The organism is Enterobacter sp. JJBC (assembly GCF_036936505.1).
GTDB lineage: Bacteria > Pseudomonadota > Gammaproteobacteria > Enterobacterales > Enterobacteriaceae > Enterobacter > Enterobacter hormaechei_C.
The window spans coordinates 1,780,739-1,837,518 of record NZ_CP136935.1 but is presented as its reverse complement, the minus strand read 5'-3'; the positions used below and the strand labels follow the sequence as shown (position 1 = coordinate 1,837,518).

62 protein-coding genes (1 of these 62 cut by a window edge) are annotated in these 56,780 nt (G+C 55.2%); 20 read left to right on the top strand and 42 right to left on the bottom strand.

Annotated features, from left to right (window positions below; genetic code table 11):
- Positions 1-118: 118 nt before the first annotated feature.
- A complete protein-coding gene (locus tag RY075_RS08770; RefSeq protein WP_232967568.1) occupies positions 119-754 on the top strand; it encodes a TetR/AcrR family transcriptional regulator in 636 nt (211 codons plus the stop codon).
- Positions 755-813: 59 nt separating this feature from the next.
- Here the strand turns inward: RY075_RS08770 and RY075_RS08765 are convergent, their stop codons facing one another.
- The 8 genes from RY075_RS08765 to hinT all read right to left on the bottom strand — a co-directional run bounded on the left by RY075_RS08765 (position 814) and on the right by hinT (position 6,897).
- Positions 814-1,353, bottom strand: a complete 540-nt coding sequence (locus RY075_RS08765; protein WP_017384715.1) for a glycine zipper 2TM domain-containing protein — start codon at positions 1,351-1,353, stop codon at positions 814-816.
- Between the two features lie 193 nt (positions 1,354-1,546).
- The gene (locus RY075_RS08760) at positions 1,547-2,851 is read right to left on the bottom strand and encodes an NAD(P)/FAD-dependent oxidoreductase (protein WP_232967570.1); all 1,305 of its coding nucleotides are present in this window, start codon (positions 2,849-2,851) and stop codon (positions 1,547-1,549) included.
- A 236-nt stretch (positions 2,852-3,087) separates the two neighbouring features.
- Positions 3,088-3,630, bottom strand: a complete 543-nt coding sequence (gene ycfP, locus RY075_RS08755; protein ID WP_006809239.1) for an alpha/beta hydrolase YcfP — start codon at positions 3,628-3,630, stop codon at positions 3,088-3,090.
- 31 nt (positions 3,631-3,661) lie between these two features.
- Positions 3,662-4,687 (bottom strand): beta-N-acetylhexosaminidase, encoded by a 1,026-nt coding sequence (nagZ, locus tag RY075_RS08750; protein ID WP_232967572.1) that lies wholly within the window; start codon positions 4,685-4,687, stop codon positions 3,662-3,664.
- Positions 4,688-4,698: 11 nt separating this feature from the next.
- Positions 4,699-5,523, bottom strand: a complete 825-nt coding sequence (gene thiK / locus RY075_RS08745) for a thiamine kinase (RefSeq protein WP_023324458.1) — start codon at positions 5,521-5,523, stop codon at positions 4,699-4,701.
- Complete coding sequence (gene lpoB, locus RY075_RS08740) at positions 5,504-6,148, bottom strand: penicillin-binding protein activator LpoB (protein WP_085929697.1); 645 nt, start codon at positions 6,146-6,148, stop codon at positions 5,504-5,506. Before lpoB ends, thiK begins: the two co-directional genes overlap by 20 nt.
- Before the next feature lie 13 nt (positions 6,149-6,161).
- On the bottom strand, positions 6,162-6,536 hold the full coding sequence (locus RY075_RS08735; RefSeq protein ID WP_232967574.1) for a YcfL family protein: 375 nt from the start codon (positions 6,534-6,536) through the stop codon (positions 6,162-6,164).
- A gap of 1 nt (position 6,537) precedes the next feature.
- Positions 6,538-6,897 (bottom strand): purine nucleoside phosphoramidase, encoded by a 360-nt coding sequence (gene hinT / locus RY075_RS08730; protein ID WP_006809243.1) that lies wholly within the window; start codon positions 6,895-6,897, stop codon positions 6,538-6,540.
- Between the two features lie 353 nt (positions 6,898-7,250).
- Here hinT and fhuE point away from each other — a divergent pair, with 353 nt between their 5' ends.
- Positions 7,251-9,440, top strand: a complete 2,190-nt coding sequence (gene fhuE, locus RY075_RS08725) for a ferric-rhodotorulic acid/ferric-coprogen receptor FhuE (RefSeq protein ID WP_338628640.1) — start codon at positions 7,251-7,253, stop codon at positions 9,438-9,440.
- 141 nt (positions 9,441-9,581) lie between these two features.
- On the opposite strand, the gene ptsG is transcribed toward fhuE, so the two are convergent.
- From ptsG to yceD, 14 genes are all read right to left on the bottom strand, one after another.
- Entirely contained in the window at positions 9,582-11,015 is a 1,434-nt protein-coding gene (gene ptsG / locus RY075_RS08720; protein WP_003857942.1) for a PTS glucose transporter subunit IIBC, read from the bottom strand.
- A gap of 297 nt (positions 11,016-11,312) precedes the next feature.
- Positions 11,313-12,107 carry a metal-dependent hydrolase gene (locus RY075_RS08715; protein WP_003857943.1) on the bottom strand — a complete coding sequence of 265 codons (795 nt, stop codon included), beginning with the start codon at positions 12,105-12,107 and terminating at the stop codon, positions 11,313-11,315.
- A gap of 10 nt (positions 12,108-12,117) precedes the next feature.
- On the bottom strand, positions 12,118-13,122 hold the full coding sequence (holB, locus tag RY075_RS08710) for a DNA polymerase III subunit delta' (RefSeq protein ID WP_003857944.1): 1,005 nt from the start codon (positions 13,120-13,122) through the stop codon (positions 12,118-12,120).
- On the bottom strand, positions 13,119-13,760 hold the full coding sequence (gene tmk, locus RY075_RS08705; RefSeq protein WP_003857946.1) for a dTMP kinase: 642 nt from the start codon (positions 13,758-13,760) through the stop codon (positions 13,119-13,121). Before tmk ends, holB begins: the two co-directional genes overlap by 4 nt.
- A complete protein-coding gene (yceG, locus tag RY075_RS08700; RefSeq protein WP_155023273.1) occupies positions 13,750-14,772 on the bottom strand; it encodes a cell division protein YceG in 1,023 nt (340 codons plus the stop codon). The genes tmk and yceG overlap by 11 nt, the downstream gene beginning before the upstream one ends.
- Before the next feature lie 2 nt (positions 14,773-14,774).
- On the bottom strand, positions 14,775-15,584 hold the full coding sequence (gene pabC / locus RY075_RS08695; protein WP_155023274.1) for an aminodeoxychorismate lyase: 810 nt from the start codon (positions 15,582-15,584) through the stop codon (positions 14,775-14,777).
- 120 nt (positions 15,585-15,704) lie between these two features.
- Positions 15,705-16,946 carry a beta-ketoacyl-ACP synthase II gene (gene fabF, locus RY075_RS08690; protein WP_003857950.1) on the bottom strand — a complete coding sequence of 414 codons (1,242 nt, stop codon included), beginning with the start codon at positions 16,944-16,946 and terminating at the stop codon, positions 15,705-15,707.
- Between the two features lie 91 nt (positions 16,947-17,037).
- The gene (gene acpP, locus RY075_RS08685) at positions 17,038-17,274 is read right to left on the bottom strand and encodes an acyl carrier protein (protein WP_003857954.1); all 237 of its coding nucleotides are present in this window, start codon (positions 17,272-17,274) and stop codon (positions 17,038-17,040) included.
- 154 nt (positions 17,275-17,428) lie between these two features.
- Complete coding sequence (gene fabG, locus RY075_RS08680) at positions 17,429-18,163, bottom strand: 3-oxoacyl-ACP reductase FabG (protein ID WP_003857956.1); 735 nt, start codon at positions 18,161-18,163, stop codon at positions 17,429-17,431.
- A 12-nt stretch (positions 18,164-18,175) separates the two neighbouring features.
- Entirely contained in the window at positions 18,176-19,105 is a 930-nt protein-coding gene (gene fabD, locus RY075_RS08675; protein ID WP_045345714.1) for an ACP S-malonyltransferase, read from the bottom strand.
- Positions 19,106-19,120: 15 nt separating this feature from the next.
- Positions 19,121-20,074, bottom strand: a complete 954-nt coding sequence (locus tag RY075_RS08670) for a beta-ketoacyl-ACP synthase III (RefSeq protein ID WP_003857960.1) — start codon at positions 20,072-20,074, stop codon at positions 19,121-19,123.
- A gap of 6 nt (positions 20,075-20,080) precedes the next feature.
- A complete protein-coding gene (gene plsX, locus RY075_RS08665) occupies positions 20,081-21,115 on the bottom strand; it encodes a phosphate acyltransferase PlsX (protein ID WP_153677011.1) in 1,035 nt (344 codons plus the stop codon).
- 81 nt (positions 21,116-21,196) lie between these two features.
- On the bottom strand, positions 21,197-21,370 hold the full coding sequence (gene rpmF / locus RY075_RS08660) for a 50S ribosomal protein L32 (RefSeq protein WP_003857964.1): 174 nt from the start codon (positions 21,368-21,370) through the stop codon (positions 21,197-21,199).
- Between the two features lie 16 nt (positions 21,371-21,386).
- Positions 21,387-21,908: a 23S rRNA accumulation protein YceD gene (gene yceD / locus RY075_RS08655; protein WP_003857966.1), complete on the bottom strand. Its 522-nt coding sequence runs from the start codon at positions 21,906-21,908 to the stop codon at positions 21,387-21,389.
- A gap of 140 nt (positions 21,909-22,048) precedes the next feature.
- On the opposite strand from yceD, the gene RY075_RS08650 reads away from it, so the two are divergent.
- A complete protein-coding gene (locus RY075_RS08650) occupies positions 22,049-22,633 on the top strand; it encodes a nucleoside triphosphate pyrophosphatase (RefSeq protein ID WP_003857968.1) in 585 nt (194 codons plus the stop codon).
- 95 nt (positions 22,634-22,728) lie between these two features.
- Here RY075_RS08650 and rluC read toward each other — a convergent pair whose 3' ends face one another.
- The gene (rluC, locus tag RY075_RS08645) at positions 22,729-23,676 is read right to left on the bottom strand and encodes a 23S rRNA pseudouridine(955/2504/2580) synthase RluC (RefSeq protein WP_003857970.1); all 948 of its coding nucleotides are present in this window, start codon (positions 23,674-23,676) and stop codon (positions 22,729-22,731) included.
- Positions 23,677-24,246: 570 nt separating this feature from the next.
- Here rluC and rne point away from each other — a divergent pair.
- Positions 24,247-27,363, top strand: a complete 3,117-nt coding sequence (rne, locus tag RY075_RS08640) for a ribonuclease E (protein ID WP_338628431.1) — start codon at positions 24,247-24,249, stop codon at positions 27,361-27,363.
- A gap of 40 nt (positions 27,364-27,403) precedes the next feature.
- On the opposite strand, the gene RY075_RS08635 is transcribed toward rne, so the two are convergent.
- Complete coding sequence (locus RY075_RS08635; protein WP_176698592.1) at positions 27,404-28,342, bottom strand: LysR family transcriptional regulator; 939 nt, start codon at positions 28,340-28,342, stop codon at positions 27,404-27,406.
- Between the two features lie 109 nt (positions 28,343-28,451).
- Here RY075_RS08635 and RY075_RS08630 point away from each other — a divergent pair, with 109 nt between their 5' ends.
- Positions 28,452-29,663 (top strand): MFS transporter, encoded by a 1,212-nt coding sequence (locus tag RY075_RS08630; protein ID WP_045330545.1) that lies wholly within the window; start codon positions 28,452-28,454, stop codon positions 29,661-29,663.
- A gap of 75 nt (positions 29,664-29,738) precedes the next feature.
- Here RY075_RS08630 and flgL read toward each other — a convergent pair whose 3' ends face one another.
- From flgL to flgB, 11 genes are all read right to left on the bottom strand, one after another.
- Positions 29,739-30,692 (bottom strand): flagellar hook-associated protein FlgL, encoded by a 954-nt coding sequence (gene flgL, locus RY075_RS08625; RefSeq protein ID WP_003857977.1) that lies wholly within the window; start codon positions 30,690-30,692, stop codon positions 29,739-29,741.
- 16 nt (positions 30,693-30,708) lie between these two features.
- Positions 30,709-32,349, bottom strand: a complete 1,641-nt coding sequence (flgK, locus tag RY075_RS08620; protein ID WP_003857979.1) for a flagellar hook-associated protein FlgK — start codon at positions 32,347-32,349, stop codon at positions 30,709-30,711.
- A gap of 75 nt (positions 32,350-32,424) precedes the next feature.
- A complete protein-coding gene (flgJ, locus tag RY075_RS08615; RefSeq protein WP_017384732.1) occupies positions 32,425-33,378 on the bottom strand; it encodes a flagellar assembly peptidoglycan hydrolase FlgJ in 954 nt (317 codons plus the stop codon).
- Positions 33,379-34,476 carry a flagellar basal body P-ring protein FlgI gene (locus RY075_RS08610; protein WP_003857984.1) on the bottom strand — a complete coding sequence of 366 codons (1,098 nt, stop codon included), beginning with the start codon at positions 34,474-34,476 and terminating at the stop codon, positions 33,379-33,381.
- Positions 34,477-34,488: 12 nt separating this feature from the next.
- The gene (gene flgH / locus RY075_RS08605; protein WP_003857987.1) at positions 34,489-35,187 is read right to left on the bottom strand and encodes a flagellar basal body L-ring protein FlgH; all 699 of its coding nucleotides are present in this window, start codon (positions 35,185-35,187) and stop codon (positions 34,489-34,491) included.
- Positions 35,188-35,244: 57 nt separating this feature from the next.
- The gene (flgG, locus tag RY075_RS08600) at positions 35,245-36,027 is read right to left on the bottom strand and encodes a flagellar basal-body rod protein FlgG (protein WP_000625853.1); all 783 of its coding nucleotides are present in this window, start codon (positions 36,025-36,027) and stop codon (positions 35,245-35,247) included.
- Positions 36,028-36,038: 11 nt separating this feature from the next.
- Complete coding sequence (locus tag RY075_RS08595) at positions 36,039-36,794, bottom strand: flagellar basal body rod protein FlgF (RefSeq protein WP_048240989.1); 756 nt, start codon at positions 36,792-36,794, stop codon at positions 36,039-36,041.
- Between the two features lie 20 nt (positions 36,795-36,814).
- Positions 36,815-38,023: a flagellar hook protein FlgE gene (gene flgE / locus RY075_RS08590; RefSeq protein ID WP_003857992.1), complete on the bottom strand. Its 1,209-nt coding sequence runs from the start codon at positions 38,021-38,023 to the stop codon at positions 36,815-36,817.
- Positions 38,024-38,049: 26 nt separating this feature from the next.
- On the bottom strand, positions 38,050-38,760 hold the full coding sequence (flgD, locus tag RY075_RS08585) for a flagellar hook assembly protein FlgD (RefSeq protein WP_003857994.1): 711 nt from the start codon (positions 38,758-38,760) through the stop codon (positions 38,050-38,052).
- An 11-nt stretch (positions 38,761-38,771) separates the two neighbouring features.
- On the bottom strand, positions 38,772-39,176 hold the full coding sequence (flgC, locus tag RY075_RS08580) for a flagellar basal body rod protein FlgC (RefSeq protein ID WP_003857997.1): 405 nt from the start codon (positions 39,174-39,176) through the stop codon (positions 38,772-38,774).
- A 3-nt stretch (positions 39,177-39,179) separates the two neighbouring features.
- Positions 39,180-39,596: a flagellar basal body rod protein FlgB gene (gene flgB / locus RY075_RS08575; protein WP_003857999.1), complete on the bottom strand. Its 417-nt coding sequence runs from the start codon at positions 39,594-39,596 to the stop codon at positions 39,180-39,182.
- Positions 39,597-39,753: 157 nt separating this feature from the next.
- Between flgB and flgA the strand changes: the two genes are divergently transcribed.
- From flgA to flgN, 3 genes are all read left to right on the top strand, one after another.
- Positions 39,754-40,413: a flagellar basal body P-ring formation chaperone FlgA gene (flgA, locus tag RY075_RS08570; protein ID WP_003858001.1), complete on the top strand. Its 660-nt coding sequence runs from the start codon at positions 39,754-39,756 to the stop codon at positions 40,411-40,413.
- A 93-nt stretch (positions 40,414-40,506) separates the two neighbouring features.
- Positions 40,507-40,800 (top strand): flagellar biosynthesis anti-sigma factor FlgM, encoded by a 294-nt coding sequence (gene flgM, locus RY075_RS08565; RefSeq protein ID WP_003858002.1) that lies wholly within the window; start codon positions 40,507-40,509, stop codon positions 40,798-40,800.
- 4 nt (positions 40,801-40,804) lie between these two features.
- The gene (flgN, locus tag RY075_RS08560) at positions 40,805-41,230 is read left to right on the top strand and encodes a flagella biosynthesis chaperone FlgN (protein ID WP_003858003.1); all 426 of its coding nucleotides are present in this window, start codon (positions 40,805-40,807) and stop codon (positions 41,228-41,230) included.
- 59 nt (positions 41,231-41,289) lie between these two features.
- Here flgN and murJ read toward each other — a convergent pair whose 3' ends face one another.
- The 4 genes from murJ to rimJ form a co-directional block, all read right to left on the bottom strand.
- On the bottom strand, positions 41,290-42,825 hold the full coding sequence (gene murJ, locus RY075_RS08555; protein ID WP_023324447.1) for a murein biosynthesis integral membrane protein MurJ: 1,536 nt from the start codon (positions 42,823-42,825) through the stop codon (positions 41,290-41,292).
- Positions 42,826-42,954: 129 nt separating this feature from the next.
- Positions 42,955-43,878, bottom strand: coding sequence for a Gfo/Idh/MocA family oxidoreductase (locus tag RY075_RS08550; protein WP_023315806.1), 924 nt, complete (start codon positions 43,876-43,878; stop codon positions 42,955-42,957).
- A gap of 2 nt (positions 43,879-43,880) precedes the next feature.
- On the bottom strand, positions 43,881-44,531 hold the full coding sequence (locus RY075_RS08545) for a YceH family protein (RefSeq protein ID WP_003858006.1): 651 nt from the start codon (positions 44,529-44,531) through the stop codon (positions 43,881-43,883).
- 9 nt (positions 44,532-44,540) lie between these two features.
- The gene (rimJ, locus tag RY075_RS08540) at positions 44,541-45,125 is read right to left on the bottom strand and encodes a ribosomal protein S5-alanine N-acetyltransferase (protein WP_003858007.1); all 585 of its coding nucleotides are present in this window, start codon (positions 45,123-45,125) and stop codon (positions 44,541-44,543) included.
- A gap of 236 nt (positions 45,126-45,361) precedes the next feature.
- On the opposite strand from rimJ, the gene mdtH reads away from it, so the two are divergent.
- The 9 genes from mdtH (at position 45,362) to RY075_RS08495 (ending at position 52,019) form a co-directional block, all read left to right on the top strand.
- A complete protein-coding gene (gene mdtH, locus RY075_RS08535; RefSeq protein WP_003858008.1) occupies positions 45,362-46,570 on the top strand; it encodes a multidrug efflux MFS transporter MdtH in 1,209 nt (402 codons plus the stop codon).
- A gap of 98 nt (positions 46,571-46,668) precedes the next feature.
- A complete protein-coding gene (locus RY075_RS08530) occupies positions 46,669-47,229 on the top strand; it encodes a lipoprotein (RefSeq protein WP_023305855.1) in 561 nt (186 codons plus the stop codon).
- 128 nt (positions 47,230-47,357) lie between these two features.
- Positions 47,358-48,404 (top strand): dihydroorotase, encoded by a 1,047-nt coding sequence (gene pyrC / locus RY075_RS08525; protein WP_023315804.1) that lies wholly within the window; start codon positions 47,358-47,360, stop codon positions 48,402-48,404.
- Positions 48,405-48,478: 74 nt separating this feature from the next.
- Positions 48,479-48,724: a DNA damage-inducible protein I gene (dinI, locus tag RY075_RS08520; protein WP_003858011.1), complete on the top strand. Its 246-nt coding sequence runs from the start codon at positions 48,479-48,481 to the stop codon at positions 48,722-48,724.
- A 273-nt stretch (positions 48,725-48,997) separates the two neighbouring features.
- Entirely contained in the window at positions 48,998-49,252 is a 255-nt protein-coding gene (gene bssS / locus RY075_RS08515; RefSeq protein WP_003858012.1) for a biofilm formation regulator BssS, read from the top strand.
- A 112-nt stretch (positions 49,253-49,364) separates the two neighbouring features.
- Positions 49,365-50,483, top strand: coding sequence for an N-methyl-L-tryptophan oxidase (gene solA, locus RY075_RS08510; protein WP_023324445.1), 1,119 nt, complete (start codon positions 49,365-49,367; stop codon positions 50,481-50,483).
- Between the two features lie 50 nt (positions 50,484-50,533).
- Positions 50,534-50,647: a YceO family protein gene (locus tag RY075_RS08505; protein WP_003858014.1), complete on the top strand. Its 114-nt coding sequence runs from the start codon at positions 50,534-50,536 to the stop codon at positions 50,645-50,647.
- A 225-nt stretch (positions 50,648-50,872) separates the two neighbouring features.
- On the top strand, positions 50,873-51,439 hold the full coding sequence (locus RY075_RS08500) for a cytochrome b (RefSeq protein ID WP_032608997.1): 567 nt from the start codon (positions 50,873-50,875) through the stop codon (positions 51,437-51,439).
- 1 nt (position 51,440) lies between these two features.
- Complete coding sequence (locus tag RY075_RS08495) at positions 51,441-52,019, top strand: YceI family protein (RefSeq protein ID WP_022650779.1); 579 nt, start codon at positions 51,441-51,443, stop codon at positions 52,017-52,019.
- A gap of 38 nt (positions 52,020-52,057) precedes the next feature.
- Here the strand turns inward: RY075_RS08495 and RY075_RS08490 are convergent, their stop codons facing one another.
- Positions 52,058-53,107 carry a rhodanese-related sulfurtransferase gene (locus tag RY075_RS08490; protein ID WP_003858018.1) on the bottom strand — a complete coding sequence of 350 codons (1,050 nt, stop codon included), beginning with the start codon at positions 53,105-53,107 and terminating at the stop codon, positions 52,058-52,060.
- 218 nt (positions 53,108-53,325) lie between these two features.
- On the opposite strand from RY075_RS08490, the gene RY075_RS08485 reads away from it, so the two are divergent.
- From RY075_RS08485 to RY075_RS08475, 3 genes are all read left to right on the top strand, one after another.
- Positions 53,326-54,252 (top strand): Kdo(2)-lipid IV(A) acyltransferase, encoded by a 927-nt coding sequence (locus RY075_RS08485; protein ID WP_003858019.1) that lies wholly within the window; start codon positions 53,326-53,328, stop codon positions 54,250-54,252.
- Positions 54,253-54,393: 141 nt separating this feature from the next.
- On the top strand, positions 54,394-55,629 hold the full coding sequence (gene mdtG, locus RY075_RS08480; protein ID WP_103883268.1) for a multidrug efflux MFS transporter MdtG: 1,236 nt from the start codon (positions 54,394-54,396) through the stop codon (positions 55,627-55,629).
- 79 nt (positions 55,630-55,708) lie between these two features.
- Positions 55,709-56,083, top strand: coding sequence for a MysB family protein (locus tag RY075_RS08475; protein WP_003858026.1), 375 nt, complete (start codon positions 55,709-55,711; stop codon positions 56,081-56,083).
- Between the two features lie 7 nt (positions 56,084-56,090).
- On the opposite strand, the gene RY075_RS08470 is transcribed toward RY075_RS08475, so the two are convergent.
- Positions 56,091-56,318, bottom strand: coding sequence for a YceK/YidQ family lipoprotein (locus RY075_RS08470; protein ID WP_032658011.1), 228 nt, complete (start codon positions 56,316-56,318; stop codon positions 56,091-56,093).
- Positions 56,319-56,402: 84 nt separating this feature from the next.
- Positions 56,403-56,780, bottom strand: the end of a protein-coding gene (mdoH, locus tag RY075_RS08465) for a glucans biosynthesis glucosyltransferase MdoH (protein WP_015570846.1). Its footprint extends 2,151 nt past the window's final position; only the last 378 of its 2,529 coding nucleotides appear in the window; its start codon lies off the right edge, out of view; the stop codon is at positions 56,403-56,405.

Here is a 56,780-nt window from a genome sequence, read left to right as displayed (position 1 = left end):
ATTTGCCTTATATTTCAAAAAGATAAAATTAAATTATTTTTCAGAAATCACCGCTGGTCGTTGCAGACGTTTATTTTTATAATGACTATTCAACAAAACAACAGAGGACCAACGGCACATGACAACCGATGTCACGCGTTGCGCAAAGAAAAGCCGTGGCCGACCAAAAGTGTTCGACAGGGATGCGGCGCTCGATAAGGCCATGACGCTCTTCTGGCAGCATGGGTATGAAGCCACGTCGCTTTCCGATCTCGTGGAAGCTACGGGTGCTAAAGCCCCTACCCTGTACGCAGAGTTCACCAACAAAGAAGGCTTATTCCGGGCCGTTCTGGACAGATACATCTCGCGCTTCGCGGCAAAACATGAAGCCCAGCTATTCTGTGAAGAAAAAACGGTTGAGCAGGCATTACAGGATTATTTCACGGCAATCGCGACCTGCTATACCAGCAAGGACACGCCTGCGGGGTGTTTTATGATCAACACCTCCGCGACCCTCGCGGCATCGTCTAAAGAGATTGCCAACACGGTCAAATCGCGACATGCGATGCAGGAGGAGACGCTCAGCACGTTTCTGGCTCAGCGTCAGCTGCGCGGCGAAATCCCGGCGCATTGCCGTCCGCAGGAGCTGGCCCAGTATCTGAGCTGTATTTTACAGGGGATGTCCATCAGCGCCCGTGAAAGCGCGACGCTGGAAAAATTGCAGGGGATTACGCACACAACGCTGCGCCTGTGGCCTGAACTTCTTAAACTCTGACGCAAAAAAAAGCTCCTCAGCCTGAGCGCATGAGGAGCTAAGTTCAGAGAACAACTTTTTTACACTTTGTTATTCAGTATCAGCTGACCATTGCTGTCGAGAGGGATCTGCGTACCAGGATCTTTATCCATGCGGATTTTGCCCTGCTGATCGCCAATTTTGTAGGTTACGTCGTAGCCCAACATTTTTTCAGACTTGTCATACACGGTTTTACAGCGCTGCTGCGTTGTGGTGTAGGTATCATTTTCCTGCATCGCGCCCTGTACCTGGTTACCGGCATAACCGCCACCCAGCGCACCAACCACCGTCGCGACATCCTTACCACGGCCGCCACCAAACTGATGACCAATCACCCCACCAGCAACCGCGCCCAGCACGGAGCCAGCGATACGGTTTTCATCCTGAACTGGACGACGATGGGTGACAGAAACATTACGGCACTCCTGACGAGGCGTCTTGACCGTCTCTTTGATCGGTGTAGCGGAAACCACCTGCGCATACTGCGGGCCACGATCAAGTACGTTCAGACTGGCAACGGCAGCCACACCTAACGCAGCTGCGACGCCAATCCCTATACCCGCCAACATTGATTTATTCACGGGACTTCCTCCTTTGTTGCAATTGGTAGCAATTTTGCAGCGCAATAAACGCTTCGCCAATAAGATAAAGGATCAAAATCAGGGTTGTTGGCCGGGACAACGTGGGTTTAAGAGAACTCTTAAGCGTCAGGAGGGAAATGCACAGCATGATGTGCTAAGAATTCCCTCCGGAGGGTCCGGAGGGAGAGAGAAATTAGTGCAGCTTCAGGCGTGGACGGATCACGCGGTTGATGCGGCCAACCAGCATCATCAGGCCGGTTTTGAAGTAGCCGTGCAGCGCAATCTGGTGCATACGGTACAGAGAAATGTACACGAAGCGGGCGATGCGCCCTTCCACCATCATGGAGCCGCGCATCAGGTTACCCATCAGGCTGCCCACGGTGGAGAAGTTTGAGAGCGACACCAGAGAGCCGTGGTCTTTGTAGACATAGGCTTTCATCGGTTTGCCTTTTATCTGCGCCAGGATGTTATGCAGCACGAGGCTTGCCATCTGGTGCGCAGCCTGAGCGCGAGGCGGGACAAATCCGCCTTCCGGACGTGCGCAGGAGGCACAGTCGCCGATGGCGAAGATTTCCGGATCGCGCGTGGTTTGCAGCGTCGGCTCTGTCACCAGCTGGTTAATGCGGTTTGTCTCCAGCCCACCGATATCTTTCATGAAATCAGGCGCTTTGATCCCCGCAGCCCAGACCATCAGGTCGGCCTGGATGTACTCGCCGTCTTTGGTATGCAGGCCGCCCTCATCCGCGCTGGTCACCATGGTCTGGGTCAGCACGCGCACGCCCAGTTTAGTCAGCTCGTTGTGCGCCGCGCCGGAAATACGCGGCGGAAGCGCAGGCAGAATGCGTTCACCTGCTTCCACCAGCGTCACATTCAGCGCTTCGTTAGTCAGCCCTTTGTAGCCGTAGCTGTGCAGCTGTTTGACCGCATTGTGCAACTCCGCCGATAATTCAACGCCCGTTGCGCCGCCGCCCACGATAGCAATGTTGACCTTGCCGTTAGCACCCATGTTGTTGGTGTACTTCAGGAACAGGTTAAGCATCTCCTGATGGAAACGACGCGCCTGATGCGGGTTATCCAGGAAGATGCAGTGCTCTTTTACGCCTGGGGTGTTGAAATCATTGGAGGTACTGCCCAGGGCCATCACCAGCGTGTCATAGGCCAGCTTGCGCTCAGGAACCAGCAACTCGCCTTTATCATCACGCAGCTCAGCCAGCGTGATGGTTTTGTTTTCACGATTGATATCCACCACCGAACCCAGCTGGAACTGGAAGTGGTGGTTACGCGCATGCGCCAGATAGCTGAGCGCATCCACGCCCTCATCCAGCGACCCGGTCGCCACTTCGTGCAGTAACGGCTTCCACAGATGGCTGTGGTTACGATCCACCAGCGTGATTTTGGCTTTCTTACCGCGACCCAGTTTCTTACCCAGCTGCGTCGCCAGCTCCAGTCCGCCAGCACCACCGCCGACAATCACTATCTTTTTCAATGGCGTAGTCAACGTGACCCCCTCAAATTATTAACCAATTGTTAATTAAAAGTTATATAAATAACCCTTAATTAACAACAGGTTACTGCGCTGAAACCATTCAGATTCATTGAGAATAGCACGTCAGGCGCATTGGTCATACCAAAATTGATATGTATCAAGTTTTGATGGTTTAAAAGTAGACAACTCTGACAAAAAAGAGGCCCGGTACGCTTTCACGTACCGAGCCTTTATCAGGTTCAGGGAGATCAGCCCAGCGTTTTAAAGGCTTTAATACGTTGCAAGTGCGGGGAAATGTTTTTGAACTTGTGGGTCTGCTCTTCGTCCCAGACAATTTCGTAGTAATGGTGCAGAAGCTCGGCGGCGCGGGAGCTGTTCAGCGCTTCATCGTTGCGGGAGAGGATCACCAGACACCGATCGCGGTTCTTTTCACGGAAATTGCTCACGCATTTGGTGGCGATGTCGGCGTACTCCTCCGGGCGATCGATTTTGCCTTCCATGTTTTCGTTCGGAAACAGGTTAGGATTAAAAATGACCTGACGGATATCGCACAAAAAACCGATGCGCTCTGCCCAGTATCCTCCTAACCCCACGCCGCAGATCAGCGGGCGATCGTCGATATTGAGCTGCAACATTTTATCCACTTCTTTAAGCAGATGCTGCATGTCATGCTTCGGATGACGTGTGCTGTAACTGATCAGCCGGACATCCGGATCGATAAACTGCAATTGCAGCACTTTCTCATGATTACCAGGACTGTTTGAGTCAAAACCGTGTAAATAGATGATCATCGTCTCACCACGCTACGCCTTCCGGGATGAATTAAAGGGCTGCTTTATGTGCCTGCCAGCGCTCGTTCAGGGCTTCAAGCCGGGCGTTTACCGTTTTCCAGCGCGCCGAGTCCATCAGCTCCTGACGACTAAATGAACCTTTATGATACAATTGTGTAACACGTTCAGCATTGATCGGCGACAGGTTATCCAGCACGCTCACCGCCCCTTTACGATTATTGCAGACGAGGATCATATCGCAACCCGCATCCAGCGAAGCCTGCCCACGTTCGGCATAGCTACCCATAATCGCCGCCCCTTCCATGGATAAATCGTCAGAGAAAATTACGCCATTGAAGCCTAACTCCTGACGCAGCACGGTTTTCAGCCAGTGTGGAGAGCCGCTGGCCGGACGCGGATCGACCTCACTGTATATGACGTGCGCAGGCATGATGGCATCCAGCTTGTTATCAGCGATCAACGAGCGGAAAACCGACATATCTTTAGCGCGAATGTCTGCTTCCGGGCGCGGATCGCGCGGGGTTTCTTTATGGGAATCCGCCGTCACCGCCCCGTGGCCCGGGAAATGTTTGCCGGTGGTTTTCATGCCCGCAGCATGCATACCGTCAATAAAGCGCGTCGCCATTGCCAGCGCAATACGCGGATCGTCATGATACGAACGCTCACCAATTGCCGCGCTAATGTGTCCTACGTCCAGCACCGGGGCGAAGCTGATGTCGATATCCATGGCGATCATCTCGCTGGCCATCAGCCAGCCGGCATCCTGCGCCAGTTGACCGCCCTCTTCGATCCCCAGCAGCGCAGCAAAAGATTGCGCGGCGGGTAAACGGGTAAACCCTTCGCGGAAACGCTGCACACGCCCACCTTCCTGGTCTACGGCCACCACCAGGTGATTGCGCGACGCCGCACGGATCTGGCGAACCAGCTCACACAACTGCTCCGGATCATGATAATTGCGGGTGAAAAGAATCAGCCCCCCTACCAGCGGATGCGCCAGAATTTCGCGCTCTTCCGCATCCAGCTCAAATCCTTCGACATCCAACATTACTGGACCCACACCAACCTCTCTTATCCTTTCGTTTGTAACTGACGCCAGGCATCATTTGCCAGCGCAATAAATTGTTTGTCACCTGTCTGCTGAAGGCGCATTTCAAACCATCCCGCCATCAGCATCAACACCCACGGACGCCAGCGCGCGACCTGCCGCGCAAGGGTGAGCGCATTGATGTTGGCGTTTCGGGCATAGGCGGTTATCAGCTGCTCGCGCGACGCCTCATCAGGCATCCAGACCGCAGCAAGTTCGAGCGCCACGTCACCGTCTCCGGCATATTCCCAGTCGATAAGTTTCTCGCCTGCCGTGGTATGAACGATATTCCCCGCGTGGACATCCATATGCAGCGGCGCCAGACGTAACGCCTGCGGCTCTCCCGCTTTACGCAACCGCTTAAGCTGCGCCAGCCAGTAGGGCGTGCGTCGTCCAGGCGCAGCCTGCTGCCAGTAGTGATCCAGCAAAGGAAGTAACGTTACCCGCCAGCCCAGACGCGGCTGGCGATGCAGATGATACAGCATGGCTGCCAGCGCAGGCGTATCGGGAAGCTCGCTTTTGATCTCACCCGCAATAAACGCCACCGCCATCCAGTCTCTGATAAAGAGATGAGGTTGTGGCGCAAGGTCGGCGGGCAGGCGCTTCAGGGCGCGGAACTGGCGACGAAAATGGGAGGCAGGCGCGGCGGCATCGTGATGCTGACGTAAAACCAGCCGATGGTCGCCATGCTCAATAATGCAACTCGCGCCGCCAAGCCCGGCGGGGGCTTGCGGCGCGATAACATGGTATTGAGGGAAATAACGCGTCAGGACCTCATGACGCGTGCGCTTATTGTTGCGTAACGGCACCTTTACCTGACCAGATAATTTCGCCGGTCTGAACCAGCATTAACTGCATCTGCAACGACGGCGTGTTCACGTTGCCTGTCGCGTTAGAATAAAGGACATACTGCGCGCCAACGTTGCGGGCAATACCAATCGCTTTACTGCGCGAACCCAGGCTGTCCTGAGGCGACAGACCAAGCTGCTGCTTGGCGACCGCGAGCTGCTGAGCAGAGACCAGCGTAAATTTACCGTTGTTTGCCAGCGCGTTGCGCAGGGTTTCCGTCGCTTCTCCCGCATTCAGGGAACCGTTTGTACGGTTGTTCACGCTGTCCACCAGCAGCACGCTGCCGGGCGTAACACCCTGTGCCTGCAACATTTTGCCCACCATCGGCTGCATTGCGCCATTCCAGTCATAGTGGCGTACTCGCGGCGCAGGCTGTGCGGTGTCGTCCGGATGTTCGATCGGGCCAGGCTGCGCCGGAATGGTCGGTACAGACGGCACGGTTGGAACAGGCTGCGCTGGCGTTGTTGGCTGTTCCGTTCCCGGCTTCGCCTGATCCACCGGTGCAGGTTCTTCCGTTCGCGTCACACAACCCGCCAGAAAGAGTGCAAAGGCACTCAGGAGCGCATAACGGCTCATTGTTTTAATCAAGGTTCACTCCTTACAAATAAAGATAAAGTCTCACCTTATGTGCACCCAGATAGCTGGCGCTGCCGTAGAGCGTGACCGACGATCTTGCCTGGATGGTCACGCTGCGCGGCGCCTCAAGCGGGTGCATCTCAAGACCTCTCACGTCATACCAGTAGAAGCGATAATGCACCGTCACTGGCTCTTGCCTTTCGTTATAGAGCGTAGAAGAGGCTGAAGACTGGATTTCGCTTATGGTCAGCGAAGGCTTCTCCGCCGTGATGCCCGCAGCAAGCACTGAGGACTCCATCACCAGCGTCTGTTCTTCACTGACCGGGATGGCGGGACGCGCGCTGCACCCAACCATTACCAGCGTCACGATCAGCGCTGCAATACGCCCAGTTAACATATTAAAGACCTTTATGTGCCAGCATCGGTCCCAGTGGACGTCCACCCAGCAGATGCATATGAATATGATAGACTTCCTGGCCGCCATGGCGATTACAGTTCATGATCAAACGGTATCCGTCTTCAGCAATCCCTTCCTGCTCAGCGATTTTCGCGGCCACCGTCAGCATACGGCCCAGCGCCACTTCATGCTCGGTTTTAACGTCATTAACGGTCGGGATCAGAATATTGGGAATAATAAGGATGTGCGTCGGCGCCTGGGGAGAAATGTCGCGGAAAGCCGTGACCAGTTCATCCTGATAGACAATATCCGACGGAATTTCGCGGCGGATAATTTTACTGAAAATCGTTTCTTCAGCCATGACCTTTTCCTTTTAAGTTTAATCTGGCGTCGTGCGTCCGTTGTTAACACACATTGTCTGATTTACTGCGTGACACAAGACAAGAGTATGAGCGAGTTTCTCCTGTCCTTTCAACCTTCTCCCGTGATTTCTTTCCTGATTGTCCCCCATCTGGCTGAAGAGGCATCGCTTTAGGACATTTCTTTTCTGAAACCTTATTTCAGTTCATCCCGAAACATCTGTTTACAGCGTTAATCACAATGCGTATATTTCGCATTTGCATTTTCATGCGCATTTTTAACATAGAAAACGACGTCAGCCCGTGCTAGCGGGACTGTCGCGAAATACCTTCACCATTCACTAAGGGTTTGATGATGTCTTTCATTAATCACACCAGGGATGGGCAACGTCAGCCTGCCGCAACACCTTCGTTGCTGGCCGCCTGCATTGCTATGGCATTGACGCCAACCGCCGCTTTCGCTGCTTCAACCACCGAAGATACCGTTGTCGTTGACGGGGGTTTTGACAACACACAGGATCTTTCTGCCAGCCAGGATCAGGATTACAGCGTAAAAACCACCACCACCGGCACCAAACTGTTGTTGGTTCCCCGCGACATCCCACAGTCCTTCAGCGTTATCAGCCAGCAACGTATGGCTGACCAGAATCTGCAATCCATCGGACAGGTGCTGACGAACACCACGGGCATTACGGCCCAGGTGCAGGACAGCGACCGTACCGTGTTTTACTCACGCGGCTTTTTCGTCAGCAACTACGCCTATGACGACTTGCCAACCTCCATCAGTGAAGTGTGGAACTTTGGTGATACCGCCGCCGATACCGCGATTTATGACCGCATTGAAGTGGTTCGCGGCGCCACCGGCCTGATGTCCGGCACGGGGAACCCGGCGGCGTACGTTAATATGGTGCGTAAGCACGCGGACAGCCCGGAATTTAAAGGTAACGTCTCCGCCAGCTACGGCAGCTGGGACAAGCAGCGCTACGTGCTGGATCTCCAGGCGCCGCTGGTAGAGTCAGGTAAGGTACGGGGTCGTCTGATCACCGGTTATCAGGACAACGACAGCTTCGTGGATAACTACCACTACCGGAAGAAATTCCTCTACGGCGTGATGGACGCGGATGTCACCGACAGCACGACTCTCTCGGTAGGGTATGAGTATCAGGAAAGCCATACCGCCGACCCAACCTGGGGCGGACTGCCGACCTGGTACAGCGACGGAAGTAAGACTAACTACAATCGCAGCCAGACCGTCGCGCCTGACTGGGCCTATTCGGATAAAGACAGCACCCGCATCTTCGCTAACCTGACCCAGCGTTTCGATAATGGCTGGGAAGCGCACATCAACGGCATGCATGCTGAAACCAACTTTGACTCTAAGCTGATGTATATGTCCGGCTATCCGGATAAAGAGACCGGCGCGGGCCTGGTGGGTTACGGCGGCTGGAACCGCGGGGAACGTAAACAGGATGCGGTCGACGCCTTCCTGCGCGGCGGCTTCGATCTCTTTGGTCGTCAACATGAAATGATGTTCGGCGGCAGCTTCAGCCGTCAACGTAACCATTACGACAACTCCATGCCGGATGCGGTATACGGCATGGTGGATGTCGGCAACTTTAAGAACTGGAACGGGAACATCGCCGATCCGCAGTGGACGCCGTGGAAACTCTACAGCAAGGATGATATTCGCCAGTCTTCAGCCTATTCTTCGGCTCGTTTCTCGCTGGCCGATCCGCTGCACCTGATCCTGGGCGCGCGCTACACCCAATACAATATTCGTTATAACCCGGCAGGATCGCCGAATACCCGTCTGGAAAGCACCAAAGATGATGTCACGCCGTACGCTGGCCTGGTGTATGACATCAATGAGGACTGGTCGACCTACGTCAGCTATACCTCTATCTTCCAGCCGCAGGATAAGCGCGATGCCAACGGACGTTATCTCGACCCTACCACGGGCAAAAGCTACGAAGCCGGGGTGAAGGCAGACTGGTTTAATACCCGCCTCACCACCTCACTGGCGATTTTCCGCATTGAGCAGGATAACGTCGCCAGCAATACCTACACCTACATGCCGAGCGGTGAGTCGATCTATGAATCGCTGGACGGGGTGGTCAGCAAAGGGGTCGAGTTCGAGCTCAACGGTGCCCTGACCGATAACTGGCAGCTGACCTTCGGCGCGACGCGTTACATCGCAGAAGATAAGAATGGCAACGCCGTCAGCTCCGATCAGCCGCGCACAACCATGAAGCTCTTCACCCGCTATCAGCTGCCAATGCTGCCGGAGCTGACCGTGGGCGGTGGCGTAAACTGGCAGAACAAGGTATGGACGGACGTGGAAGGCGGTCCGGCAGGACGTTCCCGCGCGGAGCAAGGCAGCTATGGGCTGGTGAACCTGTTCAGCCGTTATCAGGTCACCAAAGATTTTGCGGTACAGGCTAACGTCAACAACCTGTTCGACAAAGAGTATTACGACTACGTCGGATCGTATGCGGTGTATGGCGCGCCGCTGAACGTCTCGGTGAGCGCGAGCTACGATTTCTGAGTGACAGAAGCCCGGTGGCGCTGCGCTTACCGGGCCTACCCATCACGTAGGCCAGGTAAGGCGCAGCCGCCACCCGGCACCACAAGCCGCAATAATAAAAAAGGCAGCCATTCGGCTGCCTTAGTCTCCCCAGGTCACAGCTTAGTTGTTGCGGATGTACTCATCCATTTCAGTTTTCAGGTTATCGGATTTAGTACCGAAGATTGCCTGAACACCAGAACCTGCAACAACGACGCCCGCTGCGCCCAGTTTTTTCAGACCCGGCTGGTCTACTTTCGCAACGTCGGCAACGCTCACACGCAGACGAGTGATACACGCGTCCAGGTTAGTGATGTTCTCTTTACCGCCGAAAGCAGCTACCAGAGCAGGCGCCATTTCGCTGGTCGCACCGGCTTTGCTGTCTTCCGTTGCATCTTCACGACCCGGCGTTTTCAGGTCCAGTGCTTTGATCAGCACGCGGAAGACGGTGTAGTACACCACTGCGTAGCCTGCACCCACGATTGGGAACAGCCACAGCTTGCTGCTGTTACCGGACAGAACGATGAAGTCGATCAGACCGTGAGAGAAGGACGTACCGTCACGCATACCCAGCAGGATACAGATTGGGAATGCCAGACCTGCCAGTACCGCGTGGATGATGTACAGGATCGGCGCAACGAACATGAAGGAGAACTCGATCGGCTCGGTGATACCGGTCAGGAACGAGGTCAGCGCTGCGGAGATCATGATACCGCCCACTTTTGCACGGTTCTCTGGTTTAGCAGAGTGCCAAATCGCAATTGCGGCAGCTGGCAGACCGTACATTTTGAACAGGAAGCCACCAGACAGTTTACCTGCCGTTGGGTCACCCGCCATGTAGCGTGGGATGTCGCCGTGGAACACCTGGCCTGCTGCGTTGGTGTATTCACCAATCTGCATCTGGAATGGAACGTTCCAGATGTGATGCAGACCAAATGGTACCAGGCAGCGCTCAATGAAGCCGTAGATACCGAACGCCACAACCGGGTTCTGGTAAGCCGCCCACTGAGAGAAGGTCTGGATTGCCGTACCGATTGGTGGCCAGATGAAGGACAGGACAACACCGGTGAAAATCGCGGCCAGACCAGAAATGATCGGCACAAAACGTTTACCCGCGAAGAAGCCCAGATACTCAGGCAGCTTGATGCGATAGAAGCGGTTAAACATGTACGCTGCAATCGCACCGGAGATGATACCACCGAGAACACCGGTGTCTGCCAGGTGCTTAGCGGCAATCTCTTCAGCAGGTAAATGCAGGACCAGCGGCGCAACCACAGCCATGGTTTTCACCATGATGCCGTAAGCAACAACGGACGCCAGAGCGGATACACCGTCGTTATTGGTGAAGCCCAGAGCAACACCGATAGCGAAGATCAGCGGCATGTTAGCAAAAACAGAACCGCCTGCTTCGGCCATCACGTGGGAAACTACGGCTGGCAGCCAGCTGAAGTTTGCAGAACCGACACCCAGCAGGATACCTGCGATAGGCAGTACGGATACTGGCAGCATCAGCGATTTACCGACCTTTTGCAGGTTAGCAAATGCATTCTTAAACATAATTGAGAGTGCTCCTGAGTATTTGTGCTTTTTTTACGTTTTCACGCATTGGCCCGGGGGGAGTACCGCGCCGTGGACAGGACATCTAAGCGCCCTTTATTTATTACACAGAGTAAAATAATTCCCTCTGAGTTTGTTTGACGGCTATCACGTTTCAGTTCAAGACGGCCAAAAAACTTGCAGATATTTACATAAAGCATGTCTGGATGTGTCTAAAAACGCCATCACCGCCCCAAATGAGGCGGTGAACTTTACTCGTTTTACTTATTAATTACGAGCCTAAAAATAACAGGTGTATCAGACAGATTGCAGGCGGGCGGGGTCGATATGGAACAGGCTGGCGAAGTTTTTCGTTGTCACGCGAGCCAGTTCTTCGATACTGACACCTTTCAGAACGGCCATATACTCAGCGACATCCCGGGTCATCGCTGGCTGATTCTCTTTGCCGCGATGAGGCACCGGCGCCAGGTACGGGGAATCGGTTTCCACCAGAATACGATCCAGCGGAACATAGCGCGCCGCATCACGCAGTTGCTCAGCATTGCGGAACGTGACAATCCCCGAGAATGAAATATAAAAGCCTAAATCAAGCAGCTTACCCGCCGTTTCTCTGTCTTCTGTGAAACAGTGTAGTACGCCACCGCAATCCGTCACCTTTTCTTCCCGCAGGATCGCCAGCGTGTCGGCGCGCGCATCGCGGGTATGAACGATAACCGGCTTATTCAGCTCACGGCCAATACGGATGTGGTTGCGGAAGGATTCCTGCTGGCGAGGTTTTGTTTCGGGGGTGTAGAAATAGTCCAGACCGGTCTCGCCCATCGCCACTACGCCCTCTTCTGCGGCAAGACGGCGTAAATCCTCAACGTCGTAAGCTTCATCCTGATTCAGCGGATGCACACCGCAGGAGAAGACGACATTATCGCGCTCGCCTACCAGTTCACGCATGGAGCGGTAACCCGGCAACGTGGTCGCCACGGCCAGGCAAAATTTCACATCGCGCGCGGCGGCTTTCGCCAGCACGTCGTCCACATTTTTATGCAGGGATTGATAATCCAGGCCATCGAGATGGCAGTGTGAGTCGACTAAAAACATAATGTCTCTCTCAGAGGTGGGAAACCGGCGGTATGACACCCGGTTGCAGGTAGTGTTCGATACGCAGTAACTGGTCGGTCAGTAAAAGCTCGCGATTGAGACCGGTTACCGTCAAAAGTTGTTCACGACTCTGGCAGATATCATGAAGGATAGCGTGCAGCGACTGCCCTGACAGGCGATTCGCAAGTGTGGTGACCAACGCCCACACGTCAGGGTTAGTCAGAAGCGTAGCCCCCTGCTGGATTTTGAGCGCATCCAGCAGCAGTGCGGCCAGCCAGTGCAGCCGTTCCGGAGCCTGATCGCTGTTCAGCGCTGGCAGCATGCTCAGCCAGTCATGGCTGTCGAGGGCTGATTCAACCGCACGACACAGCGTTTCACGCTGGGACCACACCTCCGGCTGCAATAAGGCCAGCGCAGCCGCAGGCGCACCGCTGCACAGGCGCAACGCCGAGCGCGCCGCGTCTTGTGACACCGTCACTTCTCGCTCAAGCCAGGCGAGCGACCAGGATTCCTGAGGGACAGCGAGGTGGTGAAGACGGCAGCGACTGCGCAGCGTCGCCAGCAAGCGTTCCGGCTCGCGGCAGGAGAGGAAAAACCAGGTGTTCTCTGGCGGCTCTTCCAGGGTTTTTAACAGGGCGTTGGCTGCGGCTTCCGTGAGCAGCGCGGCGTCTTTCAGCCACACCACTTTCGCCCCGCCCAGACGCGCATATTCGTACAGTTTCTCACTGACCTCACGCACCGCGTCGATACCGAGCGTATTTTTGCCTTTCTCGGGTTCGAGGGTGTAATAGTCAGGATGCGTGCCCGCCTGCATGAGCTGGCAACCCCGGCACTTACCGCAGCTTTTATGTCCTTCCGGCTGTTGGCACATCAGAAAGCGGGTGATGGCGTAAATCAACGCATCATCACCCATTCCCGGAAGCGCCTGGATCAGTAACGCATGATGCCCCCGACCAACCTGATAGCTGCCGATCAGCTGTTCAAAGTGTGGGCGCAACCATGGATACCATTTCATGCCTGCTGCTCCTGTAGCCACTGCGTAACTGTCTGCTGAATATCACGCGTAACGTCTTCAAGGGATTGCGTCGCATCGATGGTACGAATGGTCTTGTCCTGCCCGGCCAGCTCCAGATAACGCGCACGGGTGCGGTTAAAGAAATCAAAAGATTCCTGTTCAATGCGGTCCAGTTCGCCGCGGGCACGGGCGCGCTTCAGGCCCACCTCAGGGGTCACGTCCAGATACAGCGTCAGGTCAGGACGGAAATCGCCCAGAACCGCGTCGCGAAGCGTAGCCAGCATGGTCTGGTCGATACCCCGGCCACCGCCCTGATATGCCTGGGTTGAGAGATCGTGGCGATCGCCAATCACCCATTTCCCTTCTGCCAGAGCGGGTTTGATCACCGTCTCCACCAGCTGAACGCGCGCCGCATAGAACATCAGCACTTCCGCTTTGTCGGTAATAACTTCATCGCCAACGGATTTGATATCCAGAACCAGGCTGCGCAGTTTTTCCGCCAGCTGCGTACCGCCCGGCTCGCGGGTGAAGACCATATCGGCAACGCCAAGCGACGTAAGCGTATCCACCACCACGTTACGGGCAGTTGTTTTGCCCGCCCCTTCGAGTCCCTCAATGACAATGTATTTACTGCGCATTTTTTTCCTTAAGTGCCTTCAGATAGTCCTGAACGGAGCGATTGTGGCTGGCCAGGTTGGTATTGAACGTGTGCCCCCCTTTTCCGTCAGCCACAAAATAGAGATACGGCGTTTTGGCCGGGTGCGCGGCGGCCTTCAACGATGCTTCACTCGGCGTCGCAATCGGTCCAGGCGGCAGGCCGCTAATCACGTAGGTATTATACGCCGTTGGCGTCTCCAGATCTTTTCTGGAAATCCTGCCGTTGTAGTTTTCGCCCATGCCGTAGATGACGGTAGGATCGGTTTGCAAACGCATGCCGATGCGCAGACGGTTAATAAACACCGAGGCAACCTGGTCACGTTCGGCAGCAACGGCCGTCTCTTTCTCGATGATCGAGGCCATCGTCATGAACTGGTTTTGATCTTTATAAGGCAGGCCTTCTGCTCGCCCTTCCCAGGCAGCGTCTACCGCCGCGACCATTTTGTTGTGCGCGCGCTTCAGCATGGCCACATCCGTCGTGCCTGCCGTATACATCCACGTATCGGGCCAGAACCAGCCTTCCACCCACTCGGGATGTTCGAATTTTAAGGCGTCTGCCACGGTCTGATAGCGGTCATCTTTCAGCGTATGCTTGATGTACGGCGCGTCACGCAGCTGCCTGAGGTAATCGCTCAGACGCATACCTTCCACGAAACGCAGCGGGAACTGGGCTTCTTTACCACTTTCCAGCAGTTGCAGCATCTCGCGCACGGTCATGCCAGGGGTAAAGCGATAGGTACCGGCTTTGAAATGGGACAGGTCCGGTTCAATACGCAGCAGCCACTGGAATACGCGTGGGCGAAGGATAATTTTGTCGTCATACAGCTGCTGACCAAGCGCCTGCCGCCCGGTCCCCGCTTTCAGGGTAAAAATCGTCTCGTCTTTTATCAGGATCTGACTCTCCGCCAGCTGACGGACTTTCCACACTCCCGCTCCGCCAGCGAGACCTAACGCAACGATCAGAAGGAGGACAAAGCGTAACATTTTCTTCATGACTACCTGGTTTGCTCACATAACGGGGCCAGAAACTGGAACAGCTCGCGGGATGACCAGCATTTGCGGCCATAAGCGCGAACGGGGACAACGGGCATCAGCGCATTGCAGATAACGACTTCATCGGCAGCCAACAGAGCCTCTTCCTTAGCGTTGACTTCGACAACGCGAAAGCCTGCGCGTGCCAGCTGGTGCATACAAAACTGCCGCATAATGCCGTTGACGCCGGCCTGCTCCAGCGAAGGCGTGAACACGTCACTGCCCTTCCGCCAGAGTAAATTAGCCGCACAGCATTCCGTAATGTACCCTTCGCTGTCAAGAACCAGCGCCTCCCCGGCCTCCGTCTGCTCAAGATGAGTACGAATTAGCACCTGTTCAAGGCGGTTGAGGTGTTTTATGCCAGCGAGCATCGAGTTTCTTCCCAGACGTACCGGACTTAGCGCCAGGGCTACGCCCTCTTCACGCCAGTGCGCATAATGGGAAGGATAATCTGAAACGGAAAGGATCCGCGTAGGATGCAGACAGGCAGAACCGCTATAGCCCCGGCCACCGCTCCCGCGGCTGATAATGACTTTCAGGACGCCGCTTGCTTTTTCTGACGCCAGCCGACGCATCTCACTTTCAAGAATGTCCCACTGCGAGAAGGGGATCAGTAATGTTTCGCAGGCTTTTTGTAAACGAAGGATATGGGCCCCGAGCAGGCACACGTCACCGTCGAGAATACGCGCAGTCGTGAAACAGCCATCGCCAAACTGGGTCGCCCTGTCGCTTGCCGGCAGCGTGTCTTGCTCAAGGCCATTAATCAAAAACATAGTGGCTCCTTATGCGTGGAGGCTCAGTCTGGCAGGATGTGAACAGCCGGACAAGGGGATTTCGCCTAATAAAAAAGGCCCGGCAAGCGGACCTTTTTTATCGTCAGCGACCAACCAGACTCAGACCTTTTTGAAGATCAGAGAACCGTTAGTCCCACCGAAGCCGAAGGAGTTACACAGGGTATACTCCATACCGCTAACCTGGCGCGCTTCGTGAGGAACGAAGTCCAGATCGCAACCTTCATCCGGGTTATCCAGGTTGATGGTTGGTGGTACAGCCTGATCGCGCAGCGCGAGAATAGAGTAGATTGACTCTACTGCCCCCGCAGCGCCCAGCAGGTGACCGGTCATGGATTTCGTGGAGCTCACCAGCACACGGCTGGCAGATTCGCCGAAGATAGACTTAACAGCCTGCGCTTCTGCTTTATCGCCCGCAGGGGTAGACGTCCCATGCGCGTTAACGTAGCCAATCTGTGCCGGCGTAATGCCCGCATCACGGATGGCGTTTTCCATCGCCAGCGCAGCACCTGCGCCATTCTCTGGAGGAGACGTCATGTGATAAGCATCGCTGCTCATGCCAAAGCCAACAACTTCAGCATAAATTTTCGCGCCACGTTTTTTCGCGTGTTCGTACTCTTCCAGTACGATCATGCCTGCACCGTCACCCAGCACGAAACCATCACGGTCTTTATCCCACGGACGGCTCGCCGCCTGAGGATTATCGTTTCGGGTAGAGAGCGCACGCGCTGCACCGAAACCACCGACGCCCAGTGGGGTACTGGCTTTTTCAGCGCCGCCCGCAACCATAGCATCTGCATCGCCGTACGCAATGATACGCGCGGCCTGGCCGATGTTATGCACGCCAGACGTACAGGCTGTCGCGATTGAGATGCTTGGGCCACGCAGGCCGAACATAATGGTCAGGTGACCTGCCACCATGTTGACAATCGTAGACGGAACGAAGAACGGGCTGATTTTACGCGGGCCGCCATTCATCAGAGATGTATGGTTTTCTTCAATCAGACCAAGACCGCCAATCCCGGAGCCGATAGCGGCGCCGATACGGGTCGCGTTCTCTTCCGTAATCTCAAGGCCAGAATCCTGCATGGCCTGAACGCCAGCGACAATTCCATATTGAATGAAGGCATCCATCTTGCGCTGTTCTTTGCGCGAGATGATCTCTTCACAGTTAAAATCCTTTACTAAGCCAGCAAATTTCGTTGCATAGGCGCTAGTATCGAAATGGTCGATTAGGCTGATGCCGCTCTGACCGGCAAGGAGAGCTTTCCAGGTGGACTCTACGGTATTGCCGACAGGAGACAACATGCCAAGTCCGGTCACAACTACACGACGCTTAGACACGCTTGTCCTCCAGGGAGGGATAAAAAAAGAGATTCGTGGGACAACAAAAGATAAAACTCAGGCGGTCGAATGACCGCCTGGAGATGTTCACTTACGCCTGGTGACCGTTGATGTAATCAATGGCAGCCTGAACGGTGGTGATTTTCTCAGCTTCTTCGTCCGGAATCTCAGTATCAAACTCTTCTTCCAGAGCCATTACCAGCTCAACGGTGTCAAGAGAATCTGCGCCCAGGTCTTCAACAAAGGAAGCGGAGTTCACAACTTCTTCCTGCTTAACGCCCAGCTGTTCGCCGATAATTTTCTTAACGCGTTCTTCGATAGTGCTCATACTCTTAAATTTCCTATCAAAACTCGCTTTCGCGATGGTTTTCGTAGTGTATAAAATGTTGAAAAATTTGCAACTAAATCCCGGCAGGTCTTACCACGATTTTACGTTATTTTGAGGCCATTTGCCCAAATAACGCAAATATTTTCGATCGTGATTAAACCATGTACATCCCGCCGTTGACGTGGAGGGTTTCACCAGTGATGTAACCCGCTTCGTCAGAGGCTAAAAATGCAACCGCGCTGGCGATTTCTTTAGGGTCGCCAAGACGACCCGCTGGAACTGCCGCCAGCGTACCCGCACGCTGCTCATCAGTTAGCGCACGCGTCATGTCCGTTTCAATAAAGCCCGGAGCAACAACGTTTACAGTAATTCCGCGGGACGCGACTTCACGCGCCAGCGACTTACTGAAACCGATCAGACCTGCTTTCGCCGCAGCGTAGTTAGCCTGACCAGCATTTCCCATGGTACCAACCACAGAACCTACAGTGATAATACGACCATGACGCTTTTTCATCATAGCGCGCATTACCGCTTTTGACAGACGGAATACAGATGACAGGTTGGTTTCGATAATATCGTTCCACTCGTCGTCTTTCATTCGCATCAGCAGGTTGTCGCGAGTGATCCCGGCATTATTGACCAGAATATCCACTTCGCCAAACTCTGCTCGAATATTTTCCAGAACAGATTCGATAGATGCTGGTTCAGTCACATTCAGTACCAGACCTTTACCGTTCGCACCCAGATAGTCGCTGATGGCCTGTGCGCCATTCTCGCTGGTCGCAGTCCCGATCACCGTTGCGCCGCGCGCAACCAGTGTTTCAGCAATAGCGCGCCCAATACCGCGGCTTGCGCCGGTCACCAGGGCAATTTTTCCTTCAAAACTCATGGTATTCCTCTTTTATTGCGAGAGTGCCGCTTTCATGGCTTCCGGCTCGTTAATCGCCGAGGCAGTCAGGGTATCTACAATACGTTTTGTCAGACCGGTAAGTACTTTACCTGGACCGACTTCATACAGATGTTCCACGCCCTGAGACGCCATAAATTCAACAGTTTTAGTCCACTGAACCGGGCTGTAGAGCTGGCGAACCAGCGCGTTACGGATAGCCTCCGGCGCGGTTTCGCACTTCACATCGACGTTATTCACAACGGAAATCGTCGGTGCGTTAAAGGTCATTTTTTCCAGCTCAACCGCGAGCTTATCGGCTGCGGGCTTCATCAGCGCGCAGTGAGACGGCACGCTCACCGGCAGGGGCAGTGCACGTTTTGCGCCCGCAGCTTTACAGGCAGCGCCTGCACGCTCAACCGCTTCTTTATGACCCGCGATTACCACCTGGCCTGGCGAGTTAAAGTTTACCGGAGAAACGACCTGACCTTCAGCAGATTCTTCACAGGCTTTAGCGATAGAATCATCATCCAGACCAATGATGGCAGACATGCCGCCCGTGCCTTCTGGCACCGCTTCCTGCATGAATTTACCACGCAATTCAACCAGGCGTACCGCGTCAGCGAAGGCAATCACGCCAGCGCAGACCAGCGCAGAGTATTCACCGAGGCTATGACCCGCCATCAGCGTCGGCGCTTTGCCGTCCTGCTGCTGCCATACGCGCCACAATGCGACGGATGCCGCCAGCAGTGCCGGTTGAGTCTGCCAGGTTTTGTTCAGTTCTTCAGCGGGGCCCTGTTGGGTCAGCGCCCACAGATCATAACCCAGCGCGTCAGAAGCTTCACGGAAAGTCTCTTCAATAACCGGATAGTTTGCTGCCATTTCAGACAACATCCCAACAGTTTGCGAGCCCTGTCCCGGGAACACAAAAGCAAATTGCGTCATTTTTTAATCCTTATCCTAGAAACGAACCAGCGCGGAACCCCAGGTGAACCCGCCACCAAAGGCTTCAAGCAAGACCAGTTGGCCCCGTTTAATTCGTCCATCGCGTACCGCTTCGTCAAATGCGCACGGTACCGATGCCGCAGAGGTGTTGCCGTGGCGATCGAGCGTCACCACAACGTTATCCATAGACATGCCCAGCTTCTTCGCCGTCGCGCTGATAATACGCAGGTTAGCCTGATGCGGTACCAGCCAGTCGAGTGCGGCACGGTCCAGATTGTTCGCTTCCAGCGTCTCATCAACGATGTGAGCCAGTTCAGTCACGGCCACTTTAAACACTTCGTTACCTGCCATTGTCAGGTAAATTGAACTGTCCGGATTAACGCGATCGGCGTTAGGCAGCGTTAACAGCTCGCCGTAGCGGCCATCGGCATGCAGGTGCGTGGAGATGATGCCCGGCTCTTCGGACTGCCCCAGCAGCACCGCGCCCGCGCCATCGCCAAAAATAATGATCGTTCCGCGATCGGTTGGATCGCAGGTACGCGCTAGCACGTCAGCGCCGATCACCAGCGCATATTTTACGGCGCCCGATTTTACATACTGATCGGCGATGCTCAGTGCATAGGTGAAACCCGCGCATGCTGCTGCAACATCAAATGCCGGGCAGCCTTTGATGCCGAGCATGTTCTGCACCTGGCACGCTGCGCTTGGGAAGGCATGCGTGGCAGAGGTGGTCGCCACCACAATAAGCCCGATCTGTTCTTTATCAATGCCAGCCATCTCAAGCGCTCGCTGAGCGGCTTCGTAGCCCATGGTGGACACAGTTTCGTCTGGCGCGGCGATACGACGTTCACGGATACCTGTGCGCGTGACAATCCACTCGTCAGACGTATCTACCATTTTTTCAAGATCGGCGTTGGTACGCACTTGTTTTGGCAGGTAGCTGCCGGTACCTAAAATCTTCGTATACATGTACGCTCAGTCACTTTTAGCTAATACAGATCCCAGGCGAGCGGCAATCCTCTGAGGGACTTGACGCTGCACCGCCTGCACTGCCTGTTCAATCGCGACGGTAAATGCTCGCTGATTGGCGGCGCCATGACTCTTAATCACGATGCCGCGCAATCCTAACAGACAGGCGCCATTATACTGGTCGGGGTTGAGGTGACTGAATCGCCGCGTCAGGCTTTTTTGTAACCAACGCTTTAATATAATCAGCCACCAGGACCTTTTTTTACCGTCTCCCTGCGATTTCAGCAGAGAAAGGAACATTCGTACGACCCCTTCCATGGTCTTCAACGTCACGTTTCCGGTGAAGCCATCACACACTAATACATCCGTTTTGCCCGTCAGCAACTCATTGGCTTCGAGATAACCAATATAGTTGATGGAGGGGACCTGTTTGAGTATTTCCGCAGCGTCGCGGATACTGTCCAGACCTTTGGTCTCTTCTTCACCAATATTCAATAACGCAACGCGGGGATTGTTAATCCCGACCACGTCTTCTGCCAGCACCGACCCCATAACGGCAAACTGAGCCAGCATTGTACTATCACAATCCACGTTAGCGCCCAGATCCAGCACCACCGTTTTGCCCTTCTGCTGATGCGGTAACACCGTCACCAGCGCCGGACGCTCAATGCCCTCAATCGGCTTGAGCAATAATTTCGACAGCCCCATCAGCGCGCCAGTATTTCCCGCGCTGACGCAAGCCTGTGCTCGCCCTTCTTTCACCAGCTCCAGCGCCATTCGCATAGAGCTGCCGCGGCTATTACGAATAGCCTGCGATGGCCGGGCATCACTGGCAATAACTGACTGCGCAGGAATAATCTGCAGACGCGAACGTTGTTCAAAGTCAGCTTTTGCAAGTAATGGCGTGATTGTGTCGGGATTACCGACTAAAAGAAGTGTGAGTTGCGAATTAGAATTCAGTGCCTGCAATGCTGCAGGCACTGTCACGGTAGGGCCAAAATCTCCCCCCATGACATCTAACGCCAGGGTTAGACGTGTCAAGGTATCGTCGCAGCCTGGTTCGGTAAACTCCCCGTTTGCACGGGGAAGTTCCTCACTAAGCCTAATCACGCTGACGCGTGATTACTTAGTGATAACCTTGCGGCCGCGGTAGAAACCGTCAGCGGTGATGTGGTGACGCAGGTGTTTCTCACCAGAAGTCTTGTCTACAGACAGGCTGGTAACTGCGGTCAGCGCGTCATGGGAACGACGCATGCCACGTTTGGAACGGGTTGGTTTATTCTGTTGTACGGCCATGGACCTTACTCCTCAATTACTTACGCTTTAAGCTGGCTAATACGGCAAATGGGTTTGGTTTTTGCGCTTCATCAGGCAGTTCCCCAAAGACCATGTCCGCCTCGGACACTTCACAGTGTTCAGAATCATGCACCGGAACGACTGGCAGGGAGAGGATGACTTCATCTTCAACCAGCGCCAGAAGATCGATTTCACCGAATTCGTTAACCTCAATCGGCTCATACGCTTCCGGGAGTGCTTCAGCCTGTTCGTCAGAACGAACCGGACTAAAACAATACGTTGTGTGAACATGCTGTACAAACGGTTTCCCGCAACGCTGACATTCGAGCGTTACCGTCACCTTTGCATCACCGGTTAACACGGCGAGACGCTGGTTGTCGATAGCGAACGACATGGAGCATTCTACATCACTGTCCACACTGACTACAGATTCGGCAATACGCTCAGCCTGATCGGAAGAATAGATTCCTTCGTAATCGAGGCGTTTTTGAGCCGTACGAACCGGATCAAGAGTCAGGGGTAATTTTACCTTTTGCATAGGGCGCGCATATTAACTTTGTAACGTCATAGAGTCAAAGAAAAAGGCAACCAGAGCTGCCTTTTGCCAATTATTCGCACACATTGCGGCCTGTAGTTTAAAATGGCTGGCATCGATACGCTATATCTGGTGATAAAAATATGCCAAATCTCGTCCTTGCTTCCACTTCACCTTATCGCCGAATGCTGCTGGAAAAGCTCGGGATCCCGTTTGAATGCGCTGCGCCGGAGGTGGATGAAACGCCACAGCCGGGCGAGTCACCGCGTCATCTGGTGACCCGTCTCGCGAAAGAGAAAGCACAGTCGCTGGCCGTACGTTACCCCGCTCATCTGATTATAGGCTCCGATCAGGTTTGTGTGCTGGACGGCGAAATCACCGGCAAACCGTATACGGAAGAAATCGCCTGCCAGCAGCTTTTGCGTGCGCGAGGCAGTATCGTGACCTTTTATACCGGCCTGGCGCTTTATAATTCGGCTTCCGGTCATCTGCAAACCGAGTGCGAGCCGTTTGATGTGCACTTCCGTCATCTTAGCGAACAGGAGATTATGGATTATGTGCGTCGGGAGCGTCCGCTGAACTGTGCAGGGAGCTTTAAAAGTGAAGGACTAGGGATTGCGTTGTTCGACAAGCTCGATGGCCGCGATTCCAATACGCTGGTGGGGTTGCCGCTGATTGCGCTGTGCCAGATGTTAAGGCGAGAAGAGTGTAATCCGCTGACGATGTGACCGTTGCGGCCTGATGCCCCCACCCCGGCCCTCTCCCTGTGGGAGAGGGAGAAAAACATGTAGGCCGGGTAAGCGCAGCGCCACCCGGCACAAAATCAGCCGCGCAGAACTTTCAGACAGCGTTTGAGCTGCTCATCCAGCGGCGCTTCAATACGGATAACTTCACCGGTATTAGGATGGGTGAACTTCAGCGCTGCCGCATGCAGGAACAGACGCGATAGCCCCGTCCCCGCCAGCTGCTTATCAAATTCGCGATCGCCATAGCGGTCATCAAACGCAATCGGATGGCCCGCAAACTGGGTATGGACGCGAATCTGGTGAGTACGCCCCGTCACCGGACTACAGCGCACCAGCGTGGCGAATTCGTAGCGCTCTTCAACTTTAAAGCGCGTCTCAGACGGTTTCCCTTCCTGATTAACACGAACAATGCGCTCGCCGCTTTGCAGAATATTTTTCAGCAGCGGCGCCTGCACCACTTTCACGTGGGACTGCCACTGGCCGCGCACCAGCGCCAGATAATCTTTCTGCATCCCTTTTTCGCGCAGCTGTTCATGCAGTGAACGCAGCGCAGAACGTTTTTTCGCCACTAGCAGCACGCCAGAGGTATCACGGTCAAGACGGTGAACCAGTTCGAGGAAACGCGCTTCCGGGCGCAGCGCGCGTAACCCTTCAATCACGCCAAAGCTTAGGCCGCTCCCCCCGTGTACCGCCGTTCCGGACGGTTTATTCAGCACCAGAATGTGGTCGTCCTCATAAAGGATAACGTCGCTCAGGGCCGCGACTTTTTGCAGCTTCGGAGAAACGACCTCTTCTTCACGCTCTGCAACACGTACCGGTGGAATGCGGACTTCATCGCCCGCCTCGAGCTTATACTCTGGCTTCACGCGTTTTTTGTTCACCCGCACCTCGCCCTTACGCAAGATGCGATAAATCATGCTTTTTGGCACACCCTTCAGCTGGGTGCGCAAAAAATTATCGATACGTTGCCCCGCCTCGTCGTCGGCGATGGCAACCATTTTTACGGCTGGAGTCTCTGTTTTCATGGTTGGCGATTCTAAATAGCGTCAGGCATTAGCGCCACTCATTTTTCTATGCTTATATTTACTTTTATCCGGACCGCTCCCCTTTCGCGCAATCGATTTGGTGGTTATTAAACCAATCACCCCGTTGAAGTGAAGAAACTGTGAGTAACCGGGTGATAATTGGTAAAAGTCATCTTGCTATAACCCGGCGAGCAGTGGAATAATGAATCCGTTTTCCGCGTTAAATCCGGGTTTTGTAAGGATGTCGACGGAATGACCAATTTTGTCTGACCGATCATCCACGCAGCAATGGCGTAAGACGTATTGATCTTTCAGGCAGTTAGCGGGCTGCGGGTTGCAGTACTTCCCGGTATAAGGATTGTTCTCTGGAGAGTTTTCCCAGGCAATTCCCCTGATAATTGCGCTGTGTTTCCGTATGAAACACAGGCAACCGACACTCTGCGCCTCTTAAGCGAGCGACAACCGTGAGGTTGGCGACGTGAATAGACACGAGGCCATCGGTTCATACCCCGGAAAGCGTCACCTTGCCCGCAGCTTTGTCGTCAATGTAAGAATAACGAGTAAGTTACGATGAAAAGAATGTTAATCAACGCAACTCAGCAAGAAGAGTTGCGTGTCGCCCTTGTGGATGGGCAGCGCCTGTACGATCTGGATATCGAAAGTCCTGGACACGAACAGAAAAAAGCGAACATTTACAAAGGCAAAATCACCCGCATTGAACCAAGCCTTGAAGCTGCATTTGTCGATTACGGTGCTGAGCGTCACGGTTTCCTTCCTCTCAAAGAAATCGCCCGCGAATATTTTCCTGCAAACTACAACTCCCATGGCCGTCCGAACATTAAAGATGTTCTGCGTGAAGGTCAGGAAGTTATCGTCCAGATCGATAAAGAAGAGCGTGGCAACAAAGGTGCCGCACTGACCACCTTTATCAGTCTGGCAGGAAGCTATCTGGTGTTGATGCCAAACAACCCGCGTGCGGGTGGCATCTCTCGCCGTATCGAAGGCGATGACCGTACCGAGCTGAAAGAAGCGCTGGCAAGTCTTGAGCTGCCAGACGGCATGGGCCTTATCGTGCGCACCGCAGGCGTCGGCAAATCTGCCGAAGCATTGCAGTGGGACCTGAGCTTCCGTCTGAAGCACTGGGAAGCCATCAAGAAAGCGGCTGAAAGCCGTCCTGCTCCGTTCCTGATCCACCAGGAAAGCAACGTCATTGTGCGTGCCTTCCGTGATTATCTGCGTCAGGACATCGGTGAAATTCTGATTGATAACCCGAAAGTGCTTGAGCTGGCTCGCCAGCACATCGCCGCGCTGGGTCGCCCGGATTTCACCAGCAAAATTAAACTGTACACCGGTGAAATCCCGCTGTTCAGCCACTATCAGATTGAATCCCAGATCGAGTCTGCCTTCCAGCGTGAAGTGCGTCTGCCGTCCGGCGGTTCTATCGTTATCGATACCACCGAAGCGCTGACCGCTATCGACATCAACTCCGCGCGTGCAACCCGCGGCGGCGACATCGAAGAGACCGCCTTCAACACCAACCTAGAAGCCGCTGATGAAATCGCCCGCCAGCTCCGCCTGCGCGACCTGGGTGGTCTGATTGTTATCGACTTCATCGACATGACCCCGGTTCGCCACCAGCGTGCGGTTGAAAACCGTCTGCGTGAAGCGGTGCGCCAGGATCGCGCGCGTATCCAGATTAGCCATATCTCGCGCTTCGGCCTGCTGGAAATGTCCCGTCAGCGTCTGAGCCCGTCACTCGGCGAGTCCAGCCATCACGTCTGCCCGCGCTGTTCCGGGACAGGTACCGTGCGTGACAATGAATCGCTCTCCCTCTCTATTCTGCGTCTGATTGAAGAAGAAGCGCTGAAAGAGAACACCAAAGAGGTTCACGCCATTGTTCCGGTGCCGATTGCCTCCTACCTGCTGAACGAAAAACGTGCAGCGGTGAGCGCAATCGAAGCGCGTCAGGGCGGCGTTCGCTGCATCATCGTGCCAAACGACGAGATGCAAACCCCGCACTATCACGTGCTGCGCGTGCGTAAAGGTGAAGAGACAAGCACCCTCAGCTACCTGCTGCCGAAGCTTCATGAAGAAGAAATGGCGCTGCCATCGGATGAAGAGCCTGCCGAGCGTAAACTGCCTGAGCAGCCTGCATTAGCAACCTTCATCATGCCGGAAGCCCCGCCGGAAGCGACGCTGGAAAAACCAGCGGCAAAACCTGCCGTGCAAAAGGCGGCCCCTGCCGCGGCAAAAGCGCAGCCTGAGCAGCCGGGTCTCCTGAGCCGCATCTTCGGCGCGCTGAAAAAAATGTTTGCTGGCGAAGAAGTTCAGCCTGAGCAGCCGAAAGAAGCGCCAAAAGAAGCGAAACCAGAGCGTCAGCAGGACCGTCGTAAGCGTCAGAACAATCGTCGCGATCGTAATGACCGCAACGACCGTAGCGATCGTAACGAGCGCCGTGATAATCGTTCCGAGAACAACGAAGGTCGTGAACAACGCGAGGACAACCGTCGCAACCGTCGCGAGAAGCAGCAGCAGAACGTTGAAGATCGTGAGATTCGCCAGCAGGCGGGCGATGAGTCCGAGAAGAGCAAACAGCGTGACGAGCAGCAACCTCGCCGCGAGCGTAACCGTCGTCGTAACGACGAGAAACGCCAGGCCCAGCAGGAAGTCAAAAACCTGAACCGCGAAGCGCCTGTTGAACAGCAGGACACGGAGCAGGAAGAGCGTACTCAGGTTATGCCGCGTCGTAAGCAGCGTCAGCTGACCCAGAAAGTGCGTGTGGGTGCTGTTCAGGCGGAAGAAAACGACGTTATCGCGGTTGAAGCAGCAGAAAGCACAACGGGTACACAGGTTGCGAAAGTTGACCTGCCAGCCGTAGTAGAAAATCAGGTTGAGCAGGACGAAAGCAGCGAAAACCGTGACAACGCAGGTATGCCGCGTCGCTCCCGTCGTTCTCCGCGTCATCTGCGCGTGAGCGGTCAGCGTCGTCGTCGTTACCGTGACGAGCGTTACCCAACTCAGTCGCCAATGCCATTGACCGTGGCGTGCGCGTCACCTGAGATGGCATCCGGTAAAGTCTGGATCCGTTATCCGGTTGCTCGCCCGGAACAGGCTGTTGAAGAACAGTCTGTGACCGAAGAGGTGATTGCACCGATAGCAGCGGTGGAAGACGTCGTGACTGAAGCGGCAACCGTGGTTGAACCGCAGGTTGTTGACACGGCGGCACCGCAGGCTGTGGAAGTGGAAACGACCCATCCTGAAGTCATTGCTGCGCCGGTTGATGCCGCTCCGCAGATCATTGCCGAAGAAGATACCGTGGTAGCTGAAGAAGTCGCGGAAGACGCTCAGCCAGTCTCCGCAGCAGAAGAGCCCGCAGACGTTACCGTCGAAACGGTGACTGAAGAGGTTGTTCAGGACGTCGAGATTCAGGTTGAACCTGTTGTCGAAGAGGTCAAAGCGCCTGAAGTGAAATCAGAGCCGATTGAGGTCGTTGCAGCTGTAGCGCCTGCTCACGTTGCTACCGCGCCGATGACTCGCGCCCCGGCACCTGAGTATGTGCCTGAAGCGCCACGCCATAGCGACTGGGTTCGTCCGGCATTCAACTTCGAAGGCAAAGGTGCTGCCGGTGGTCACAGTGCAACGCACATGGCTACTGCGCCAGCTACTCGTCCTCAGCCTGTTGAATAACGCACGCAAATACTGAAAGCCGACCTTCGGGTCGGCTTTTTTATGGCTGTTGCAGGGGCTTTCTCATTCCGGTGACCTCCGGCATTATCTGCCGCATCAGCTCCAGAAAACGCCGCAAGCGCGCCGGATAATAACGAGACCAGGGGTAAACCAGATGTACCGGTAGCGCTGCCGGCTGCCACTCTGGCAGTAGATGCACCAGTCGTCCTTCCTGAATATCATCCTTTACTGTCCAGCTGGATACCACCGCAACGCCTAGCCCGGTGAGTGCCGTATTGCGCGCCACATACAGGCTGTCGGTACCCAGGCGTGGCGTAATGGTAACCCGCGTCGGGGCAGATGATGCATCGTGGAAAAGCTCCACATGGCGTTGATAAAAAGAGCTGATGGCAATCCAGGGAAGCTGTTGCAAATCTTCCGGCGTTTTAACCGCGGGATAACGGGCCAGTAATTCCGGTGAAGCCACCACCGAGCGCGGCACTTCAGCCAGCAGCACGGACACGGTTGCCGGATCGACTTCCACACCCACCCGAATAGCACAGTCAAGGTTGTCGCCGAGGAAATCAACCGAGCGATCGTTGAGCATCCACTCAACAGAAAGCTGGGGATAGCGCTGCAAAAATTCGGTTAACGGTTTCAGAAGCTGATCCTGGCCAAACGCGTGCGGGGCGCGCACCCTCAGCACCCCAACCGGTTCATCTTCCGTCTGCCCTACCTCGTCTTCCAGTGCCAGCCAGCTGTCAATCACCCGTCGGGCATGCTGATAGCAGCGTTCGCCGTCATCGGTCAGCCGGGTCGTATGGGTTGTGCGCAGCATCAGGCGTACTCCCAGCATGGTCTCAAGCGACTGCAACCGTCGGCTCACCGTGGCCTGGGTTGTTGCCAGCTGACGTGCTGCCGCAGAAAGAGACCCCGCCTCCACAATGCGAACAAACGTTCGCATCAGTTCTACCCGATCTATACGCTCAGGCCTTTTCATATCATTTCCATCCATACGCTACACGTATAAGCGTTTTACCACCGCGCCCGCTACCGTCGCAAGGCGTACTGATAAAAAATAGCCGCACACGACGAATGAGGAACATCTTATGAACACAACTACCACCCGGGCCGTAAGCCGCTGGGTAATCTTAATGCTGGCGCTCGGTGCGGGCTTTAGCGTGGCATCCATCTATTATGCCCAGCCTCTGCTGCCGCTGATGGGCTCAGACCTGAACCTGAGCATCGAAGGCATGGGCATGGTCCCGACGCTTACCCAGGCGGGTTATGCCTTAGGTATCCTGTTTCTGCTCCCGCTCGGCGATCGTCATGATCGCAGAACGCTGATCCTGATAAAAAGTGCGGCTCTGGCGCTGTTCCTGCTGGGTTGTAGCCTGACCGGACAACTGCACTCCCTGCTGCTCACCAGCCTGCTGATTGGCATGGCCGCCACCATGGCGCAGGATATTGTCCCGGCCGCAGCGATCCTCGCGCCGGAAGGCAAACAGGGAAAAACGGTCGGCACGGTGATGACCGGCCTGCTGCTGGGGATTTTGCTCTCCAGAACCGTGAGCGGCGTGGTGGGTGAAGCCTTTGGCTGGCGGGTGATGTATCAGCTGGCCGCCGCAAGTATTGCCTTTGTCGGCGTGGTCATGTGGGCCGTGCTTCCCCGCTTCGCCGTTCACTCCACGCTGAGCTACCCGGCACTGATGCGCTCCATGGAACACCTCTGGCGCCGCTACCCGGCGCTGCGTCGGGCCGCGCTGGCCCAGGGTTTTCTGTCGATTGCCTTTAGCGCATTCTGGTCAACGCTGGCGGTCATGCTGCTGGAACGGTATCACCTTGGCAGCGCCGTGGCGGGTGGATTTGGTATTGCCGGAGCCGCTGGCGCGCTGGCCGCACCGCTGGCAGGTGGTCTGGCAGATAAGCTGGGCGCCGGTAAAGTCACCCAACTGGGTGCCGCGCTGGTGACCCTCTCGTTTGCCCTGATGTTCCTGATGCCGGCACTGGATATACACGGTCAGTTGATCCTGATTGCCCTCTCCGCGGTCGGTTTCGATCTCGGCTTGCAGTCCAGCCTCGTGGCCCACCAGAATCTGGTCTACAGCCTTGAGCCGCAGGCCCGTGGACGCCTGAACGCTCTGCTGTTTACCGTCATTTTCATCGGAATGGCGCTGGGTTCGGCATTAGGCAGCAATATCTACACGCTGGCAGGCTGGTCTGGCGTGGTGGCTCTGGCAACCCTGTGTGGTGCCATTGCGCTGGCTATCAGAGTGATTGAAAGCGCCCGGGTGCTGTCCGCACAGGCAGAAAGTGTGTAAAAAAAATGCCCAACCCGGACGGGTTGGGCAGTCAAAACATGCCCAGTTTCAAGACATGTTAAACAGGTCAGAGTCTTATCTGTTCATCTGGAACAAAGACATACCCTGCATATCGCTAAAGGCTTTATACGAGGCCTGCAACGCCGCCTGCTGCATGGTGTAGGACGAAATCACCGAGTTCCAGTCCACGTCAACCAGGTTACTCATCTGCTGGGTCTGACCCAGCGCGCGGTCTTCACCCAGAGCGTCCAGCTTGCCCAGCTCATCCAGCTTGATGCCGAGGTCGGCGCGCACGGTCAGCACGTTGTTGAGGGAGTTGCTCAGGCCACGGTTGGCTTTATCAATAGCCGCCGTAAACGCCTCGGCTTTCGTTTCATCCTCCCCAATCGGCGTATTCAGCGCTTCAATTGCGGAGTCGAGGATCTTGAACAAATTCGTTTCCGGTTTACTACCATCTGGCTCTGGCTTCGCATTGCTGGTGAAGCTATCGAAAACTTCAGTGCCCGTATGGCTGATTTGCATCGTGCGCGCGGAGTCAACCTGCTGGCTGATTGGCGTTCCGCCGCCCTTATAATCACCCGTAGTCTGGTCGAAAGCCGCCGCTTCGGTCTTGTAACCGGAAAAAATATAGCGGCCGTTACCGTCCGTGCTGTTAGCCAGGTTCATGAGCTGATCGCGAATACCTTGCAGGTTCGTGGCCAGCGAAGCGCGGTCATCGTCACTTAACGTTCCGTTGCCCGCATTGACAATCTTTTCCTGAGCAGCCTGGATAGCGGTTGTCACTTGCGATAACACGTTCTCTTCCAGCGAGACTTTCGTCGTAGCGAAGGAGCGCGCCAGCGCATACTGGCTGTTTTGCGTTTGAGCCTGAGAGAGCACAACGGCCTGCGAGGCGGCAATCGGATCGTCAGATGGACGATTGATGCGCTTCCCCGTAGACATCTGCTCGCCGTAGCTGAGCCAGAGACTTTGGGAGTTCGTCACGCCGCGCATGCTTTGCTCATACATCATTTGAGTACTAATACGCATTTTTTATGCCTCAGCCTTAGCGGATATTGATCAATGCATCAAACAGCGTGCTCGCCGTTTGCAGCACCTGCGCATTCGCCAGATAGTACTGCTGATAGCGTTGCAGGTTGCCATACTCTTCATCCAGGTTAACCCCGGAGATTGACTGCTGTTGTTTGGTCAGCTGCGTCACCACGTTAACTTTGGTTTCGCTGCTGGTTTTCAGCGACGCCGTGGTGCTGCCCACCGTACTGACCAGCGCGGCATAAGCATCGTTAAAGGTTTTGTTCCCCCCCACCAGCTTAGCGCTCTGTAAATCCAGCAGCTTCTGGCCATTGGTATTGTCGCTTTCGCCGCTTCCTTGCGCGGAGGCCATCGCCAGTTTGGATTCGTCGCTGATCGCAACGTCCATATTCACAATGACGTCATTCACCGGTTTGACGATGAAACTGTCTTTATTATTGGCTGAGCCGCTAATCTTAACGTTAAGACCATCAAACGACAGATTACCGCTGGCGTCAGGCTTGGCCGTGAAGCTGGTGTTGTCCGACAGACGCGTGATTGTCCAGTCAGTACCGTTGTACTCAACTTTGTAGTTTGTCGCCTGGACCTTGGTACTGTCCGTCATCGTTGCCGTAACGGACGCGCTTCCGGTGTTTTTGCCGTTACTCAGCACTGCCGGGGAGCCAAAATCAAACAGCTTGCCGCCTTTATCTCCGTTGGCGTCAAAGCCCGCCTGGTGCTGGGTATTCATGGCATCCGCAAACGCCAGCGCCATCTGGTTGAGGGTATTTCGCGCCTGATCCAGATCCTGAGAACGGAACGTTAACAGCCCTCCAAGCGACCCCGTGGTGATCTGTTTTTCTGAGATCTCCACGTTGCCTGCTGCGGCATCCACATACGCAATCGTCGTACGCGCTGGGTCCGCACTGGATTTCACCGCCGCCAGCTGACTTGCGTTGCTGCCCTGTACCAGGGTGTAACCGTTGGCGATAGAGATGTTATACGTGCCGCTGTCCTGTACGGTAACGTCCACACCGACAATCTTGTTCAGTTCACTCACCAGCTGATCGCGCTGATCGAGCAGTTCGTTCGGGGATGCGCCCGCCCCTACGCCAGTCAGCCGGGAGATCTGATCGTTAAGGTTAGCAATCTGCTTCGCATAGTTATTGATCTGATCGACGCTGGTAGAAATCGCCGTATTGACCTGCGCATCCTGATCGCGGAGATATTGATCGTTGGTTTTAAACTGGTTTACCAGACCATCCGCCTTACCGAGCACCGTCTGGCGTGCAGCCGGATCTTCTGCGTTACTCACCAGCGTTTGCAGGCTTTTAAAGAAATCCTGGAGGTTGGCAGAAAGCGAGTTCGTGGTATCCGACAGCACGTCGTCAATTTTTGACATCTGCTGGTAGCGCGTGGTCAGCCCACTGCTCTGGTTCTGCGCCGCGCGCAGCTGGTTGGTGATAAACGCATCATATTCACGCTGAACGCCGGATACATAGACCCCGTTACCCACCCAACCACCACCGGTCAGGGTACTGTTTGATGCCCCCAGAATGGTGGTCTGGCGGGTATAACCTGCCACGTTGTAGCTTGAAATATTATTACTGACGGTATTGAGTGCCGACTGCGCAGCACTGAGGCCACTCATGGCGCTGTTAATCAAACTGGACATGGGGGTTCCTTTTATACGTTCAGACACGAGTCCTGATGAAGGTTATCGGCAACCTCCACCGGGACTTGAGAACTTTCAGAACAGATTTTCGAGATCTGTGCTATACGCTTTGCTGACCTTCTCGGACATGGATTTCAGCTGCTGGATCATGCTGGTCAGCTTGCGTGCATAGTTTGGATCGGTCGCGTAGCCGGCATTCTGCAATGCCTGAGCGCCCTGCTCTGGCGTGGCGGCCTGGGTCACCGCAGTGTAGCGCGGGTTCCGGCTCAGCAGCCCGACATAATCCGACAACGCTTCCAGATACGAGCTGTAGACGCGGAATTTGGCTTTCACCTTCACTGCCGCACCGTTTTCATATTCGGTGGTGGTGATTTCAGTGGTCGGCCCTTTCCAGCTGGAGGTGGCCTTCACGCCAAAGATGTTGAAGCTCGGCTCGCCGTTCTCCCTGCGGATCTGACGTTGCCCCCAGCCCGACTCCAGCGCCGCCTGCGCCAGAATCAGATGGTGCGGCACGCCGCTCTCTTCACTGGCAAGACGCGCCGGCAGGGAGAGCTGCGCCAGGAAGTCTTTGCTGTCGCCGGAGAGCGGCTCGTCACGCGTTTCTGCCGGCTTCGGCATCGCCTTACGCACCATCTGCGTTAGCGCCTGATTTTGATAACTGGTCACCTTTTCCAGATCAAACTTCAGCGGCACCTGCGGCGGGGCCTCTTCAGGCGGGAGTCCCTGAGCGGCTGCGGTCTGCTTCACGATCATGTCCGCCAGGCCGAGTCCCTTTCCGGCGGTCATTTGCTGGGCAATCTGCTGATCGTACATGCTGGTGTAAAGCCGCGTGGAATCACTGCTGAACATGCCGTCTTTCGGCAGAGTTTCACGCATGCTTTTCAACATCATCTGCACGAACATGCCTTCCACCTGACGGGCAACCGGGCGGATATTCGCCGCCGGATCCTTGCCCGCTTTGGTTTTCAGCTCGTTGAGCGACTGGGCATCCCAGGCGGCACTGGTCAACAGTTTGCTATCGGTCAGCATTTAGATGATTTCCAGTTTAGCGCGCAGGCAGCCTGCACTTTGCATGGATTGCAGAATGGACATCAGATCCATTGGCGTTGCACCCAGCGCATTCAAGGCACGCACCACGCTGTTCAGGTTGGCGCTGGAGCGCACGCTCTGCAACGAACCGCCGCTCTGTCGTAAATCAATCTGCGTTTGCGGGGTCACTACCGTCTGACCGCCACCAAACGGGGTATCCGGCTGGCTGACGTTGGCCGAGCGGTTAACCGTGACGGAGAGATTGCCCTGCGCCACGGCGCAGCTGTCCAGCGTCACTTCGCGGTTCATCACCACCGAGCCGGTACGGGAGTTGATAATGACTTTCGCATCCTGAACCGGCACGTTCACTTCCATATTCTGGATATCGGCCAGCATCCGCACCTGGTTGCTGCTGCCGGTTGACGTGCGGATCTGCACGGTGCGGGCATCCAGCGCGGTGGCGCTGCCGTAGCCCCGGCTGCGGTTGATGGTGTCAGCGATCTGCTGCGCCATCGTAAAGTCTTCGTTATTCAGTTGCAGGTTAATGGTGTTGCCGGTGCCGAACTGGGTCGGCAGCTCACGTTCGATGATCGCGCCGTTGGTAATACGTCCCCCGTTCAGCTGGTTCACCTGCACGCTGCTGCCGCCCGCCGACGCGCCTGCTCCGCCAACCAGAATGTTGCCCTGCGCCAGAGCATACACCTGGCTGTCAACGCCTTTCAGCGGCGTCATCAGCAACGTACCGCCACGCAGGCTTTTGGCATTACCCATCGACGAGACAACCACGTCGATGGTTTGCCCCTGACGCGCAAAGGCCGGATAAGACGCGGTCACCATCACGGCCGCCACGTTTTTCAGCTGCATGTTGGTCCCGGCCGGTACGGTAATACCGAGCTGCGAGAGCATGTTGTTCAGGCTCTGGGTGGTGAACGGCGTCTGGGTCGTCTGGTCACCCGTCCCATCCAGCCCCACCACCAGGCCATAGCCAATCAGGGAGTTTTCGCGCACGCCCTGCACGCTGGTGAGATCGCGTATGCGATCGGCCTGCGCAACGGTAGCGACCAGCGACAGCGCCACGGCGAAGAGAAATTTATACATAGGTCACCTCGCTTACATCGGCGATAGGTTAAGGAAGAAGCGTTGCAGCCAGCCCATATTTTGCGCTTCGTTGATGTAGCCGTTGCCGACGTACTCAATGCGCGCATCCGCCACCTGGGTGGACGGTACGGTGTTGGTGCCGCTGATAGTGCGAGGGTTAACCACACCGGAGAAACGAATGAATTCCGTACCCTGGTTAATGGCGATCTGTTTTTCGCCCACCACGTGCAGGTTGCCGTTCACCAGAACCTGGTCAACCGTTACCGTCAGCGTTCCGCTGAAGGTATTGCTGGCGTTCGCGCCACCTTTACCGTTAAAGGTGTTGCCGCCGGAGGCTTCCACATCCGCACGGGCGTTGCCGAACAGCCCTTGCAGATAGCGCGGTACGGTGTCGAAACCAAAATTGGTTTTGCCGTCGCGGCTGGCGTTCGCCGACGAGCTCTTGCTCGCGCTGACGTTTTCCTGCAACACAATGGTCAGCGTATCGCCAACGTTACGCGGACGACGGTCTTCAAACAGCGGCTGATAACCGTAGTTAATCGGCTGCGCGGTCTGGAAAATAGAGCCGTTCACCACCGGCGCGGGGCCGGGAACGGGTTGGGCGGTAGTCGCACCCTGTACCAATGGTTTAGACGGGATCCAGGCACACCCGCTGAGGGTGACGGCCAGAACAGTCAGGATCGGATAACGAAACGCCGCGTTTTTTTGCATTGCCTTCATCTTCGAAAACAGGGAGCCGGTGCGACGTTTACCGCACCGGGCTACACCTTAGAGTTGCGTCAGTTTTTGCAGCATCTGGTCGGTCGTCGACACTGCTTTACTGTTAATTTCATAGGCGCGCTGGACCTGGATCATATTCACCAGCTCTTCCGCCACGTTAACGTTCGAGGTTTCCACATACCCCTGATACAGCAGCCCCGCCCCGTTCAGGCCCGGGGTACTTTCATTTGGCGTGCCGGAAGACTGCGTTTCGGTGTAGAGGTTCTCACCGATGCTTTCCAGCCCGGTATCGTTCATGAAGGTCGTCAGATTGAGCTGTCCAACCTGGACCGGCGCGGCCTGACCTTGCTGAGTGACGCTGACGATACCGTCACGACCAATGGTGATACTCAGCGCGTTCGCCGGGATGGTGATCGCAGGCTGAACCTGGAAGCCGCCCGCTGTCACCAGCTGACCATTCTGATCCACCTGGAACGAACCATCGCGGGTATAGGCGGAGGTCCCGTCAGGCAGCTGCACCTGGAAGAAACCCTGACCTTTGATGGCAACGTCTTTACTGTTGTTGGTCTGGGACAGGTTGCCCTGGCTGTGCAGACGCTCGGTGGCAACCGGGCGCACGCCGGTACCAATTTGCAGACCGGACGGCAGCGTGGTTTGCTCAGAAGACTGCGCCCCTGGCTGACGAATCGTTTGATAAAGCAAATCTTCGAAAACCGCACGCTGGCGCTTGAAACCATTGGTGCTGACGTTTGCCAGGTTGTTGGCAATCACATCCATATTGGTTTGCTGTGCGTCCAGACCGGTTTTCGCGATCCATAAAGAACTGATCATAGGGAGTCCTGTTAACTCATAGCCAGAAGTTGGTTAGCCTTGCCTGCGTTTTCATCGACGCTGCTGATAATTTTCATCTGCATTTCGAAGCGGCGGGCGCTGGCGATCATGTCGGTCATGGCTTCTACCGGTTTGACGTTACTGCCTTCCAGCACGCCGGACATCACGCGGATGGTCGGGTCGGCCTGTAACGTGGCGCCACGCGTGGCCTGCGCCGCCTGGGTCAGACGGAACATCCCGTCATCGCCACGCTGCACTTCGTTGCCTTCCGCTTTCACCAGCTTCAGACGACCGACAGGCGCAACGGTGTTAGCCGGGTCGCCCGGGTTTAACGCCGAAATCGTCCCGTCTGCCGCAATGGTCAGCTCTGACCCTTCCGGCACCGTCAACGGACCGGCTTCGCCCACCACCGGATGCCCCTGAATCGTCAGCTGCCCGGTGGCGCTCACCTGGATATTACCGTTGCGGGTATACCCTTCCCCGCCGTCAGCCGTTTGCACCGCCAGCCAGCCGTCCTGCTGAAGGGCAACGTCCAGCGGACGCGCGGTGTAATCCATCTGGCCTGGCGTCATGTCGGCGCCCGGGGTGGAAGCGGTGACCAGCGTACGCGTGGGCAATGACAGCCCTTCTACCGGCACCGCACGCAGCGCGTTGAGCTGCGCACGAAAACCTGGCGTGGAGGCGTTCGCCAGGTTGCTGGCGGTAACAGCCTGCTGGTTGAGCGTCTGGCTTGCTGCGCCCATCGCTGTATATATTGCGTGATCCATTGCGCTTTCCCGTCAGCTGCTTAACGCAGGTTAACCAGCGTGTTAAGGATCTGATCCTGGGTTTTGATGGTCTGCGCGTTGGACTGGTAGTTACGTTGCGCGACGATCATGTTCACCAACTCTTTACTCAGATCGACGTTAGAGGCTTCCAGCGCGCCGTTGGTCAGCGTGCCGAAGTTACCGGAACCCGCAGTACCCAGCAGGGCAACACCGGAAGACTGCGTGGCAGACCAGACGTTGTCCCCTTCGGATTTCAGGCCTTCGTTGTTGGCGAAGTTTGCCAGCACGATCTGGCCCAGCACCTGGGTCTGTTCGTTCGAATAGTTACCGACAACGGTACCGTCATCGTTGATCTGGTAGCTCACCAGATCGCCCGGCTTATAACCGTTCTGGCTCGTCGCCACGATGTTGTTCGCACCGGTATTCTGTTGCATGGAGTTGGCGAAACTCATGTCAAACGTGGCTGGCGTCGCGCCCGGAACGGTGCCCGTTGTGATCTTGATATCATCGCCACCCGTCAGCACGCCGCTCGCATTAAAGGTCAGCGTGGTTGCCAGTTTCGCTGCATCTCCCGCTACGCTGCCGTCCTGGGAATACACCTTCCAGGAGTTAGCTGGCGTCGCGTTTTTGACATAGAACAGGTTCATGTTGTGCGCATTACCCTGGCTGTCAAACACCGTCACGGTGCCTTTCTTGTTGTAAGAGTCAGGGTTGGCCGGGTCGAAGGCGACGGTTGGTGCGGTATCGGTGGAGTTCAGGTTGATCTGCTGAGAGGCCGTGGTGGTGGACTTCGCCGCCATCAGCGTCGTTGGGATGGAGATCGCCTGCGGATTCGCACCGGTTTGCACCGTAGGCGGCGTGCCGGCAACCGGATAACCGGTTAACTGAAGCCCCTGCATGTTCACCAGGTTGCGGTTTTCATCCAGCTTGAACTGGCCGTTGCGGCTGTAGAATACGGAACCGTTGGCATCCACCATACGGAAGAAACCGTTCTGGCTGATGGCGACGTCCAGACCGCGACCGGTGTTGGTGGTCGTCCCGTCGGTGAAGTCCTGGGTGATACCCGCCACCTTCACGCCCAGGCCCACTTTAGAGCCTGCAAACATATCTGCAAAAGACGCAGAACCGGATTTAAAACCATAGGTCGCGGAGTTGGCGATGTTGTTGCCAATGACGTCCAGGTTGGTGGCCGCAGCATTCAGGCCGCTGACCGCTTGAGAAAAGGCCATGACTTACTCCTGATAAGTATGAAGGCTTAGATAATCTGCCGAACTTCGTCGAGTGTGGTGGTACCGGAGGTACCCAAATCCAGTTTGTTACCATCGCTACCTTTGATGACGCCCTGAACCAGGGCAAACTGTAGCGGCTGAGCCACCAGCTGAGTGGTGCCGTTGCTGGCGCTAATCGCAACCTGATACGAGCCGTTAGGCGCTTTAGTGCCGTCGGTCAGGCTGCCATCCCAGGTAAAGGTATGAACGCCCGCTTTAAGCTCGCCAATCTCAATCGTGCGCACCACGTTGCCGCTGGCGTCTTTGATGGTGGCGGTGACTTTGTCGGCCGGCTGCTGCAACTCAACGCCAAACGGCGTCGTGGTGGTGGTGGACGTGCCATCGGTAGTGCTGGTGCCCGCCAGAATCGTGGTCCCCGGGATCATCACCCCGTGCCCGATCAGGTTGGCGGCCTGCAAGGACTGGCTATTATCGATTTGACCGGAGACCGAGCCGAGCGTGGTGTTCAGTTTCTCAATGCCGCTGACGGTACTGATCTGCGCAAGCTGCGTGGTCAGTTCGTTGTTCTGCATCGGATTGGTCGGGTCCTGATTTTTCAGCTGCGCCACCAGCAGGGTCAGGAAGCTGCTCTGTAAATCGGAGGCATTGCTCCCGGTGAGAGAGCTGGAACCGGTCGCACTGCTGGTGCTATTGACGCCGGTATTTGTCGGGTCATTCACGTTTACGGCGATGGACATGCGTGTCTCCTTTACTGGCCGAGAGTGAGTGTTTTGAGCATCATGCTCTTCACGGTATTAAGCACTTCGACGTTTGCCTGGTAGCTGCGCGACGCGGACATGGAGTTCACCATCTCCCCGACCACATCCACGTTCGGCATTTTCACGTAGCCGCTGGCATCCGCGAGCGGGTTGCCTGGCTCGTAAACCAGCTTGTCGGGTGCCTGGCTCTCAACCACGTCCGCCACTTTTACGCCGCCCGTTGCCGCACCCGGTGCAGCATCAACCTGGAAGACAACCTGTTTAGCGCGATACGGTTGCCCGTCAGGGCCGGTCACGCTGTCGGCGTTGGCCAGGTTACTGGCGGCCACGTTCAGTCGTTTAGACTGCGCCGTTAATGCCGAACCGGCGATATCAAAAATATTCAGCAAGGCCATTTACTAATTGCCCCCCTGTAGGACGGTCATCATGCCTTTAATTTGCCCGCCGAGTAGCGTCAGGCCTGTCTGGTATTGCAGGCTGTTATCGGCAAACTGTGTGCGCTCCCGGTCCATGTCGACGGTGTTACCATCAAGCGAGGGCTGATCGGGAATACGGTAAAGCAGGTCGGTCGTTGGCGCGGTCATCGCCTGAGCGGGAATATGACGTGAGGATGTCAGGGCCAGTGAGACACCCGTTCCTTCGGCACGTCCACGCTCCATCACTTTTTTGAGTTCACTGGAAAAATCAATATCGCGCGCCTGATACCCGGGGGTATCCGCGTTGGCGATATTGGCGGCTAAAATCTCCTGCCGCTGGGCGCGTAAATTGAGCGCTTCCTGCTGAAAACGTAACGCGGCGTCGAGTTTATCGAGCATGTCTCCTCCGCTGATGAGAAAATTTCAGTTCACAGCTTAAATCTCAAGGCGTCTCCCTTATCGACGGAATAAGCGCAAAATGCGTCGCTATTTGTTGCGTTGATGGAAAACCACTGCGGGTAGAATTTGCTTAATTCTGGACATGGTGGAACGTGCGATGCGGACTTTTAAACGTGGCCTGGCGGCGACCCTACTGCTTTTGAGCCCTCTGGTGCAGGCGGAGGGGTTAGAGGACCAGCTCAATGCATTCTTTGCGCAGAAGCTGGCCGGTTTCAGCGATGACGTACGCGTGACCGTGCGCACCCCGCCTAACCTTTACCCTTCCTGCGAAGCCCCGTCATTTAGCGTGACCGGCAGCACAAAGTTATGGGGTAACGTGAACGTGCTGGCGCGTTGCGCCAATGAAAAACGGTATTTACAGGTTGCGGTACAGGCGACGGGCAATTATGTTGTCGCCGCCGTTCCGATTCCGCGAGGCAGCCTGCTGCAACCTGACAGCGTAACGCTGAAGCGAGGCCGTCTGGATCAGCTTCCACCGCGGACGATGCTGGACATTAACCAGGCTCAGGAGGCGGTCAGCCTGCGCGATGTCGCCCCTGGACAGGCGATACAGCTATCCATGCTGCGCCAGGCATGGCGGGTGAAAGCGGGACAACAGGTGATGGTGGTCGCCAATGGCGAAGGGTTTAGTATCAACAGCGAAGGAAAAGCGCTGAATAATGCCGCAGTGGCGCAAAATGCCCGGGTCAGAATGTCCTCAGGCCAGGTGGTCAGCGGCACGGTCGGTCCTGATGGGAATATTCTGATTAACCTGTAATCTTTTTAAAGATTTCGCGGCGACTGCCGATAAATATTCAACAAATGATGATGTCAGGCGCAAACGCCGCGAACCCTCGATGAGGACAACACTATGAGCATTGATCGTACATCAGCCCTGAAGCCGGTTAGCACTGTACAACCTCGCGAAACGAATGAGGCTGCCCCGCAAAAAACGCGTCTGGAAAAAACGTCGACGGCTAACAGCACCAGCGTCACGCTGAGCGATGCGCAGTCGAAGCTGATGCAGCCAGGCAGCAGCGATATCAACATGGAACGTGTTGAAGCGCTGAAAACGGCTATCCGTAACGGCGAACTGAAAATGGATACCAGCAAAATCGCTGATGCGCTGATTCAGGACGCACAGAGTTTCCTCCAGAGTAACTAACCGTATGAGTCGACTGTCAGAAATACTGGATCAGATGACGGTGGTCCTGAACGACCTGAAAACGGTGATGGATGCCGAACAGCACCACCTCTCTTCTGGTCAAATCAACGGCAGCGCGTTGCAACGCATAACTGAAGATAAAAGCTCGCTGCTGGCGACCCTGGATTATCTGGAAAAACAGCGACGCGCTGAGCAAGACGCGAAACGCAGCGCCAATGATGAGATCAACGAACGCTGGCAGACCATTACAGAAAAAACCCAGCATCTTCGCGATCTCAACCAGCATAACGGCTGGCTGCTGGAAGGTCAGATTATCCGTAATCAGCAGGCGCTTGAGGTGTTAAAGCCCTATAAAGAGCCGGGGCTGTACGGTGCGGATGGTCAGACGGCCACGGCACGTATCACGGGCGGGAAAAAGATTTCGATTTGACGCAGTAGCGGCACGTCATGAAGCGGGGAGCACCTTCTGGTGAACTCCCCTTTTGACGTTTATACCGTGCGGCGGGCGAATTCTTTCACCTTGAAGCCAAGCACCGCCAGCGTGGCAAAGTACGCCACCACCCCGACCGCCACCACGGCCATCAGACGCATCAGGCGGTAAGGCATGGTGCCCTGCGCCCATTCAGGCATGACATACAACATGCCAACCAGCGCAGCCGCCATCACCACTACCGCGATCGCCAGACGCAGCAGGAAGCTTGCCCAGCCCGGCTGCGGTGTGAAGATATCCTGCTTGCGCAGCTGCCAGTACAGCAGCCCGGCGTTCAGACAGGCCGCCAGACCAATCGACAATGACAGCCCCGCGTGTTTCAGCGGTCCAATAAACGCGAGGTTCATCAGCTGCGTCATAATCAGCGTCACAATGGCAATCTTAACCGGCGTTTTGATGTCCTGACGTGAATAGAAACCGGGCGCAAGCACCTTCACGACGATCAGCCCCATCAGCCCCACCGAGTAGGCTACCAGTGCACGCTGGGTCATGGCGGCATCAAAGGCGGTGAATTTTCCATACTGGAACAACGACACCGTCAGCGGTTTTGCCAGGATCCCCAGCGCCACCGCGCTTGGCAATGCCAGCAGAAAACAGAGACGCAGTCCCCAGTCCATCAGGCGGCAGTATTCATCGTGGTTGCCGCTGGCGAAACTTTTCGACAGCGACGGCAGCAGAATAGTCCCCAGCGCCACGCCCAGCACCCCTGATGGAAACTCCATCAGACGATCGGCGTAGTACATCCAGGACACCGAGCCCGACACCAGGAAAGAGGCGAAGATGGTATTGATGATCAGCGAGATCTGGCTGACGGACACGCCGAGTATCGCCGGTCCCATCTGTTTAATAACGCGCATTGCGCCCGCATCTTTGAAACTAATGCGCGGCAGAACCAGCATGCCGATCTTTTTCAGGTGCGGAAGCTGGTAAGCAAGCTGTAACACCCCGCCGACGGTCACGGCCCAGGCCAGCGCCAGCACCGGTGGGTTAAAATGCGGCGCGGCGAACAGCGCAAAGCCAATCATGCTGACATTAAGGAACGTGGGGGCAAAGGCCGGCACGGAGAAGCGGTTCCAGGTATTCAGGATGGCACCCACCAGCGACGCCAGCGAAATCAGCAGAATATAGGGGAAGGTTATCCGAAGCAGTTGCGTCGTCAGGGCAAATTTATCCGCCGTGTCGGCAAAGCCCGGTGCCGTTACCATGATTACCCAGGGCGCTGCCAGCATGCCCAGGACGGTCACGATCGCCAGCGCCAGCGTCAGTAAACCGGAAACGTAAGCCACAAAGACGCGGGTGGCATCTTCGCCCTGCTTGCTTTTATATTCCGCAAGGATCGGGACAAATGCCTGTGAGAAAGCCCCTTCGGCAAAAATACGACGCAGCAGGTTCGGCAGCTTGAACGCAACGAAAAAGGCGTCAGTCGCCATCCCTGCGCCAAAAACCCTTGCCACAATGGCATCGCGCGCAAAGCCAAGCACGCGGGAAAACATGGTCATCGAGCTGACGGCCGCCAGCGATTTTAATAAGTTCATTAACGTGAAGTTCCACAACCCTACGGATTTCCAGGACGGATAAGCGAAAGCGCCACCCGGCAAAGCCAACAAGCGGCGCTTAGTCTAACCGGATTTCAACGAATTACTATCGGCAGATGTTACAGCGAGTTATTCCGACATGGCTTCGCGCCAGAGTCGTTCCACGATGCGCTGCGCCAGAATGGCCTGCTCCCCGGACGTTTCAGGAACCGTCTGATTCTGCACGCAGGTGATGAAGTGACGCGCGCAGCCCACAAAGCCACGCTGTTCCAGGGTGCTCTGCCAGCCGGGAACGGGTAACGCAACCACGCCATTGCCCTTCTCTTCCCGCCACTCTCGCATATCGGTGACGTCATACAGCGCGCCATCCGTAACGGCCTGCACGGACTCGCGCTGGCTGCCCGCCCGACGATGCATGCTGGTCGTCACCTGCAAATGCTCAACGGCAAAATGATGTTCGGCGTAAACCATCTCACCCTGCTCGCTGGTCAACAGCGTGCCGCTTTGCAGCTGGGCTTTTCCGTTACTCAGCCACAGGGCCGTATCCACGACGTGGAGATAATCATCCAGCAGCGTGAAGCGCAGATCGTTCGGCCCCACGCTGTCGGTACGGTGCTTATCCATACGCAGAGAGGCGAACGAGCCGGACTGCGCTTTAAGCTGCTGATAGAGGGGCGCAAAACGGCGGTTGAAGCCGACCATCAGCGTCAGCTTTTTACGCGCGGCCAGCTCAATCAGTCGCTCAGCATCCTGTACATTTTCCGCCAGGGGTTTATCCACGCAGACGTGAACGCCTGCATTCAGCAACTCGCTCACCACCTGGTAGTGCGTCGCGGTTGAGGTATGCACAAATACCGCATCACATTCACGGGCTAAATCCTGTAGCGAACCGGCATAAGGGATGCGCCAGGTTTTGCAGATGCGCTCTGCTTTCTCGCGGGTGGGCGACCACGCCCCTTGCAGCGTCCAGTCTGACGCGGCGCCTAAAACGGGCAGCCAGGCTTTTTGCGCAATCCCTCCCAGCCCCACAACACCAATGCGTAATGTTGTCACGATTAATCTCCCAGATGTGCGAGTAACGCATCCAGACGCTGCTTCAGCCCGGCAACCTCGTCTTCCAGGGCTGCCACGCGCGCGGTCAGGCTTTCGTTTGATGCTGGCGTGTCGGATACGACGGCCAGCGCAGAGGGCTCCACGTCGCCGCTAAACAGGTGCATGTAGCGGCTTTCACGCTTGCCCGGTTCGCGGGGCAGACGCACCACGTAGGGACCGTCCTCGCGTGAGGCTAATCCCTCCAGCGTCTGTTCAACGTCCTGCATATCCTGAAACTCATGCATGCGGGAAGCGCGTGTGCGCAGTTCCCCCGGCGTCTGCGCCCCGCGCAGCAGCAACGTGGTGATAACGGCCACTTCCGCAGCGCTGAGTTTTAAATCGCCAAATTCAGAATTACAAAAGCGCTGTTCATATTTAGTGACGCGGTTACCGAAGCCGCTGACGGTGCGCAGGTAGTGGCGCTTCACCAGCTCATCAAGGATATCCTGCACCTCGTGCTCGCCAAGGTTCATCACCGGCTCACGGTTCGTCTTCTGGTTGCAGGCCATCGTGACGGCATTCACGGACAGAGGATACTGTTCCGGCGTGGTGACCTGCTTTTCCAGAAGGCAGCCGATCACGCGCGCTTCGGCGCCATTTAACTGATATTTCATCTTTTCTCCTTAACGACCCGCGGTCCACTCCTGCGTGGTGAGCGCGGTGAGCACATGGTCCCGCCACTCGCCGTCAATCAGCAGATAATCTTTGGCATAGCCTTCTTTCTCAAACCCCAGGCGGGCCAGCAGATCGCCGCTGCGCTTATTGTGCGGCATGTAGTTAGCCATAATGCGATGGATATGTTGCGTGCGCTGCATGTAGCGAATCGCCGCCGTCAGCGCCTCAAACATGAGCCCCTGTCCCTGCCATTTCTGGCCGATGGAATACCCGAGATAGCAGGCGTGAAACGACCCGCGTACCACGTTTGAAAAATTGGCAATGCCAACGATCTCTTTCTCTTCCGGATCGAGAAGCGCGAAATAAAACGCACTTCCCTGTTTATGAAATTCCGCAATCATACTGAGGCGCGCCTGCCAGCCAGAGGGGTAGCAGTGGCTCTCGTCCCGAACGGGTTCCCAGGGTTTTAAAAACTGGCGATTCTCGGCGTAATAATCCGCCAGACGCCAGGCATCACGCTCATGCACCAGACGAACGACCAGCCTGTCCGTCGTCAGACGCACTTTTGGCACATTACTGCGATAGCCAAACATCGTTACCACTCCTTCCCGTCGCTTCTGCTCTGCCTGTTAGCTTTACTATACCTGTGCCTGCGCCTTCTGTGAAAACAGTGACATACCATTTTGATCGCTTTTCACATTTTTCGATGAGAACTCTCTATCAAAGCACCTTTTTGATAAAAAAATATTGTCGCCAGCGGGTATGGGAAAAAGCGCGGCGACACCGCAGAATGTTAGCGTGCTCACCTTTTATTTTCCCTGGAGGGAAAATGTCCCGCGTATCACAGGCCAGGAGCCTGGGTAAATATTTCCTGCTCGTCGATAACATGCTGGTCGTGCTCGGCTTTTTTGTCGTTTTTCCGCTTATATCAATTCGTTTTGTCGATCAAATGGGCTGGGCGGCATTGATGGTCGGGATCGCGCTGGGTCTACGCCAGTTTGTACAACAGGGTCTGGGCGTGTTTGGCGGCGCAATAGCTGACCGCTTCGGCGCGAAACCGATGATCGTCACCGGCATGCTGTTACGTGCGGCGGGATTCGCCACCATGGCAATCGCTCATGAACCCTGGCTGCTGTGGTTCTCCTGTTTCCTTTCCGGGATTGGCGGCACCCTTTTCGACCCACCGCGTACCGCGCTGGTGGTTAAGCTTATCCGTCCGCAACATCGGGGGCGCTTCTTCTCGATTTTGATGATGCAGGACAGCGCAGGCGCGGTGGTGGGCGCCCTGCTGGGAAGCTGGCTGCTGCAATACGATTTCCGCCTGGTTTGCGCCACCGGCGCGGTGTTGTTTATTCTCTGCGCGCTGTTTAACGGTCTGTTTCTGCCCGCATGGAAGCTGTCGACGGTGAAAGCGCCTGTGCGGGAAGGGCTTGACCGTGTGCTAAGCGATAAACGCTTCGTCACCTATGTGTTAACCCTGACCGGCTACTACATGCTCGCCGTGCAGGTCATGCTGATGCTGCCCATTATGGTTAACGATATTGCCGGCACGCCGGCAGCGGTGAAATGGATGTATGCCATTGAGGCCTGCCTCTCACTGACTCTGCTCTATCCAATTGCCCGCTGGAGCGAGCGCCGTTTCCGGCTTGAGCACCGTCTGATGGCCGGGCTGTTGCTGATGACGCTGAGCATGATGCCCATCGGTCTGGTAAGTTCGCTTCAGCAACTGTTTATGCTGATCTGCACCTTCTATATTGGCTCAATCATTGCCGAGCCAGCCCGTGAAACGCTGAGCGCGTCACTTGCCGACGCCCGGGCCCGGGGCAGCTACATGGGCTTCAGCCGTCTCGGGCTGGCGCTTGGCGGCGCGCTGGGTTACACCGGTGGCGGCTGGCTGTTTGATGCCGGAAAAGCGCTCCATCAGCCGGAGCTGCCGTGGGTCATGCTCGGCATGGTCGGCTTTATGACGCTGATTGCCCTCTGGTGGCAGTTCAGTGATAAACGCAGCACCCGCGGGATGCTGGAGCCTGGCGCCTGACCTCTTACATTATCAGTTTTTTCTGCTGGTTTCTGTAGGATCACCCTGACATACTGGCGTATCAGGACAGATGCGCCGATTTTATGTTGAGGAACGCCATGAAAAAGATCGTTATTGCCGCTGCGTTAATTGTCAGTGGTCTGCTGGTGGGATGTAACCAGCTTACGCAGTACACCGTCAGTGAGCAGGAAATTAATCAGGCGCTGGAAAAACATAATAACTTTTCAAAAGATATCGGCGTGCCCGGCCTTGCGGATGCGCATATCGTCCTGACGAATCTCGCCAGCCAGATTGGTCGCGAGGAGCCTAACAAAGTCACCCTTTCCGGCGATGCCAGCCTCGATATGACCTCGCTCTTCGGCAATCAGAAAGCGGATATCAAGCTGAAGCTCAAGGCGCTGCCGGTCTTTAATAAAGAGAAAGGGGCAATTTTCCTGCAAGAGATGGAAATCGTCGATGCGGTTGTAACGCCGGATAAAATGAAACCGGTGCTGCAAACGCTGATGCCGTATCTCAACCAGTCGTTGCAGAACTACTTTAACCAACAACCTGCCTATGTTCTGAGCGAAGACAAAAGCAAAGGTGAATCTCTGGCGAAAAAATATGCCAAAGGGATAGAGGTGAAACCGGGTGAAATCATCATCCCTTTCACCGACTAAATACTCCGGGCGCTCAGGCGCCCGTTTTTTTTAACGGAATAGTGTGCAAACGAAAACGTTTCCGCTTATGATTTGTGTCCGGCAAAAACAGCCATCTTATGACTGATCTCTTTCAAGCCGGAGCTTCCATGACTGTACAATCCCAGGTTCTCAAAATCCGCCGCCCAGACGACTGGCATATCCATCTTCGTGATGGCGACATGCTGAAAACCGTCGTGCCGTATACCAGCGAAATTTATGGCCGTGCGATTGTTATGCCTAACCTGGTTCCGCCAGTCACTACCGTCGAGGCCGCGATTGCCTATCGCCAGCGTATCCTTGACGCCGTTCCGGCCGGGCACGATTTTACCCCGTTGATGACCTGCTACCTCACGGACTCGCTGGATCCCAATGAGGTTGAGCGCGGGTTTAACGAAGGTGTGTTCACCGCCGCGAAGCTCTACCCGGCGAATGCCACCACCAACTCCAGCCATGGGGTGACCAGTATCGATGCCATCATGCCCGTTCTGGAGCGTATGCAAAAACTGGGCATGCCGCTGCTGGTGCACGGGGAAGTGACCCACGCTGACATTGATATTTTCGATCGCGAAGCACGTTTTATCGAAACGGTCATGGAGCCGCTGCGCCAGCGTCTTCCGGGGCTGAAAGTGGTGTTTGAACACATTACGACTAAAGATGCCGCAGAGTATGTCCGGGATGGAAACGAGCTGATTGCCGCCACCATCACCCCGCAGCACCTGATGTTTAACCGTAACCACATGCTGGTGGGCGGCGTTCGCCCACATCTGTATTGTCTGCCGATCCTCAAGCGCAACATCCACCAGCAGGCGCTACGTGAGCTGGTCGCCAGCGGCTTCCCGCGCGCGTTCCTCGGCACGGATTCCGCCCCGCATGCCCGTCACCGTAAAGAGGCGAGTTGCGGCTGTGCAGGCTGCTTTAACGCCCCGACCGCCCTGGCAAGTTACGCAACCGTGTTTGAAGAGATGAATGCGTTAGACCATTTCGAAGCCTTCTGCTCCCTTAACGGCCCGCGTTTCTACGGTCTGCCGATCAATGACACGTTCATTGAGCTGGAGCGCAAAGAAAGCCAGGTTGAAGCGTCGATTGCGCTCACCGACGATACGCTGATCCCCTTCCTGGCCGGTGAAACCGTAAACTGGACGGTAAAACGCTAAAAAACTGTCGCCCCCTGTTGTCAAACCGATAATATAACTGTATAAATAAACAGTATATTACACAGGGGGCATTTATGCGTATTGAAGTCACCATTGCCAAATCCACCGTCCTGCCTGCTGGCGCACTCGACGCTCTGGCGGGTGAACTATCCCGACGTATTAACAGCACTTTTCCTGAAAACGATGGCGCCGTAACGGTACGTTATGCGACAGCAAACCATCTTTCCGTCATCGGCGGTGCGAAAGAAGACAAAGAACGCATCAGCGAAATTTTGCAGGAAACATGGGAAAGCGCCGACGACTGGTTCATCACTGATTAAAATTTGCTCCCTCATTGTGTTTTTTGCCGGGTCGCCCCGGCTTTTTTTCGTTTCGTCTCCTGAAAGTTCAAAATATTTCAGCATCTTCTTAGAAAATCGTGAACAAGATGGCGTTTTATTGTTCGAACAATCCTAAAAAGCAGAAAAATGTGTTGCTACCCGTTTATTTTTTCCTGCTGAACCCTTATTAATTGATATACTGAAATTGCTTTCAGAAAAACATGCATTGAACCTCAAAGTCGTTGTCTTCTAACACGCATTAAGGGGGTTATAATGGAAAAGAATAGTGAAGTGATCCAGACCCATCCGCTTGTTGGCTGGGATATCAGCACCGTAGACAGCTACGATGCGCTGATGCTGCGTTTGCACTACCAGACCCCAAATCAGCTAAACCGTGATGAAGCGGAAGTTGGACAGACGCTGTGGCTTACAACAGACGTCGCCCGTCAGTTTATCTCTATTTTGGAAGCAGGCATCGCAAAAATAGAATCTGGCGACTACCAGGAAAATGAGTATAAACGGCATTAATCTTATGCCTCTTCACTCAACAGGCACCCTCGCGGTGCCTTATTTATTTCGTTCTTGTATAAGCCTACATAGTTAATTACTCTGCTAACAAAGCGTTAGTAAAGAGAAGCCTATGAAATACGATTTGATCATTATCGGAAGCGGCTCCGTAGGATCTGCCGCCGGTTATTACGCCACGCAGGCGGGTCTGAATGTGCTGATGATTGACGCCCATCGTCCCCCCCACTCTGAAGGAAGCCATCACGGCGATACCCGTCTGATCCGTCACGCTTATGGCGAAGGTGAGCGCTATGTACCGCTGGTGCTTCGGGCTCAGACGCTGTGGGATGAGCTGGCCGCCCTCACCGAAGAACGCATTTTTGAGCGCACCGGGGTCGTTAACCTGGGGCCAGCCAGCTCCACGTTTCTGGCGACCGTCGAGGAGAGCGCGAAAGCCTACCGCCTGGACGTCGAGCGTCTGGATGCGAACGGCATCATGGCGCGCTGGCCGGAAATTTCTGTCCCTGAAGACTACATTGGGTTGTTTGAAGCCAACTCTGGCGTACTGCACAGCGAAACGGCCATTAAGACCTGGATTGATCTCGCCGCCAAAGCGGGCTGCGCGCAGTTGTTCAACTGTCCGGTCACGGGCATCACCCACCATGCAGAGGGTTCAACCGTCACCACCTCTGAAGGTGAATATACCGCCACGCGTCTGCTGGTGAGTGCGGGAACGTGGGTGACGAAACTGCTGCCGGACCTGCCCATCCAGCCGGTGCGAAAAGTCTTCTCCTGGTTCCAGTCTGACGGGCGTTACAGCAGCCAGAACAAATTCCCGGCGTTTACAGGCGAGTTACCCAATGGCGACCAGTTCTACGGTTTCCCCTCGGAAAAAGACGCGCTCAAGATTGGCAAACATAACGGCGGGCAGGTAATTTCCTCTGCGGAAGAACGCAAACCGTACGGAGCTTATCCGCAGGATGGTTCCGAAGCCTTCACGTTCCTGCGTAATATCCTGCCGGGCGTAGGCGGGTTGCTTTACGGCGCAGCGTGCACCTACGACAACACCCCGGATGAAGACTTTATCATCGACACCCTGCCGGGGCACGACAACACCCTGCTCGTAACCGGGCTCAGCGGTCACGGGTTTAAATTTGCCTCTGTGTTAGGTGAAATCGCCGCCCAGTTTGCTCAGGGGAAAGCGCCTTCGTTTGATCTCAAGCCCTTCGCGCTCTCGCGCTTTGATCGATAATACCTCTTCAGGCTCCGAGTAACCGGGGCCTGTTTAGCGAGAGGGGCATGATGCGCAGACTGGTGAATTACCTTATCAATAACATCCGCGAGCATTTCATGCTCTACATTGTTCTTTGGTCGCTACTGGCGATCATTGACGTTATCTATATTGTATTCTTCTGAACGTTCTCGCTGACGTTTATTGACACTCCTTTAAATTTATTTAACTTATATTTTTAAAAAACGTCGCCTCAAATTTATTGAACGAAGCGATTGAAATACATTGCGGAAACACATTCAAATTCGCTGAAATAAATTAAATAAAATACATTATTCATTTTTTTCAGTTGCATTATTTATTTAACCCGTCCATTTTTATTGCTCAGTCATTTGAGAACGGAAATTCATATGCAATGGCGTAACTCCTCCCGTCGCTACGGAATAATATCCATGTGTTTACACTGGCTATTTGCAATTGCCGTCTATGCCATGTTTGGTCTCGGCCTCTGGATGGTGACATTAAGCTATTATGACGGTTGGTATCATCAGGCCCCCGAATTGCACAAAAGCATTGGGGTTCTGCTGATGATGGGTCTGGTTTTTCGCGTGATCTGGCGACTTATCTCTCCGCCCCCTCCTGCGCCCAAAAGCCATGGCCGACTTACCCGCATAAGCGCTGTTGGCGCGCATATCGCACTCTATGCCCTGCTGTTCGCCATTCTGATCAGCGGCTATCTCATTTCGACCGCAGACGGCAAACCGATCAGCGTATTTGGGCTTTTTGATGTCCCAGCCACGCTGGCTGACGCCGGTTCACAGGCTGACACCGCAGGTGTGGTTCATTTGTGGCTGGCATGGAGCGTAGTGATCCTGTCTGTCCTGCATGGCCTTGCGGCCCTGAAACACCACTTTATTGATAAAGACGATACGCTGAAGCGCATGCTTGGCCGTTCGTCAGTTGACTCTGGAGCATAAAATGAAAAAACGCCTGTTGGGTATCGCATTAGGTTCGCTGTTATTTACTACCGGTTCGGCCCTGGCCGCCGACTATAAAATTGATAAAGAGGGCCAGCATGCCTTCGTCAATTTCCGTATTCAGCATCTGGGTTACAGCTGGTTATATGGCACGTTCAATGATTTCGATGGCACATTTACTTTCGACGAGAAAAACCCTGCTGCCGATAAAGTGAACGTCACCATTAATACCAACAGCGTCGACACTAATCACGCCGAGCGTGATAAACATCTGCGCAGCGCTGAATTCCTGAACGTGGGCAAATTCCCGCAAGCTACTTTCGCGTCGACAGAGGTGAAGAAAGACGGTGATAAACTCGCTATTACCGGTAATCTCACGCTGAACGGCGTAACAAAACCGGTCACACTGGATGCCAAATTAATTGGACAGGGTGACGATCCATGGGGCGGTAAACGTGCTGGCTTTGAAGCCGCAGGCAAAATTCATCTGAAAGATTTTAATATCACCACGGATTTAGGTCCGGCATCGCAGGATGTAGAGCTGATTATTTCGGTGGAAGGCGTTCAGCAGAAGTCATAAAACAGGCCCGGCAGGCTTGTGAGCCGCCGGGCAGTGTTTTACTCCGGGTCCGGAATACCCAGTTTGGTATTCAGTCGGCCCCGGGATTTATTAAAGATCTTATTCCCGTTCTCGCGTCCGGCACGGCGACGACGTTGCTCTTCTTCAGGCAACATACTCTCTTCACTGCACAGCTCGCTACAGCAGCCATTAAACTTCTCGGCACATGCAGGGCACTGAATAAACAGCAGATGACACCCGTCGTTTTTGCAGTTGGTATGCGTATCGCACGGTGTTCCGCACTGGTGGCAGTGCGCGATCACGTCCTCTGAAATTCGCTCGCCCATACGCTCATCAAACACAAAGTTCTTACCGATAAAACGCACCGGTAAACCCTGCTCACGGGCGCGGCGGGCATACTCGATAATCCCACCCTCAATGTGCCAGACTTTATTAAACCCGTTGTGCTTCATCCAGGCGCTGGCTTTTTCACAGCGGATCCCCCCGGTACAGTACATCACGATCTTTTTGTCTTTATGCTCCTGCATCATCTCAACCGCTTTCGGCAGTTGCTCGCGGAAGGTGTCGGCAGGAATTTCCATCGCATTTTCGAAGTGCCCCACTTCATATTCGTAGTGGTTACGCATATCGATGAACACCGCATCCGGATCGTCGAGCATCGCGTTCACTTCAGCGGCCTTCAGGTATTCCCCCACATTAGCAGCATTGAAGCTCGGATCGTCAATGCCATCCGCCACAATACGCTCGCGCACCTTCATGCGCAGCACCCAGAATGATTTACCGTCATCATCCAGCGCAATATTCAGGCGTAAGCCGTTAAGCGCCGGATCAAACCCGTAAAGGAGATCGCGGAAGGCGCTGACCTTGCTTTCCGGCACGCTGATCTGCGCGTTAATCCCCTCACGCGCCAGATAGACGCGACCAAACACGTTCAGGGCGGTGAAAGCCTGGTAAAGCGCATCGCGGGTCGCCTGTGGATCGTCGATGGTGAAATACTTATAGAAAGAGATCGTTGTGCGCGGTTCGGTTTCGGCCAACATACGCGCTTTCAACATCTCATTCGAAACGCGGTTGTGTAACACTGGCATGGTGTACAAGTCCTGCAATCGTTGAGAAATAAAAATCGGTCGGCATGATATAGCAAACAAAGACAATTTACATCCACACAATTTACGCTACATTTCAGTCAATCTGATTAATCAGACTTAACATTTGCATATTCTTTCATGTTTCGATGACAGACATTTTGGCTATGCCTTAAAAAATGAGACAATAGCCTTTCAGGACGTTAGAACACAGGACAGACATGACCCAGTTACCGAAATTTACTGCCGCGCTTTTGCATCCCCGCTATTGGTTAACATGGTCAGGCATTGGCTTGTTGTGGCTAATTGTACAGCTGCCTTATCCCGTCATTTTCCGCATGGGTAAAGGGCTGGGTCGCATTGCTCAGCAGTTTATGAAGCGTCGCGCCAGGATCGCGTATCGCAACCTTGAGCTTTGCTTTCCTCAGATGAGTGAATCTGAGCGCCACGACATGGTGGTTAAAAACTTCGAATCTGTCGGCATGGGGCTGATGGAGACCGGTATGGCCTGGTTCTGGTCGGATAAGCGCATGGCGCGCTGGACGGAAGTGGCCGGGACCGGCATGGAGCCAGTGCATACTCTTCAGGCCAACCAGACTGGCGTCCTGCTGATTGGCGTTCATTTTCTGACGCTCGAAATTGGCGCACGCATGTTCGGCATGCAGGCGCCCGGTATTGGCGTTTATCGTCCTAACGATAATCCGGTGATCGATTTGATCCAGACCAACGGACGTATGCGCTCCAATAAAAGCATGATCGACCGAAAAGACCTGAAAGGGATGATCCGCGCCCTGAAATCAGGTGAAGTGGTCTGGTACGCCCCGGATCATGACTATGGCCCGCAATCCAGCGTGTTTGTTCCGTTCTTTGCGGTGGAAGATGCAGCGACGACCACCGGGACCTGGATGCTGGCGCGAATGTCCAAAGCGGCTATCGTGCCGTTTGTACCGCGCCGTAAACCAGACGGTTCAGGCTATCAGCTCATCATGCTGGAGCCGGAGCTCGCGCCACCGCTGATTGATGCGGAAACCACCGCCCGCTGGATGAACGGCGTTGTCGAGAAATGCATTATGCTCGCCCCGGAGCAGTACATGTGGCTGCATCGCCGCTTTAAAACCCGGCCTCAGGGCGTACCTTCACGTTATTAACCTGCGTGCGGCCATCCGGGCCGCATGTTGTTTTAGCTTTAAAAGCTCCCCGTCATTGCGGCAATCATACCCCGGGCGCATAATTAGCAGGCTTATTACCTCACTGGTCACGGTGCCCTGCACCTCATTATGCGGATAGTTATGTCCCCCACAGATGCTCCCATAAACTGGAAACGTAACCTGACGGTTGCGTGGCTGGGTTGTTTTCTTACTGGCGCCGCCTTTAGCCTGGTGATGCCTTTCCTGCCCCTCTACGTTGAGCAGCTCGGCGTCACCGGACATAGCGCCCTGAATATGTGGTCCGGCCTGGTGTTCAGCATTACGTTCCTGTTCTCCGCCATTGCGTCGCCTTTCTGGGGTGGGCTGGCGGATCGCAAAGGCCGCAAAATTATGCTGCTGCGCTCCGCGCTCGGCATGGCGATCATTATGCTGCTGATGGGGATGGCGGAGAACGTCTGGCAGTTCCTGATATTACGCGCACTCCTGGGTCTGCTCGGGGGATTTATCCCTAACGCCAACGCCCTGATCGCCACCCAAATCCCGCGCCAGAAAAGCGGCTGGGCGTTGGGCACGCTCTCCACTGGCGGCGTAAGTGGCGCACTGCTGGGCCCGCTGGCGGGCGGGCTGCTGGCCGACCACTACGGACTGCGGCCGGTATTCTTCATTACCGCCAGCGTGCTGTTCCTCTGCTTCCTGGTGACGCTTATCTGTATCCGGGAGAATTTCACGCCGGTAGCCAAAAAAGAGATGCTGCACGCCCGGGATGTGCTGGCCTCGCTGAAAAACCCAAAGCTGGTGCTGAGTCTGTTTGTGACTACCATGATTATCCAGGTGGCCACCGGTTCAATCGCGCCTATTCTGACGCTCTATGTCCGCGATCTGGCGGGAAACGTCAGCAATATCGCCTTTATCAGCGGCCTGATCGCCTCTGTTCCCGGCGTGGCGGCGCTACTGAGCGCGCCGCGGCTCGGCAAGCTGGGAGACCGTATCGGCCCGGAAAAGATCCTGATCTGCGCCCTGATCGTCTCCGTCCTGCTGCTGATCCCCATGGCGATGGTGCAGTCTCCCTGGCAGCTCGGCGTCCTGCGCTTCCTGCTGGGGGCTGCCGATGGCGCACTGCTCCCGGCCGTGCAGACGCTGCTGGTCTATAATTCCACCAACCAGATAGCCGGTCGTATTTTCAGCTATAACCAGTCGTTTCGCGATCTGGGTAACGTCACCGGGCCGCTGGTCGGTGCGGGGATTTCAGCCAGTTTCGGTTTCCGGGCGGTCTTTATCGTGACGGCAGGCGTCGTGCTGTTCAACGCCGTTTATTCGTGGCTCAGCTTATCCCGGGCGCTACGCCCGGGGCGAATAAGACAACATCGTGACGGCTAATTTTCGCATTCATACTTGCAAAATCACATAATCAGCTATTCTTTCCCTGAATACCTTCACGAAAAACAGGGAGACACCAATGACCATGTACGCCACGCTGGAAGAAGCAATTGATGCCGCTCGCGAAGAGTTCCTCGCCGATAATCCCGGCATTGAGGAAGAAGATGCTGACGTGCAACAACTCAATATCCAAAAATACGTCCTACAGGACGGCGATATTATGTGGCAGGCCGAATTCTTTGCTGATGAAGGTGAAGATGGTGAATGTCTGCCGATACTGAGTGGTGAAGGTGCACAGGCGGTATTCGACGGCGACTATGACGAAATTGAGTTACGTCAGGAGTGGCTGGAAGAAAATACGCTGCACGAATGGGACGAAGGCGAGTTTCAGCTCGAACCGCCGCTGGATACCGAAGAGGGTCAGGCCGCAGCGGACGAATGGGACGAGCGATGAGCTCCCGTTACTCGTAAGGGCCGTGGCTGGCATCGATGGGCAGCAGTAGCGTGTCGAAAATCAGCGAAAACGGCAGATCGATCACGGTGAGATAGCGCCATGCGGAATCGCGAACGTCCCACTGTACGCCGGGGTAGTATTGATTCCCGTGGCCCTGCCCGGGGATGGTGCGGCTGATAATGCTGCCGCAGCCGCTGAGCAGGCATGCCATCATGACGACAATGATTACTTTCATGTCTGACCTCTAAAAAAATACCGGCGATTAAACCGGTATTTCATTTGGCGGGTGGCGCTTCGCTTACCCGCCCTACTTAACAACTTACTTCGCCTTCAGTGCCAGCGGATTCAGCTTAACGTCCTTATAGTAGTTCACCCACGAAGAGTATCTCTCCGGCGCGGACCACACGCGGTAGTGAAGCCGTGCCATCGTCACCGGATCGCTCAACAGCACCAGACGACGGTCGCGGTTAAGCTTTTCTGGCGTCTCGTTCAGCGCCTGCTCAACGTGGCGATCGCGGGCGATCTCCAGCACCTGGCTGGCGCGGTGACGCGCCGTCGCCATCGCGGTTGCCAGCGCGTTGAATGACGGGTTAAACACGGCGTGCATAAAGCCATCATCCAGCGTGCGTTTGCGGTTCTGCTCCAGATAGGTATCGGTATCCACCAGCACCTGCGGCGGAGAATACTCTTCCGGGAT

Coding starts and splice junctions, on each gene's coding strand:
- murJ (WP_023324447.1), bottom strand. CDS start 42,825: ATGAACTTATTAAAATCGCTGGCGGCCGTCAGCTCGATGACCATGTTT.
- acpP (WP_003857954.1), bottom strand. CDS start 17,274: ATGAGCACTATCGAAGAACGCGTTAAGAAAATTATCGGCGAACAGCTG.
- yceD (WP_003857966.1), bottom strand. CDS start 21,908: ATGCAAAAGGTAAAATTACCCCTGACTCTTGATCCGGTTCGTACGGCT.
- flgG (WP_000625853.1), bottom strand. CDS start 36,027: ATGATCAGTTCTTTATGGATCGCGAAAACCGGTCTGGACGCACAGCAA.
- yceG (WP_155023273.1), bottom strand. CDS start 14,772: ATGAAGAAAATGTTACGCTTTGTCCTCCTTCTGATCGTTGCGTTAGGT.
- flgK (WP_003857979.1), bottom strand. CDS start 32,349: ATGTCCAGTTTGATTAACAGCGCCATGAGTGGCCTCAGTGCTGCGCAG.
- flgD (WP_003857994.1), bottom strand. CDS start 38,760: ATGTCCATCGCCGTAAACGTGAATGACCCGACAAATACCGGCGTCAAT.
- rimJ (WP_003858007.1), bottom strand. CDS start 45,125: ATGTTTGGCTATCGCAGTAATGTGCCAAAAGTGCGTCTGACGACGGAC.
- RY075_RS08530 (WP_023305855.1), top strand. CDS start 46,669: ATGAAAAAGATCGTTATTGCCGCTGCGTTAATTGTCAGTGGTCTGCTG.
- RY075_RS08635 (WP_176698592.1), bottom strand. CDS start 28,342: ATGAAAAGGCCTGAGCGTATAGATCGGGTAGAACTGATGCGAACGTTT.
- flgH (WP_003857987.1), bottom strand. CDS start 35,187: ATGCAAAAAAACGCGGCGTTTCGTTATCCGATCCTGACTGTTCTGGCC.
- RY075_RS08630 (WP_045330545.1), top strand. CDS start 28,452: ATGAACACAACTACCACCCGGGCCGTAAGCCGCTGGGTAATCTTAATG.
- rpmF (WP_003857964.1), bottom strand. CDS start 21,370: ATGGCCGTACAACAGAATAAACCAACCCGTTCCAAACGTGGCATGCGT.
- fabG (WP_003857956.1), bottom strand. CDS start 18,163: ATGAGTTTTGAAGGAAAAATTGCCCTGGTGACCGGCGCAAGCCGCGGT.
- dinI (WP_003858011.1), top strand. CDS start 48,479: ATGCGTATTGAAGTCACCATTGCCAAATCCACCGTCCTGCCTGCTGGC.
- RY075_RS08610 (WP_003857984.1), bottom strand. CDS start 34,476: ATGTATAAATTTCTCTTCGCCGTGGCGCTGTCGCTGGTCGCTACCGTT.
- flgC (WP_003857997.1), bottom strand. CDS start 39,176: ATGGCCTTGCTGAATATTTTTGATATCGCCGGTTCGGCATTAACGGCG.
- tmk (WP_003857946.1), bottom strand. CDS start 13,760: ATGCGCAGTAAATACATTGTCATTGAGGGACTCGAAGGGGCGGGCAAA.
- flgB (WP_003857999.1), bottom strand. CDS start 39,596: ATGCTCGATAAACTCGACGCCGCGTTACGTTTTCAGCAGGAAGCGCTC.
- solA (WP_023324445.1), top strand. CDS start 49,365: ATGAAATACGATTTGATCATTATCGGAAGCGGCTCCGTAGGATCTGCC.
- fhuE (WP_338628640.1), top strand. CDS start 7,251: ATGTCTTTCATTAATCACACCAGGGATGGGCAACGTCAGCCTGCCGCA.
- RY075_RS08650 (WP_003857968.1), top strand. CDS start 22,049: ATGCCAAATCTCGTCCTTGCTTCCACTTCACCTTATCGCCGAATGCTG.
- holB (WP_003857944.1), bottom strand. CDS start 13,122: ATGAAATGGTATCCATGGTTGCGCCCACACTTTGAACAGCTGATCGGC.
- flgJ (WP_017384732.1), bottom strand. CDS start 33,378: ATGCTGACCGATAGCAAACTGTTGACCAGTGCCGCCTGGGATGCCCAG.
- RY075_RS08500 (WP_032608997.1), top strand. CDS start 50,873: ATGCAATGGCGTAACTCCTCCCGTCGCTACGGAATAATATCCATGTGT.
- ycfP (WP_006809239.1), bottom strand. CDS start 3,630: ATGATCATCTATTTACACGGTTTTGACTCAAACAGTCCTGGTAATCAT.
- fabD (WP_045345714.1), bottom strand. CDS start 19,105: ATGACGCAATTTGCTTTTGTGTTCCCGGGACAGGGCTCGCAAACTGTT.
- ptsG (WP_003857942.1), bottom strand. CDS start 11,015: ATGTTTAAGAATGCATTTGCTAACCTGCAAAAGGTCGGTAAATCGCTG.
- RY075_RS08770 (WP_232967568.1), top strand. CDS start 119: ATGACAACCGATGTCACGCGTTGCGCAAAGAAAAGCCGTGGCCGACCA.
- RY075_RS08485 (WP_003858019.1), top strand. CDS start 53,326: ATGACCCAGTTACCGAAATTTACTGCCGCGCTTTTGCATCCCCGCTAT.
- RY075_RS08595 (WP_048240989.1), bottom strand. CDS start 36,794: ATGGATCACGCAATATATACAGCGATGGGCGCAGCAAGCCAGACGCTC.
- flgA (WP_003858001.1), top strand. CDS start 39,754: ATGCGGACTTTTAAACGTGGCCTGGCGGCGACCCTACTGCTTTTGAGC.
- rluC (WP_003857970.1), bottom strand. CDS start 23,676: ATGAAAACAGAGACTCCAGCCGTAAAAATGGTTGCCATCGCCGACGAC.
- RY075_RS08715 (WP_003857943.1), bottom strand. CDS start 12,107: ATGTTTTTAGTCGACTCACACTGCCATCTCGATGGCCTGGATTATCAA.
- rne (WP_338628431.1), top strand. CDS start 24,247: ATGAAAAGAATGTTAATCAACGCAACTCAGCAAGAAGAGTTGCGTGTC.
- bssS (WP_003858012.1), top strand. CDS start 48,998: ATGGAAAAGAATAGTGAAGTGATCCAGACCCATCCGCTTGTTGGCTGG.
- flgL (WP_003857977.1), bottom strand. CDS start 30,692: ATGCGTATTAGTACTCAAATGATGTATGAGCAAAGCATGCGCGGCGTG.
- RY075_RS08490 (WP_003858018.1), bottom strand. CDS start 53,107: ATGCCAGTGTTACACAACCGCGTTTCGAATGAGATGTTGAAAGCGCGT.
- RY075_RS08735 (WP_232967574.1), bottom strand. CDS start 6,536: ATGTTAACTGGGCGTATTGCAGCGCTGATCGTGACGCTGGTAATGGTT.
- RY075_RS08495 (WP_022650779.1), top strand. CDS start 51,441: ATGAAAAAACGCCTGTTGGGTATCGCATTAGGTTCGCTGTTATTTACT.
- pyrC (WP_023315804.1), top strand. CDS start 47,358: ATGACTGTACAATCCCAGGTTCTCAAAATCCGCCGCCCAGACGACTGG.
- flgN (WP_003858003.1), top strand. CDS start 40,805: ATGAGTCGACTGTCAGAAATACTGGATCAGATGACGGTGGTCCTGAAC.
- flgE (WP_003857992.1), bottom strand. CDS start 38,023: ATGGCCTTTTCTCAAGCGGTCAGCGGCCTGAATGCTGCGGCCACCAAC.
- RY075_RS08545 (WP_003858006.1), bottom strand. CDS start 44,531: ATGAAATATCAGTTAAATGGCGCCGAAGCGCGCGTGATCGGCTGCCTT.
- flgM (WP_003858002.1), top strand. CDS start 40,507: ATGAGCATTGATCGTACATCAGCCCTGAAGCCGGTTAGCACTGTACAA.
- RY075_RS08470 (WP_032658011.1), bottom strand. CDS start 56,318: ATGAAAGTAATCATTGTCGTCATGATGGCATGCCTGCTCAGCGGCTGC.
- hinT (WP_006809243.1), bottom strand. CDS start 6,897: ATGGCTGAAGAAACGATTTTCAGTAAAATTATCCGCCGCGAAATTCCG.
- pabC (WP_155023274.1), bottom strand. CDS start 15,584: ATGTTTTTGATTAATGGCCTTGAGCAAGACACGCTGCCGGCAAGCGAC.
- mdtH (WP_003858008.1), top strand. CDS start 45,362: ATGTCCCGCGTATCACAGGCCAGGAGCCTGGGTAAATATTTCCTGCTC.
- mdtG (WP_103883268.1), top strand. CDS start 54,394: ATGTCCCCCACAGATGCTCCCATAAACTGGAAACGTAACCTGACGGTT.
- RY075_RS08475 (WP_003858026.1), top strand. CDS start 55,709: ATGACCATGTACGCCACGCTGGAAGAAGCAATTGATGCCGCTCGCGAA.
- RY075_RS08670 (WP_003857960.1), bottom strand. CDS start 20,074: ATGTATACGAAGATTTTAGGTACCGGCAGCTACCTGCCAAAACAAGTG.
- RY075_RS08505 (WP_003858014.1), top strand. CDS start 50,534: ATGCGCAGACTGGTGAATTACCTTATCAATAACATCCGCGAGCATTTC.